The 57,671-nt window shown below is 73.0% G+C and carries 42 protein-coding genes (1 of these 42 cut by a window edge); 13 read left to right on the top strand and 29 right to left on the bottom strand.

What is annotated here, in order from left to right:
* The 7 genes from ccrA to pssA all read left to right on the top strand — a co-directional run.
* A protein-coding gene (gene ccrA, locus ACZ5FU_RS07565) for a crotonyl-CoA carboxylase/reductase (protein ID WP_451527256.1) crosses the window boundary here: on the top strand, positions 1-1,259 show its 3' portion. Its footprint begins 85 nt before the window's first position; the window shows 1,259 of its 1,344 coding nt (coding positions 86-1,344); its start codon lies off the left edge, out of view; its stop codon occupies positions 1,257-1,259.
* A 10-nt stretch (positions 1,260-1,269) separates the two neighbouring features.
* Positions 1,270-3,297, top strand: coding sequence for a protein meaA (locus ACZ5FU_RS07560; RefSeq protein WP_451527255.1), 2,028 nt, complete (start codon positions 1,270-1,272; stop codon positions 3,295-3,297).
* The gene (locus tag ACZ5FU_RS07555) at positions 3,294-4,253 is read left to right on the top strand and encodes an HpcH/HpaI aldolase/citrate lyase family protein (RefSeq protein WP_451776783.1); all 960 of its coding nucleotides are present in this window, start codon (positions 3,294-3,296) and stop codon (positions 4,251-4,253) included. Before ACZ5FU_RS07560 ends, ACZ5FU_RS07555 begins: the two co-directional genes overlap by 4 nt.
* A 5-nt stretch (positions 4,254-4,258) precedes the next feature.
* Positions 4,259-4,783 (top strand): MaoC family dehydratase, encoded by a 525-nt coding sequence (locus ACZ5FU_RS07550; protein WP_451776786.1) that lies wholly within the window; start codon positions 4,259-4,261, stop codon positions 4,781-4,783.
* A gap of 2 nt (positions 4,784-4,785) precedes the next feature.
* On the top strand, positions 4,786-5,991 hold the full coding sequence (locus ACZ5FU_RS07545; RefSeq protein WP_468834445.1) for an acyl-CoA dehydrogenase family protein: 1,206 nt from the start codon (positions 4,786-4,788) through the stop codon (positions 5,989-5,991).
* A 170-nt stretch (positions 5,992-6,161) separates the two neighbouring features.
* The gene (locus ACZ5FU_RS07540; protein WP_451527251.1) at positions 6,162-6,818 is read left to right on the top strand and encodes a phosphatidylserine decarboxylase; all 657 of its coding nucleotides are present in this window, start codon (positions 6,162-6,164) and stop codon (positions 6,816-6,818) included.
* 22 nt (positions 6,819-6,840) lie between these two features.
* Positions 6,841-7,659 (top strand): CDP-diacylglycerol--serine O-phosphatidyltransferase, encoded by an 819-nt coding sequence (gene pssA, locus ACZ5FU_RS07535; protein WP_398095973.1) that lies wholly within the window; start codon positions 6,841-6,843, stop codon positions 7,657-7,659.
* 83 nt (positions 7,660-7,742) lie between these two features.
* Here the strand turns inward: pssA and ACZ5FU_RS07530 are convergent, their stop codons facing one another.
* Positions 7,743-8,861, bottom strand: coding sequence for a glycerate kinase (locus ACZ5FU_RS07530; protein ID WP_451776994.1), 1,119 nt, complete (start codon positions 8,859-8,861; stop codon positions 7,743-7,745).
* A gap of 242 nt (positions 8,862-9,103) precedes the next feature.
* On the opposite strand from ACZ5FU_RS07530, the gene ACZ5FU_RS07525 reads away from it, so the two are divergent.
* Both ACZ5FU_RS07525 and ACZ5FU_RS07520 read left to right on the top strand, forming a co-directional pair.
* Entirely contained in the window at positions 9,104-10,180 is a 1,077-nt protein-coding gene (locus ACZ5FU_RS07525; RefSeq protein ID WP_451776791.1) for an ADP-ribosylglycohydrolase family protein, read from the top strand.
* A gap of 67 nt (positions 10,181-10,247) precedes the next feature.
* Complete coding sequence (locus ACZ5FU_RS07520; protein WP_451527249.1) at positions 10,248-10,739, top strand: NUDIX domain-containing protein; 492 nt, start codon at positions 10,248-10,250, stop codon at positions 10,737-10,739.
* A 113-nt stretch (positions 10,740-10,852) separates the two neighbouring features.
* On the opposite strand, the gene ACZ5FU_RS07515 is transcribed toward ACZ5FU_RS07520, so the two are convergent.
* The 5 genes from ACZ5FU_RS07515 to ACZ5FU_RS07495 form a co-directional block, all read right to left on the bottom strand.
* The gene (locus tag ACZ5FU_RS07515; protein WP_451527248.1) at positions 10,853-11,053 is read right to left on the bottom strand and encodes a type II toxin-antitoxin system VapB family antitoxin; all 201 of its coding nucleotides are present in this window, start codon (positions 11,051-11,053) and stop codon (positions 10,853-10,855) included.
* 163 nt (positions 11,054-11,216) lie between these two features.
* Entirely contained in the window at positions 11,217-12,773 is a 1,557-nt protein-coding gene (locus ACZ5FU_RS07510; RefSeq protein ID WP_451527247.1) for a right-handed parallel beta-helix repeat-containing protein, read from the bottom strand.
* Positions 12,774-13,005: 232 nt separating this feature from the next.
* Positions 13,006-13,497, bottom strand: a complete 492-nt coding sequence (locus ACZ5FU_RS07505) for a methylated-DNA--[protein]-cysteine S-methyltransferase (protein WP_451527246.1) — start codon at positions 13,495-13,497, stop codon at positions 13,006-13,008.
* Between the two features lie 26 nt (positions 13,498-13,523).
* Complete coding sequence (locus ACZ5FU_RS07500) at positions 13,524-15,095, bottom strand: AlkA N-terminal domain-containing protein (protein WP_469045065.1); 1,572 nt, start codon at positions 15,093-15,095, stop codon at positions 13,524-13,526.
* Between the two features lie 79 nt (positions 15,096-15,174).
* Entirely contained in the window at positions 15,175-17,130 is a 1,956-nt protein-coding gene (locus ACZ5FU_RS07495; protein ID WP_468834449.1) for a heavy metal translocating P-type ATPase, read from the bottom strand.
* A gap of 56 nt (positions 17,131-17,186) precedes the next feature.
* Between ACZ5FU_RS07495 and ACZ5FU_RS07490 the strand changes: the two genes are divergently transcribed.
* Entirely contained in the window at positions 17,187-17,543 is a 357-nt protein-coding gene (locus ACZ5FU_RS07490) for an ArsR/SmtB family transcription factor (protein WP_468834451.1), read from the top strand.
* A gap of 271 nt (positions 17,544-17,814) precedes the next feature.
* On the opposite strand, the gene lpdA is transcribed toward ACZ5FU_RS07490, so the two are convergent.
* The 7 genes from lpdA to ACZ5FU_RS07455 form a co-directional block, all read right to left on the bottom strand.
* A complete protein-coding gene (gene lpdA, locus ACZ5FU_RS07485; RefSeq protein WP_468644262.1) occupies positions 17,815-19,227 on the bottom strand; it encodes a dihydrolipoyl dehydrogenase in 1,413 nt (470 codons plus the stop codon).
* 149 nt (positions 19,228-19,376) lie between these two features.
* Entirely contained in the window at positions 19,377-23,285 is a 3,909-nt protein-coding gene (locus ACZ5FU_RS07480) for a glycoside hydrolase family 2 TIM barrel-domain containing protein (protein WP_469045064.1), read from the bottom strand.
* Positions 23,286-23,453: 168 nt separating this feature from the next.
* Entirely contained in the window at positions 23,454-27,740 is a 4,287-nt protein-coding gene (locus ACZ5FU_RS07475; RefSeq protein WP_469045063.1) for a molybdopterin-dependent oxidoreductase, read from the bottom strand.
* 614 nt (positions 27,741-28,354) lie between these two features.
* Positions 28,355-28,864, bottom strand: a complete 510-nt coding sequence (locus ACZ5FU_RS07470) for an O-acetyl-ADP-ribose deacetylase (protein ID WP_451527241.1) — start codon at positions 28,862-28,864, stop codon at positions 28,355-28,357.
* A 76-nt stretch (positions 28,865-28,940) separates the two neighbouring features.
* The gene (locus tag ACZ5FU_RS07465) at positions 28,941-30,353 is read right to left on the bottom strand and encodes a phytoene desaturase family protein (protein WP_469045104.1); all 1,413 of its coding nucleotides are present in this window, start codon (positions 30,351-30,353) and stop codon (positions 28,941-28,943) included.
* A gap of 233 nt (positions 30,354-30,586) precedes the next feature.
* On the bottom strand, positions 30,587-31,435 hold the full coding sequence (locus ACZ5FU_RS07460) for an inositol monophosphatase family protein (RefSeq protein WP_451527239.1): 849 nt from the start codon (positions 31,433-31,435) through the stop codon (positions 30,587-30,589).
* A gap of 202 nt (positions 31,436-31,637) precedes the next feature.
* Entirely contained in the window at positions 31,638-33,425 is a 1,788-nt protein-coding gene (locus ACZ5FU_RS07455; protein WP_451527346.1) for a gamma-glutamyltransferase family protein, read from the bottom strand.
* 392 nt (positions 33,426-33,817) lie between these two features.
* Between ACZ5FU_RS07455 and ACZ5FU_RS07450 the strand changes: the two genes are divergently transcribed.
* Positions 33,818-34,483 (top strand): hypothetical protein, encoded by a 666-nt coding sequence (locus tag ACZ5FU_RS07450; RefSeq protein ID WP_469045062.1) that lies wholly within the window; start codon positions 33,818-33,820, stop codon positions 34,481-34,483.
* A gap of 137 nt (positions 34,484-34,620) precedes the next feature.
* Here ACZ5FU_RS07450 and ACZ5FU_RS07445 read toward each other — a convergent pair whose 3' ends face one another.
* From ACZ5FU_RS07445 to ACZ5FU_RS07405, 9 genes are all read right to left on the bottom strand, one after another.
* On the bottom strand, positions 34,621-36,147 hold the full coding sequence (locus tag ACZ5FU_RS07445) for an NCS1 family nucleobase:cation symporter-1 (RefSeq protein ID WP_468644256.1): 1,527 nt from the start codon (positions 36,145-36,147) through the stop codon (positions 34,621-34,623).
* 148 nt (positions 36,148-36,295) lie between these two features.
* A complete protein-coding gene (locus tag ACZ5FU_RS07440; protein WP_469045061.1) occupies positions 36,296-37,315 on the bottom strand; it encodes a TIGR03842 family LLM class F420-dependent oxidoreductase in 1,020 nt (339 codons plus the stop codon).
* A gap of 10 nt (positions 37,316-37,325) precedes the next feature.
* Positions 37,326-38,729 (bottom strand): dihydropyrimidinase, encoded by a 1,404-nt coding sequence (hydA, locus tag ACZ5FU_RS07435; protein WP_468834459.1) that lies wholly within the window; start codon positions 38,727-38,729, stop codon positions 37,326-37,328.
* Positions 38,730-38,816: 87 nt separating this feature from the next.
* Entirely contained in the window at positions 38,817-39,659 is an 843-nt protein-coding gene (locus ACZ5FU_RS07430; protein WP_451527234.1) for a nitrilase-related carbon-nitrogen hydrolase, read from the bottom strand.
* A 258-nt stretch (positions 39,660-39,917) separates the two neighbouring features.
* Positions 39,918-41,504 carry a PucR family transcriptional regulator gene (locus tag ACZ5FU_RS07425; RefSeq protein WP_451527233.1) on the bottom strand — a complete coding sequence of 529 codons (1,587 nt, stop codon included), beginning with the start codon at positions 41,502-41,504 and terminating at the stop codon, positions 39,918-39,920.
* Positions 41,505-41,521: 17 nt separating this feature from the next.
* Complete coding sequence (locus ACZ5FU_RS07420; RefSeq protein WP_451527232.1) at positions 41,522-42,832, bottom strand: aspartate aminotransferase family protein; 1,311 nt, start codon at positions 42,830-42,832, stop codon at positions 41,522-41,524.
* The gene (locus ACZ5FU_RS07415) at positions 42,829-43,671 is read right to left on the bottom strand and encodes a nitrilase-related carbon-nitrogen hydrolase (protein ID WP_451527231.1); all 843 of its coding nucleotides are present in this window, start codon (positions 43,669-43,671) and stop codon (positions 42,829-42,831) included. Before ACZ5FU_RS07415 ends, ACZ5FU_RS07420 begins: the two co-directional genes overlap by 4 nt.
* 184 nt (positions 43,672-43,855) lie before the next feature.
* Complete coding sequence (locus ACZ5FU_RS07410) at positions 43,856-45,310, bottom strand: hypothetical protein (RefSeq protein ID WP_451776812.1); 1,455 nt, start codon at positions 45,308-45,310, stop codon at positions 43,856-43,858.
* A gap of 161 nt (positions 45,311-45,471) precedes the next feature.
* Positions 45,472-45,789, bottom strand: coding sequence for a helix-turn-helix domain-containing protein (locus tag ACZ5FU_RS07405; protein ID WP_451527229.1), 318 nt, complete (start codon positions 45,787-45,789; stop codon positions 45,472-45,474).
* 348 nt (positions 45,790-46,137) lie between these two features.
* On the opposite strand from ACZ5FU_RS07405, the gene ACZ5FU_RS07400 reads away from it, so the two are divergent.
* The gene (locus tag ACZ5FU_RS07400; RefSeq protein WP_451776814.1) at positions 46,138-48,699 is read left to right on the top strand and encodes an ATP-dependent Clp protease ATP-binding subunit; all 2,562 of its coding nucleotides are present in this window, start codon (positions 46,138-46,140) and stop codon (positions 48,697-48,699) included.
* 115 nt (positions 48,700-48,814) lie between these two features.
* On the opposite strand, the gene ggt is transcribed toward ACZ5FU_RS07400, so the two are convergent.
* Positions 48,815-50,665: a gamma-glutamyltransferase gene (gene ggt, locus ACZ5FU_RS07395; protein ID WP_451776816.1), complete on the bottom strand. Its 1,851-nt coding sequence runs from the start codon at positions 50,663-50,665 to the stop codon at positions 48,815-48,817.
* Between the two features lie 142 nt (positions 50,666-50,807).
* On the opposite strand from ggt, the gene ACZ5FU_RS07390 reads away from it, so the two are divergent.
* Positions 50,808-51,569: a hypothetical protein gene (locus tag ACZ5FU_RS07390; RefSeq protein ID WP_451527226.1), complete on the top strand. Its 762-nt coding sequence runs from the start codon at positions 50,808-50,810 to the stop codon at positions 51,567-51,569.
* 313 nt (positions 51,570-51,882) lie between these two features.
* Here ACZ5FU_RS07390 and ACZ5FU_RS07385 read toward each other — a convergent pair whose 3' ends face one another.
* From ACZ5FU_RS07385 to ACZ5FU_RS07360, 6 genes are all read right to left on the bottom strand, one after another.
* Positions 51,883-52,626 carry an amino acid ABC transporter ATP-binding protein gene (locus tag ACZ5FU_RS07385; RefSeq protein ID WP_451776819.1) on the bottom strand — a complete coding sequence of 248 codons (744 nt, stop codon included), beginning with the start codon at positions 52,624-52,626 and terminating at the stop codon, positions 51,883-51,885.
* 178 nt (positions 52,627-52,804) lie between these two features.
* Positions 52,805-53,227, bottom strand: coding sequence for a DUF6278 family protein (locus tag ACZ5FU_RS07380; protein WP_451776822.1), 423 nt, complete (start codon positions 53,225-53,227; stop codon positions 52,805-52,807).
* Positions 53,228-53,362: 135 nt separating this feature from the next.
* Positions 53,363-54,142, bottom strand: coding sequence for an exodeoxyribonuclease III (locus ACZ5FU_RS07375; protein ID WP_451776824.1), 780 nt, complete (start codon positions 54,140-54,142; stop codon positions 53,363-53,365).
* Between the two features lie 39 nt (positions 54,143-54,181).
* Positions 54,182-54,817: an MBL fold metallo-hydrolase gene (locus ACZ5FU_RS07370; RefSeq protein ID WP_468644430.1), complete on the bottom strand. Its 636-nt coding sequence runs from the start codon at positions 54,815-54,817 to the stop codon at positions 54,182-54,184.
* Positions 54,818-54,911: 94 nt separating this feature from the next.
* Entirely contained in the window at positions 54,912-56,213 is a 1,302-nt protein-coding gene (pcaDC, locus tag ACZ5FU_RS07365; RefSeq protein ID WP_468644247.1) for a bifunctional 3-oxoadipate enol-lactonase/4-carboxymuconolactone decarboxylase PcaDC, read from the bottom strand.
* 32 nt (positions 56,214-56,245) lie between these two features.
* Positions 56,246-56,731: a transposase gene (locus ACZ5FU_RS07360; RefSeq protein WP_468644245.1), complete on the bottom strand. Its 486-nt coding sequence runs from the start codon at positions 56,729-56,731 to the stop codon at positions 56,246-56,248.
* Between the last annotated feature and the right edge of the window lie 940 nt (positions 56,732-57,671).

The raw sequence follows: 57,671 nt of genomic DNA, 5'->3' as shown, positions 1-57,671 counted from the left end.
ACCGCGCGATCACCGTGCACAAGGACGAGACGGAGATGTTCGCGGGCCTCGCGACCCGCGACAAGGACCCGCGCAAGTCGATCCACCTCGACGACGTGCCGCTGCCCGAACTCGGCCCGGGCGAGGCCCTGGTGGCCGTCATGGCCTCCTCCGTCAACTACAACTCGGTGTGGACCTCGATCTTCGAGCCGCTGTCCACCTTCGGGTTCCTGGAGCGCTACGGCCGCACCAACGACCTCGCCAAGCGGCACGACCTGCCGTACCACATCATCGGCTCCGACCTCGCGGGCGTCGTGCTGCGCACCGGCCCGGGCGTGAACGCCTGGAAGCCCGGCGACGAGGTCGTCGCGCACTGCCTGTCGGTCGAGCTGGAGTCCAGCGACGGCCACAACGACACGATGCTCGACCCCGAGCAGCGCATCTGGGGCTTCGAGACCAACTTCGGCGGCCTCGCCGAGATCGCGCTGGTCAAGTCCAACCAGCTGATGCCCAAGCCGGACCACCTCAGCTGGGAGGAGGCCGCCGCCCCGGGCCTGGTCAACTCCACCGCCTACCGGCAGCTCGTCTCGCGCAACGGCGCCGGCATGAAGCAGGGAGACAACGTCCTGATCTGGGGCGCCAGCGGCGGACTCGGCTCCTACGCCACGCAGTTCGCGCTGGCCGGCGGCGCCAACCCGATCTGTGTGGTGAGCAGCCCCCAGAAGGCGGACATCTGCCGGGCGATGGGCGCCGAGGCGATCATCGACCGCAACGCCGAGGACTACCGGTTCTGGAAGGACGAGCACACCCAGGACCCCAAGGAGTGGAAGCGCTTCGGCAAGCGCATCCGCGAGCTGACCGGCGGCGAGGACATCGACATCGTCTTCGAGCACCCCGGCCGCGAGACCTTCGGCGCGAGCGTCTACGTCACCCGCAAGGGCGGCACCATCACCACCTGCGCCTCCACCTCGGGCTACCTGCACGAGTACGACAACCGCTACCTGTGGATGTCGCTGAAGCGGATCATCGGCTCGCACTTCGCGAACTACCGCGAGGCCTGGGAGGCCAACCGCCTCATCGCCAAGGGCAGGATCCACCCGACCCTGTCGAAGGTCTACTCCCTGGAGGAGACCGGCCAGGCCGCCCACGACGTGCACCGCAACCTCCACCAGGGCAAGGTCGGCGTGCTGTGCCTGGCCCCCGAGGAGGGCCTGGGCGTGCGCGACGCGGAGAAGCGCGCCCGGCACATCGACGCCATCAACCGCTTCCGGAACATCTGAGAGGCGTCGTATGAGCGAGCGTCAGAAGGACCGGCCGTGGTTGATGCGGACCTACGCCGGCCACTCCACGGCAGAGGCGTCCAACGAGCTGTACCGGCGCAACCTCGCCAAGGGCCAGACGGGCCTGTCGGTGGCGTTCGACCTGCCGACGCAGACCGGCTACGACTCCGACCACGTCCTCGCCCGCGGCGAGGTCGGCCGGGTCGGCGTGCCGGTGGCCCACCTCGGTGACATGCGCCGGCTGTTCCAGGACATCCCCCTGGAGCAGATGAACACCTCGATGACCATCAACGCCACCGCCATGTGGCTGCTGGCGCTCTACCAGGTCGTCGCCGAGGAGCAGGGCGCGGACCTCACCCGGCTCCAGGGCACGACCCAGAACGACATCGTCAAGGAGTACCTGTCCCGCGGGACCCACGTGTTCCCGCCGGGGCCGAGCCTGCGCCTGACGACCGACATGATCGCGTACACGGTCTCCCACCTGCCGAAGTGGAACCCGATCAACATCTGCAGCTACCACCTGCAGGAGGCGGGCGCCACGCCGGTCCAGGAGATCGCGTACGCGATGTCGACGGCGATCGCCGTGCTGGACGCGGTCCGCGACAGCGGCCAGGTGCCGCGGGAGCGCATGGGCGACGTCGTCGGCCGCATCTCCTTCTTCGTCAACGCGGGCGTCCGCTTCGTCGAGGAGATGTGCAAGATGCGTGCCTTCGGACGCATCTGGGACCGCGTCACACGCGAGCGGTACGGCATCGAGGACCCCAGGCACCGCCGCTTCCGCTACGGCGTCCAGGTCAACTCCCTCGGACTGACCGAGGCGCAGCCGGAGAACAACGTCCAGCGGATCGTGCTGGAGATGCTGGCCGTGACCCTGTCCAAGGACGCACGCGCGCGTGCCGTGCAGCTGCCGGCCTGGAACGAGGCGCTGGGCCTGCCCCGGCCCTGGGACCAGCAGTGGTCGCTGCGCATGCAGCAGGTGCTGGCCTACGAGAGCGACCTGCTGGAGTACGACGACATCTTCGAGGGCTCGAAGGTGGTCGAGGCGAAGGTGGAACAGCTGGTCGCGGACTCGTTCGCGGAGATGGAACGGATCGAGGAGATGGGCGGCGCGATGGCCGCCGTCGAGTCCGGCTACCTCAAGTCGCAGCTGGTGTCCTCGCACGCCGAGCGCCGGGGCCGCATCGAGTCCGGCCAGGAGAAGATCGTCGGCGTCAACGTCTTCGAGACGACCGAGCCGAACCCGCTGACCGCCGACCTCGACACGGCGATCCAGACGGTCGACCCGGCGGTCGAGGCCCAGGTGATCGCCTCCCTCCAGCACTGGCGCGACACCCGCTACCAGCCGCCCTTCAACCACCCGCGCCCCTGCAAGGCGCTGGAGAAGCTCAAGGAGGCCGCCAAGGGCACCGCCAACCTCATGGAGGCCACCCTGGAGTGCGCCCGCGCCGGTGTCACGACCGGCGAGTGGGCCGGGGCGCTGCGCGAGGTGTTCGGCGAGTTCCGCGCCCCGACGGGTGTCTCCTCCGCGCCCGTGGCGATCCCCGCCGAGGCCGGCTCGGCTCTGTCCGGGGTGCGCCGCGCGGTGGAGCTGACGGCCAAGGACCTCGGCGTCGGCAAGCTGCGCTTCCTGGTCGGCAAGCCGGGCCTGGACGGACACTCCAACGGCGCCGAGCAGATCGCCGTGCGCGCGCGGGACGCCGGCTTCGAGGTGGTCTACCAGGGCATCCGGCTGACGCCCGAGCAGATCGTGGACGCGGCCGTCGCCGAGGACGTGCACGCGGTCGGCCTGTCGATCCTGTCCGGATCGCACGCCCAGCTGGTGCCCGACGTCCTCGAACGGCTGCGTGTGGCCGGTGCCACAGACATCCCGGTGATCGCCGGTGGCATCATCCCGAATGGAGACGCCGAACAGCTCAGGGCTGCCGGCGTGGCCGCGGTCTTCACCCCGAAGGACTTCGACATCACCGGAATCATCGGCCGCATCGTCGACGAGATCCGGAAAGCGAACAAGCTCGACCCCCTGGAGGTCCCCGCATGACTGTCAACCGTCTTCGTCCGCGGCGCTCCTGCCTGGCCGTTCCGGGCAGCAACCCGCGCTTCCTGGAGAAGGCGCAGGGCCTCCCGGCGGACCAGGTCTTCCTCGACCTGGAGGACGCGTGCGCCCCGCTCGCCAAGCCCGAGGCGCGGCACACCATCGTCAAGTTCCTGAACGAGGGCGACTGGACGGGCAAGACGAGGGTCGTGCGTGTCAACGACTGGACGACCGAGTGGACGTACCGCGACGTCGTCACGGTCGTCGAGGGCGCCGGTCCGAACCTCGACTGCATCATGCTGCCGAAGGTGCAGAACGCCCAGCAGGTCGTGGCGCTGGACCTCCTCCTCACCCAGATCGAGAAGACGATGGGCTTCGAGGTCGGCCGCATCGGCATCGAGGCGCAGATCGAGAACGCCCAGGGCCTCAACAACGTCAACGAGATCGCGCAGGCCTCCCCGCGCATCGAGACGATCATCTTCGGCCCGGCCGACTTCATGGCGTCGATCAACATGAAGTCGCTGGTCGTGGGCGAGCAGCCGCCCGGCTACCCGGCGGACGCCTACCACTACATCCTGATGAAGATCCTGATGGCCGCGCGCGCCAACGACCTCCAGGCGATCGACGGCCCCTACCTCCAGATCCGCAACGTCGACGGCTACCGCGAGGTCGCCCGGCGCGCCGCCGCGCTCGGCTTCGACGGCAAGTGGGTGCTGCACCCGGGCCAGGTCGAGGCGTCCAACGAGATCTTCTCGCCGTCCCAGGAGGACTACGACCACGCCGAGCTGATCCTGGACGCGTACGCCTACTACACGTCCGAGGCGGGCGGCCGGAAGGGCTCCGCGATGCTCGGCGACGAGATGATCGACGAGGCCAGCCGCAAGATGGCGCTGGTCGTCTCGGGCAAGGGCCGCGCGGCCGGCATGAAGCGCACCACCACGTTCGAGATCCCGGAGGCCTGAGCGCGATGCAGTTCGGACGGACCTACGAGGAGTTCGAGGTCGGCGCGGTCTACAAGCACTGGCCCGGCAAGACGGTCACCGAGTACGACGACCACCTGTTCTGCCTCCTCACCATGAACCACCACCCGCTCCACATGGACAGCAACTACGCGGAGCGCACGACCGACTTCGGCAGGAACGTCGTCGTCGGGAACTACGTCTACTCCCTGCTGCTCGGCATGTCCGTGCCGGACGTCTCCGGCAAGGCGATCGCCAACCTGGAGGTCGAGTCGCTGCGGCACGTGGCGCCGACCTTCCACGGCGACACGATCTACGGCGAGACGACCGTGCTCGACAAGTGGCCCTCGAAGTCGAAGGACGACCGCGGGATCGTCCACGTCGAGACCAAGGGCTACAAGCAGGACGGCACGCTGGTGTGCGTCTTCCGCCGCAAGGTGATGGTGCCGACCGAGACGTACATCAAGGAGCGCGGCGGCGAGCAGCCCGGCCGCCCGGAGCTGAACGACCCTTCGGAAAAGACGGAGAAGTAGCCATGGCGCGACTCGCCCAGACCGCCGGTCTGACCGACGTCCAGCAGGAGATCCTCGCGACCGTCCGCGACTTCGTGGACAAGGAGATCATCCCGGTCGCCACCGAGCTGGAGCACCGCGACGAGTACCCGCAGGCGATCGTCGACGGCCTGAGGGAACTGGGACTGTTCGGCCTGATGATCCCCGAGGAGTACGGGGGCCTGGGCGAGTCGCTCCTCACCTACGCCCTGTGCGTCGAGGAGATCGCCCGCGGCTGGATGTCGGTCTCCGGCATCATCAACACGCACTTCATCGTGGCGTACATGCTCAAGCAGCACGGCACCCCGGAGCAGAAGGACCACTTCCTGCCGCGCATGGCGGCCGGCGACATCCGGGGCGCGTTCTCGATGTCGGAGCCCGCTCTCGGCTCGGACGTGTCCGCGATCACGTCGAAGGCGGTGAAGGACGGCGACGAGTACGTCCTCACCGGCCAGAAGATGTGGCTGACGAACGGCGGCACGTCGTCGCTGGTGGCCGTTCTGGTCCGAAGTGACGAAGGACACCCCGAGGGCACGGCGCCCCACAAGTCGATGACGACCTTCCTGATCGAGAAGGAGCCCGGCTTCGGCGAGGTCCGCCCCGGCCTGACCGTCCCGGGCAAGATCGACAAGATGGGCTACAAGGGGGTGGACACCACCGAGCTCGTCATGGACGGCCTGCGGCTTCCCGCCGACCGGGTGCTCGGCGGGGTCACCGGCCGCGGTTTCTACCAGATGATGGACGGCGTGGAGGTCGGCCGCGTCAACGTCGCCGCGCGTGGCTGCGGCGTCGCCCAGCGTGCCTTCGAGCTGGGTGTGGGCTACGCCCAACAGCGGCACACCTTCGGCAAGCCGATCGCCCAGCACCAGGCCATCCAGTTCAAACTGGCCGAAATGGCTACCAAGGTCGAGGCCGCCCATGCCATGATGGTGAATGCCGCACGCAAAAAGGACTCCGGGGAGCGAAACGACCTCGAAGCGGGGATGGCGAAGTACCTCGCCTCCGAGTACTGCAAGGAGGTCGTGGAGGACGCCTTCCGGATCCACGGCGGCTACGGCTTCTCCAAGGAGTACGAGATCGAGCGCCTCTACCGGGAGGCCCCGATGCTGCTCATCGGTGAAGGAACGGCCGAGATCCAGAAGATGATCATCGGTCGCCGACTGCTCGAAGAGTATCGATTCCAGGGCTAGATGTCCGGTTGGGGGTGTTTTCTTCGAGAAGAAGATCACACCCCGTCAACCGTCCCACGCCGTCGACTCGGCTTCCTGGCTTACCCAGTTACGGCCCCGAACCGCTACGATCGCGGGAAAGCCGCCGTCCCCCTGTCGAAGCGCGGCATCATTCGCTACGAAGGTCATCCATGCCCCACAGCCAAACCTCTGCACCTCGCGACAGCCTGGCCGGCGTACGCCTTGCGCGCGGAGCATCGCCGTGGCTCCTCCCGACCGTCGCCACCGCCGCCGTCAGCCTGGTCCGCGCCCGCCGCTCGGGTGTCGCCAAGGCCGTCGCCGTGCCCGCCACCGCTCTCGCGGCGGGCATGCTGTGGTTCTTCCGCGACCCCGAGCGCGAGATCGCGCCCGGCAGGGTCATCTCCCCCGCCGACGGTGTGGTGCAGAGCATCATGCCGTGGAAGGACGGACGGACCCGGGTCGCGATCTTCATGAGCCCGCTCAACGTCCACGTCAACCGCGCCCCGCTGGCCGGCACGGTGACGTCGGTCGAGCACATCCCGGGTGGGTTCGTGCCGGCCTTCAACAAGGAGAGCGAGAACAACGAGCGCGTCGTCTGGCACTTCGACACCGAGCTCGGTGACATCGAGATGATCCAGATCGCCGGCGCCGTCGCCCGTCGCATCGTCCCCTACATCCCCGAGGGCACGAAGGTCGAGCAGGGCGAGCGGATCGGCCTGATCCGCTTCGGCTCCCGCGTCGACATCTACCTCCCCGAGGGCGTGGATATCGCGGTCGAGGTGGGGCAGAAGACCGTGGCGGGGGTGACTCGCATTGACCGTGATTGACCCACAGACCCAGGGGGGCTGGGTGCCCGAGGCCGACGAGGTGGACGAAGAGGAGGAGATGCCCCTCTCCCTCCGCCTGTCGATAGCCGACACCCTCACCCTCGGCAACGCCACGTGCGGATTCATGGCGGTGTACTTCACCACCACCGGCATCCTCATCCCGCACCTCACCGACAGCCAGGAATCCGGCATGGCCCGCAACAGCGCGGCCACGGCGGTCATCCTGATGCTCTGCGCGGCGGTCTTCGACCTGTTCGACGGCCTGGTGGCGCGCAAGCTGCGCTCGTCGCCGATGGGCGCGGAGCTGGACAACCTCTCCGACCTGATCAGCTTCGGCCTGGCGCCGGCGTACTTCGTCCTCGTCTACGGCATGGTGGCGGACGACGCCTACCAGCGCGTGGCCGCGGTCGGGGCGATCGTCGTCCTGCTGGCGGTGGTGCTGAGACTCGCGCGGTTCTCCTGCGTGACGCCGACGAACGGCATGTTCCAGGGCATGCCGTCACCGTTCGGCGCGCTGACGGTCGTCTCGATCGTGCTGCTGGAGCTGCCCTTCGTGGCGACGCTCCTCGCCATTCTGGGCACCGCCTGGCTGATGGTGAGCCGGGTCGAGTACCCGAAGCCGCGGGGCCGTCTGGCCGGCGCGATGCTCGGCTGGATCGTGCTGTCGATGGGTCTGCTGACCGCCTGGGCCTTCGACGCCCCCGGCGGCCAGCTGCTGCTCCAGACGGGCTGTGCGCTGCAGCTGGTCATGGGCGCGGTCATCCCGCTGTTCGCCACGGCCCGCCGGGTGAACAACTTCCGCGGCAACCGGCGCGAGGCGCGGGCGGCACAGCTGCCGTAGCGCTCCTTCCCCACCGAACGGGTGTGGCCCGGACCTCCGAGGTCCGGGCCACACCCGTTTCGCGTCCCGCGCGCGAGGGCGGATCAGGTCAGGAAGTCCCGGCCGATGCGCTCCGCGACCCGTTCGAGGATCGGGCCGGCCTGCGCGATGCACCGGGCGACGTCCGGCTCGGCGTCCGTGAGGGGGTAGGCCCGCCGGATGCCGGCCCGGCCCAGCGCCTCAGGCGGCAGCGTCAGGCGGCCGCACACCGCGACGACCTCCTTGCCGGCCGCGCGGGCCGCCGCGGCGACCCCGGCGGGCGCCTTGCCGTGCAGGGTCTGCTCGTCGAGGGACCCCTCACCGGTGATCACCAGCTCGGCCCGCTCCAGCGCCGGCGCGAACCCCAGCACGTCGAGCATGACGTCGATGCCGGCCCGGAAGCGGGCGCCCAGCAGCAGGGCGCCGTACCCGATGCCGCCCGCGGCGCCCGCCCCCGGCGCGGCGGCGTGCTCGGCGGCGCGTGGTCCGACCGCGGTCTCCAGCACCTTGGCGTAGTGCGCGAGCGCCGAGTCCAGCTCCGCCACGTCGTCCGGCGAGGCGCCCTTCTGCGGGCCGTAGACCGCCGGGGCTCCCTTCGGGCCGGTCAGCGGGTTGTCGACGTCGCTGGCCAGGACGAGCTCCACGGAGGCCAGGCGCGGGTCGAGGCCGGAGAGGTCCGCGGTCGCCAGGTCCGCGAGACCGCCGCCGCCCGGGGTGACGGGCTCGCCGTCCGCGGTCAGGAAGCGGGCGCCCAGCGCGGACAGCATGCCCGCGCCGCCGTCCGTGGTGGCGCTGCCGCCGACCCCGAACACGATCGTGCGCACCCCCGCGTCCAGCGCGGCCCGCAGCAGCTCGCCCGAGCCGTACGTGGAGGCCGTCAGCGGGGCGAACACGCCGGCCGGCAGCCGTTGCAGTCCGCTCGCCTCGGCCATCTCCACCACGGCGGTGTCGCCGCGCAGCGCGAACGCGGCGGTGACCTCCTGCCCGAGGGGGCCCGCGACCCGTACCTCCCGGCGTTCGAACCCGGCCGCGACCGCCGCGGCGACCGTGCCGTCGCCGCCGTCGGCGACCGGCAGGGCCTCGACCTCGACCTCCGGCAGGGCCCGGCGCAGTCCGGCCGTCACCCGCTCGGCGACCTCCACGGCCGTCAGCGAGCCCTTGAACTTGTCCGCGGCCACGAGCACCCTGCGGGTGCCCCGCGCTCCAGCGTCCGCCACTTCCATCCCCTTGCTCTCCGGGCCCGCGCACATCGGGGCCAGTCGCGCCGCTGTGACCTTAACCGGCGGACGCCCCCGCCGTCATGCCCTGTCCGGGCCGTGAACAGCCACGACGCGACCGCCCGCGGCCCCTCCCCCGCGGGCGGCGACCACGGACCGGCGGCGCATGGGGGGGCGCGTGCGGGCGCGGCAGCGGGTACACCGAAGACATGACCGCTGTGGACAACGGACCCGCACTCGCCGACCGCGTGCTCGGGGGCTGGCTGGGCCGCGTCGCCGGGAACATGCTGGGCAAGCCGGTGGAGCAGGGCGACCTGTGGACGCGCGACCGCATCGACCGCTACCTGCGGCGGGCGGACGCCCTGCCGCTCACCGACTACCTGCCCGAACCGCCCCCCGGGTACGACGGGCCGCCGCTGCGCCCCGAGTGGCGCGAGTGCGTCCGCGGCCGCGTCCACGGCAGCTGCCGCGACGACGACGTCGACTACGCCGTCCTCGGCCTGGACCTGCTGGAGACCCGCGGCTTCGGCTTCAGCACCGAGCAGGTCGGCGACCTGTGGCTGCTGCGGCTGCCGTACCTCCAGACGTTCACCGCGGAGCGCGCGGCCTACCGCAATCTCGCGAACGGGCTGAAGCCTCCGCTGACGGCGACGTACGACAACCCGTACCAGGAGTGGATCGGTGCCCTGATCCGCGCCGACGTCCACGGGTGGACCAGTCCCGGTCTGCCCCGGCGCGCCGCCGCGCTGGCCCGCCGGGACGCGGTGCTGTCGCACACCGGCAACGGGGTCTACGGCGCGATGTGGGCGGCGGCGCTGGTGTCGGCCGCGTTCACCGCGCCGTCGGTGCGGCACGCCGTGGACGAGGCGCTGGCGGTGATCCCGGCGGGCAGCCGCCTCGCCCGGACCGTGCGCCGGGTCGTCTCCCTCCACGACGCCCGCCTGGGCTGGGAGGACACGCTCGACACGGTGGCGGCGGAGACGGCGGGCCTGGGCTGGATCCACACGGTCCCCAACGCCGCCGTCCTCACCGCCGGGCTGCTGTACGGCGACGGGGACTTCACCCGCACCGTCGCACTCACCGTGCGCGGCGGCCTGGACACCGACTCCAACGGCGCGACGGCCGGTTCCGTGGCCGGGGTGCTGACCGGTGCCGCCGCGATCCCCGCCCAGTGGACGGAGCCGCTGGAGGACACCGTGCGCAGTGCCGTGTTCGGCTTCGACGGGGTGCGCATCAGCGAGCTCGCGGAGCGCACCCTGCGGCTGGTGGGGGCGGACGTCCCGTGAACGGGCCGCCTCCGCGCGCGGTGCCGACGGGCGCGGAGGCGGACACCCTGCTGGGTACCCTTCGGGGATGACCACCACCGACTTCGCCACGTACCTCGCCTCGCTGCCCCGCGTCCTGGCCGGCGCCGCCACGCTCTTCCGCGACGCGCGGGGGCGGGTGCTGCTGGTGGAGCCCAACTACCGCGCCGGGTGGGTGCTCCCGGGCGGCACGATCGAGTCGGACGACGGTGAGACCCCGCGCCAGGGCGCGCGCCGCGAGACGCTGGAGGAGATCGGCCTCGACCGCGAGCCGGGGCGGCTGCTCGCCGTGGACTGGGCGCAGTCCCCGAAACGGCCGCCGGTGGTGGCGTACGTGTACGACGGCGGGGTCCTCGACGAGGAGGACCTCAAGGCGATCCGCATCCAGGAGGAGGAGCTGCTGTCCTGGCGGCTGGTGCCGCGCGAGGAGATCACCGACCACCTCCTGGGCTCCCTGGGCCACCGGGTGCTGGCCGCGCTGGACGTCCTGGCCGACGGCTCGGGGCCGGCGGAGCTGGAGAACGGCCGACGGGTGGTGTGACGGGCTCGGGCGGCCCCACGGGGTGTCCGCCGGGCCGCTCTCCGGGAGGCCGGGGGCCGGGAAGCCGGGGGCCGGGAAGCCGGGGGCCGGGGGCCGGGCTGCTCGTGGGGCTCTCAGCCCTCCACGTCACGCGGCTTGACGTCCACCGCGCGCAGCGCCTCGTCGCGGGTGGCGGTCCGCGCCTCGGTGCGGTGGCCGCGCTCGATGTAGTCGCGCACCACGAGTTCGACGGCGTCCTGGGGGCTGCCCACGCCGGTGAGCACCATGACCTCGACGACGAGATCGGCGTTGAGGGAGATATCGACCTTGGCCATGGCCGGACGGTAGCACCGGAGGAGCCCGCCCGAGGCCCGTTCGCGGCTTCCGCTCCGGGCGACGGTGACGCCCCGGCGGCCGGTGGGGCCGTCGGGGCGTCGAGGCGGGGCAGGGCGGGGCGAGGCGGGGCGGACGAGGGGTCGGGCCCGCCGTACGGGCCGGTTACCCGAAGGTGACGACCAGGCGGCCGTCCGAGGCGTAGGACCAGTGCAGGGCGCCGGTGGAGGACGAGCAGCGGGAGCCGTTGGTGCCGGACCAGAACTGGTTGGTGCCGTCGGCGTTGCCGATGATCCGGTCGTTGGTGCCGCTGCCGCTGCGGCAGGAGGTGTTGCCCCGGAACACCGAGGTGCCGGCGTCGAAGTTGAAGTTGCGCTGGGCGTTGTCGATGCTGAGGTTGTCCGACACCGTCATGGAGCCGGGGTTGCTGTTGTAGGTGAAGCCGTGCTTGCCGTTGTGGTAGGCGATGCTGCGCCGGACGACGTGGTTCACCGCGATGTCCTCGCCGCCGAGCTTGTAGCCGTTGCGGTCGCCGTTGCCGGCCTGGGAGCCGTCGCTGAGGGTGCCGTTGTCGTAGGCGAGGGAGTCCTCGATGGTCACCGGGCCGATCGGGCCGGTGTCCGACTTGGTGTAGAGGTCCCAGCCGTCGTCGATGTTGTGGTGGGAGACGGCGTAGCGGAAGACGTTCCCGGGGCCGGTGGTGAGCTTGGCGGCGAAGCCGTCGGCGTCCTCGCCGTCGGAGTCGGCGTTGTCGTGCGACTCGGCGCTCAGGATGAGGTTGTTCGACGGCCACTGGCTGCTGGGGGTGCTGGACAGCGTCCGGGAGAGCTGCAGGCCGGTGTCGCGGTTGAAGCGGGTCACCGTGCGCTCGATGACGTTGTTGCTGCCGCCGACGAAGATGCCGTTGTCCCCGGCGCGTTCGACGACGATCCCCTTGATGTGCCAGTACGACCCGTTGACGGCGAGGCCGCGGTTGGCGGGGTCCTCGGTCTGGGCGGAGAAGTTCAGGACGGGGGTCTCGCCGGGGTAGGCGAGGAGCTCGGTGCGGTCGGCGGCGGTGCCGTCCTTGCCGGTCGGGACGGTGACCGTCTGGGTGGGGCGGTACGTCCCGCCGCGCAGGTAGATGGTGCCGCCGGCGGTGATGCGGCTGATCGCCGAGGTGAGCGTGGTGGGCGCCGTCTGGGTGCCGGCGGCGCCGTCGGTGCCGTTCGGCGCCACGTAGAGGGCGGTCGCCGGGGGCGGAGTGGTGGTGCCGCCGGTCTCGGCGTCGAGGTGGTCGATGTTGGGCAGTCCGGCGGCCGTGGTGGGGCTGAACCGGATGACGTTGCTGCCCGCGGTCACCGGCACCGTCAGCGTCTTCGTGGTCCAGGCGCCCCAGGTGCCGGTGGTCTCGAAGGAGACGGTGGTGGCCGACGCGCCGTTCACCGTGAGGGTCGCGGGCCGGGCGGCGGTGGTCCCGTTGGCGAAGCGGACGCCCAGGGTCGCCGTGCCGGCGGCGGAGGCGTTCACGGTGAACTGCACCGACGCGCCGACCGCGTTGGTGCCGTTGCAGAATCCGCTGCCGGAGTAGCCGGCCCAGTCGGAGTCGACGGTGCCGGTGCAGACCGCGGGCGAGGTCTCCGCCTCGTAGCGGGTGGACGCTGCCTGTGCCGTGTTGCCTGACAACGCGACGAGTGTGCCGGCCAGCAGGCCGACGCACGCGATGACGGGGCTCCGTTGCATCGTTCTCTCCAGGTGGTCGCGGCTCCGCCGACGAGGATTCGCCGGCCGCCCCGCCCGCGACGGGCCAGGTGCGGCCGTACGACCGGTTCGACGAGGTGAACACGGCGGACGGCCGGACCCGGCACGCAGAGGGCGAAAGCGCTTTCTCCTGGACGGTAAGCGCTTGCCATGAGCGCGTCAACGGTTGTGCATGTGATGGATGTTCAGATTCATGAACCGGGGTGGTCGGGAACTAGAAGAGGCCCGCGGTGCTCCTGCCGCTCTCGAGGTCCAGCAGCCGCCGCTTGCGTTCCAGGCCGCCGCCGTAACCGGTGAGGCCGCCGCCCGCGCCGACGACGCGGTGGCAGGGGACGACGATGCCGACCGGGTTGCGGCCGTTGGCGAGACCAACGGCCCGGGAGGCGGCGGGTCGGCCGATGGCCTCGGCGAGCTCCCCGTAGGTGCGGGTCTCCCCGTACGGGATCTGCCGTAGCGCCTCCCAGACCGTGCGCTGGAACGGGGTGCCGTGCAGCCGGAGCGGGAGCGTGAAGTCCTTCGACCCGCCCGCGAAATAAGCCTCCAGCTGTTCCTCGGCGGCGCCGAAGAGGGTGTCGTCGCGGGAGCCGAAGCTCTCCTCGGCCGGGCGATGGCGCTGCCCGGTCATGTAGAGACCGCACAGGACGCCGTCGTCGGCGACGAGCGTGAGGGGTCCGCAGGGGCTGTCGACGACGGTGTGCCGCTTCATGGTGCGTCCTTTCGTGAACGTGCTGCTCAGGCCGGCAGGTGGTTGACCGGGTGGCTGCCGGTCGCCCACAGGTGCTGGACGGCGTACGCCCGCCAGGGGCGCCACGCCGCCGCGCGGGCGGTCAGCGCCGCCGGTGTGGACGGCAGGCCCAGCTCCCGGGCGGCGTGCCGGACCCCGAGGTCGGTGGGGAGGAAGGCGTCGGGGTCGCCGAGCGCGCGCATCGCGATGACGTCGGCCGTCCAGGGGCCGAGACCGGGCAGCGACAGCAGCCGGGCACGGGCCTCGGACCAGTCGGACTCCACCCCCAGGCGCAGAGTGCCGTCGGCTAGCCGGGCGACGAGGGTGGTGAACGTCGTCCGGCGGGTGCGGGGCATCGCCAGGGACGCGGGGTCGAGGTCGGCGAGCGCCTCGGGCGTCGGGAAGAGGTGGGTGAGGCCGCCCTCCGGGTCGTCGACGGCGTCCCCGTGCGCCGTGACCAGGCGGGCCGCGTGGGTGCGGGCCGCCGCCGTGGACACCTGCTGGCCCAGGACCGCGCGCACGGCGAGCTCCGCCTCGTCCGCGGTGCGCGGGACGCGGCGGCCCGGCGCCTTGTCCACCAGCGGGGCGAGCAGCGGGTCGGTCCGCAGCCGTTCGTCGACGGCCACGGGGTCGGCGTCCAGGTCGAGCATCCGCCGGCAGCGGCTGATGGCGACGGTGAGGTCCCGCAGGTCGCTGAGGGAGAGCCGGCAGGCGATGTGGTCGGGGCGCGGGGCGAGCCCCACGATCCCGTGCCCGTACGGCAGCCGCAGCGTGCGCCGGTACGCTCCGTCCCGCCACTCCTCGACGCCCGGCACGGCGGTCGCGGCGAGGTGCCCGAAGAGGTTGTCGGGGTGCAGGGGGGCGCGGAACGGCAGGCGGAGCCGGAGGGTGACGGGGGCGGCCGGCGACGCGGTCGTCCCGGCGGCCGGCCCGCCCGGCGCCGAGCGGGCGCGGGACGCCGGGGACGTCGCAGTGCGCGGTGTCGTCGTACCGCCGCCGTCCCGCCCGGGGACGCGGGCGCGCAGCTCGGTCGGGGAGAGGGCGAAGACCTCGCGCACGGTGTCGTTGAACGCGCGCACGGAGGCGAAGCCCGCCGCGAACGCCACGTCGGTCAGGGGCAGCCGGGTGGTCTCGATGAGCAGCCGGGCGGTCTGGGCCCGCTGGGCGCGGGCCAGCGCGAGGGGGCCCGCGCCGAGTTCCGCGAGGAGCTGGCGCTCGACCTGGCGGGTGCTGTAGCCGAGGCGGCCGGCGAGGCCGGGCACGCCCTCGCGGTCGACCACGCCGTCGGAGATCAGCCGCACGGCGCGGGCCACGAGGTCGGCGCGCCGGTTCCACTCCGGGGAGCCGGGGCTGGTGTCGGGCCGGCAGCGCTTGCAGGCCCGGAACCCGGCCTGCTGGCAGGCGGCGGCGCTCGCGTGGAACACCATGTTCTGCGGTTTCGGCGCCATCACCGGGCAGCTCGGCCGGCAGTAGATGCCGGTGGTCAGGACCGCCGTGAAGAACCAGCCGTCGAACCGCGCGTCCTTGGACCGCACGGCGCGCACACAGCGCTCCCGGTCGGTGTGCATCCCGTTCAGCATGCGTCCAGCATCGGCCACCCGGCCCGTCGGGTCCGGCGGGAATCCGACATCGGCCTCGCGTGTGCTGCGCCTTCGCCGCTCACCCCCGCCAGGCGCGCTCCCGCAGCAGCCGCAGCCCGTTGAGCCCGACCAGCACGGTCGATCCCTCGTGCCCGGCCACGCCGAGCGGCAGCGGCAGGTGGCCGACGAGGTCCCACAGGACGAGGCCGGTGATGAACGTGCCGGCGATCACCAGGTTCTGCAGCACCAGCCGGCGCGCGGTCCGCGAGAGCCGTACGACCGCCGGTACGGCCGTGAGGTCGTCGCGGACGACGACGGCGTCGGCCGTCTCCAGCGCGAGGTCGGAGCCCGCCCGGCCCATCGCGAGACCGGAGTGGGCGGCGGCGAGCGCGGGCGCGTCGTTGACCCCGTCCCCGACGAACAGGACCTTGCGGCCGGCGCGCTGGAGGCCGCGGACGGCGTCGACCTTGCCCTCGGGCAGGAGGCCCGCCCGGACGTCCGTGATGCCGGTGGCCCCGGCGACCCGGGCGGCGGCGGCCGCGTTGTCGCCGGTGAGCAGGACCGGGGTGGTGCCGGTGAGGGCGGCGAGGGCGGCGGTGGCGGCCGGGGCGGCGGGGCGCAGCCGGTCGGTGAGGGTGAGGGTGCCCACGGGGACGGCGTCGCGGGTGACGAGGACGGTGGTGCCGGCCGGGGGGCGGGAACCCCGGGCGGAGCGGGCGGGCTCGTGCGCGCCGTCGGCGTCCGGTGCCCGGCCCACCTCCACCGCGCGGCCGTCCACCGTCGCGGCGACCCCTCGTCCCGGGGTCGCCGTGAAGTCCCGCGCCGGGGCGATCCGCAGCCCGCGGGCGCGTGCCGCTCCCACGACCGCCCGTGCCAGCGGGTGTTCGCCGGCGTGCTCGGCGGCCGCGGCCAGGGCGAGGAGGGCGTCGGCGTCGAGGCCGGAGCCCGGCAGCGGGCGGACGTCGGTGACCTCGGGCGCGCCTTCGGTGAGGGTGCCCGTCTTGTCGAGGGCGGCGGTGTCGATCTCGCCGAGGCGTTCCATGGCGACGGCGGACTTGACCAGGACGCCGTGCCGGCCGGCGGTGGCGATGGCGGACAGCAGCGGCGGCATGGTGGCGAGGACCACCGCGCACGGCGACGCGACGATCATGAAGGTCATCGCGCGCAGCAGGGCGTCCCTGAGGTCCGCGCCGAAGGCGAGCGGCAGCGCGAAGACGGCGAGGGTGGCGGCCACGACGGCGACGGCGTAGCGCTGCTCGATCTTCTCGATGAACAGCTGGGTCGGCGCCTTGGTGCGGGAGGCCTCCTCGACGAGGGTGACGATGCGGGCGACGACGGAGTCGGCGGGGTCGCGTTCGACGCGGACGCGCAGGACGCCGGTGCCGTTGAGGGTGCCGGCGAAGACGTCGTCGCCGGGACGCTTGACCACCGGCAGCGGTTCGCCGGTGACGGTCGCCTGGTCGGCCTCGCTGACCCCGTCGACGACGCGGCCGTCGCCGCCGATCCGTTCGCCGGGGCGGACCAGCAGCAGGTCGCCGACGCGCAGTGCGGCGGCCGGGACGGTCTCCTCCCCGTCGTCGGTGAGGCGGGTGGCGGTGTCCGGGGCCAGGTCGAGGAGGCCGCGCACGGAGTCGGCGGTGCGGGCGGTGGCCAGTGCCTCCAGGGCGCCGGAGGTGGCGAAGATGACGATCAGCAGGGCTCCGTCGAGGACCTGTCCGATCGCGGCCGCGCCGAGCGCGGCGACGATCATCAGCAGGTCGACGTCGAGGGTCCTCTCGCGCAGGGCCCGCAGGCCTTCGCGTGCCGGTTCCCAGCCGCCGGCCGCGTAGGCGACCGCGTACAGGGTTCCGTACAGCCACGACGGTGCGCCGCCGGCGTCGGCCCCCAGGCCGGCCAGGAAGGCGACCGTGGCCGTGAGGGCCCAGCGGACCTCCGCGAGGGCGAGGAGGCGGGTGCGGCGGCGGGGTGCCGCCGGGCCCGTGGTGGCGGCGGGAGGGGCGAAGGTGTTCGACGACGTGGACACCCGCCTCACCATACAGGAACACATGAAGACTCGTTCATTCGTTCATGACGCGTGGGTAGGATGTCCGCATGGGTCATGGAGCCGTCACCACCACAGCCACCGAGCGCGTGCGCCTGGACGCGGACAACGTGGCGAAGGTGGCCACCACCCTCCAGGCCCTCTCCACCCCCTCCCGGCTGCTGATCCTCGCCCGCCTGCGCGAAGGCCCGCTCCCCGCGACGGAGTTGGCCGCCGCGGTGGGCATGGAGCAGTCCGCGTGCTCGCACCAGCTGCGGTTGCTGCGCAACCTCGGTCTCGTGATGGGCGAGCGGCGCGGCCGTTCGGTGGTCTACGCGCTGCACGACCACCACGTCGCCGAACTCCTCGACCAGGCCGTCTACCACGTGGAGCACCTGCGCCTGGGCATCAGCGACACCTCCGAGTGACCCGGGGCCCCTCCCGCCGCCGGGTCCCGGACCGGGCGGTGCCGGTCTCGCCCTCCGCGGTGCCCGGGAGGCGCCCTCGCGGAGGCCCTTCGCGGTCCACGTCCCCCGAGGGGGTGCCACCGCCCCGCCCGCCACGGTGTCCTCCCTGGCCCGCCGGAGCGGTCCGCCGGGGCGGGCCGGCTGCTCGGTCCGCCGGTCGCCGGGACACCGTGGGTCCGCGGCGGGGGCGAGCGCGGCGGGGCCGTCCGGGTGAACGGACCCGCCGCTCCCGTCACATGTTGATCATGTGTCCGGCCAGGCCGTGCACGGCCTCCTTGACGGCCTCGCTCAGGGTGGGGTGGGCGTGGACGTTGCGGGCGACCTCGTGGACGGTGAGGTCCCACTGCTGGGCCAGGGTCAGCTCGGGCAGCAGTTCGGTGACGTCGGGTCCGATGAGGTGGCCGCCGAGCAGTTCGCCGTACCGGGCGTCGCTGATCAGTTTCACGAAACCGGTGCTGTCGCCCAGTCCGTGCGACTTGCCGTTGGCGGTGAAGGGGAACTTGGCGACCTTGACGTCGTACCCGAGGTCGCGGGCCTGGGCCTCGGTGTGGCCGAAGCTGGCGATCTGGGGCTGGCAGAAGGTGGCGCGGGGGATCATCGCGTAGTCGAGTTCCATGGTCTCCGCGCCGGCGATGGTCTCGGCGGCGACGACGCCCATCGCCTCGGCGGCGTGCGCGAGCATCAGCTTGGCGGTGACGTCGCCGATGGCGTAGATGTGCGGGACCGAGGTGCGGCAGCGGCCGTCCACGTCGACGGCGCCGCGCTCGGTGACCCGCACGCCGGTGTTCTCCAGGCCGTAGCCGGTCACGTTCGGGGCGAAGCCGATGGCCTGGAGGACCTTGTCGGCCTCCAGGACCTGCTCGGCGCCGTCCTTGCCGGTGACGGTGACCCGGACCCGCGGGCCGGACTCGTCGATCGCGTCGACGCGCGTCGAGGTGAGCACGTCGATGCCCAGCCGGCGGTACTGCTTCGCCAGTTCGGCGGAGACCTCGGCGTCCTCCAGCGGTGCCATCCGGTCCAGGAACTCGACGATCGTGACCTTCACGCCGTAGTGGTGCAGGACGTAGGCGAACTCGATGCCGATGGCGCCGGCTCCCGCGACGACGATCGACCCCGGCAGGTCCTCCGCGAGGATCTGCTCCTCGTACGTCACCACCCGGGCGCTGCGCTTGGTGCCGGGCAGCAGCTTCGGGGTGGCGCCGGTGGCGATGACGCAGTGCGTGAACCCGATGGTGCGGGTCTCGCCGTCGTAACCGGCCACCTGGAGCGTGTGCGGGTCGAGGAAGGTGCCGCGGCCGTCGTACTCGGTGATCTTGTTCTTCTTCATGAGGTAGTGGACGCCCTTGACGCGGCCGTCGGCGACCTTGCGGCTGCGGCGGTAGGCCTCGCCGTAGTCGAAGGAGACCTCCCCGTCGACCTTGATCCCGAACGTCTTCGCCTCACGGGTGAAGATGTGCGCGAGTTCGGCGTTGCGCAGGAGGGCCTTGGTGGGGATGCAGCCCACGTTCAGACAGACGCCGCCCCAGTACTTCTCCTCCACGACGGCGACGCGTCTGCCCAGCTGGGCGGCGCGCACCGCGGCGACGTAGCCGCCGGGCCCGGCGCCGAGTACGACGACATCGAAGTGCTCGTCCTGTTCCACCATGGGACGTTCCTCTTCCTTGCTCGGCGTCATCCCTTCCGTGGTGGATTGTTCCGCTCCCCCGCGCCCACCGCCACAGAGATCGTCGCGGTGTGTCCGAGATCGCCCGGGGTCCGCCGGCGGGCCCCGGGCGGTGGGCGCGGGCTCCGCGCCTACTCCGTCGCCGTCGGCCGGCGGGACAGTGCCGTGGCGCGCGCGGGGTGGCTCAGCGGGCGCAGCCGGTAGGTGTAGGCGTAGTCGCGGTCGGCGAACAGCTTGTACTCGTCGTGGGTGTGCGCGCCCCAGCTGTTGTCACCGCCGACGCCCATCTGCCGGTGGCTCAGCCGCAGGACGACCTCGGGACGCGGGGTGAGCTGGTAGTCGTGGCGGGCGCCGACCGACAGGTCCTCGGGCGTGAAGCGGGAGGCGTTGGCCTCCAGCAGGGGTTCGCCGGTGGCGAGCAGGCCGGCGCCGTCGCGGTCGGTGAGGGCGATCCAGCGCACGTCGGTCCGGTTGCCGTTCTCCTGCGGGCGGATGTACGGCGTCCACTGGCCGCTCACCGTCCCGGAGTACAGGCCCACGTCGGTGCCGTCGTTGCGGTCCCAGTGGTTCTCCTCGGGGCCGCGGCCGTAGTGGTGCACGTGCTCCAGGCGGGCCGGCAGGAACAGGATGCTCCCGACCTCCGGGATGTACGGCAGGTCCGCGGCGCCCGGGCGCAGGGTGTGGTCGACCTTGATCTCGGCGTTCCCGAACACGGTGTAGAAGGTGGTGTACGCCGACGGGGTCGTGGTCGGCAGGGTGCCGGTGACCTCGATCCGCACGGCCCGGTCGCGCAGGGCCCGCACCCGCACCCCGGTGACCGTGCGGAGGGTGCCCGCGTCGCGCCAGGTCCGGTTGCGGGTGTGCTGGCCGTTGCCGTGGTCGTTGTCGGTGGGTGCCCGCCAGAAGTTGGGCGCCGGTCCCGAGACGAGGAGGGGGACGCCGTCCGCCTCGTAGGAGGTGATGACGCCGGTGCGCTTGTCGACGGTGACGCAGAAGTCCCGGCCGGTGACGGTGACCGTCGTGTCGCCGTCCTCGTGGGTGAGGGCGGGCACGTCCCGGAGGGGGACGGGGGTGACGGCCGGGCTGCCCGCGTCGAGGGGGATCTGCTGCCGCGCCACCTCGAAGCCCGCTTCGGCCCAGGGGGTGGACTCCCGCAGGGTGAAGGACAGTTCGAGGAAGTGCTCGCTGCCGGGCGCCGGGGCGGTGGGCAGTCTCAGGGGGACGGTGACGTCCTTGCTGGTCAGCGGCGGGACGTCGAGCTGGTCGCGCGTCAGCCGGCCTCCGCGGACGACCTTCCCGTCGGTGACGAGCGACCAGTTCCCTTCGAACGCGCGGAGGTCGGTGAAGAGGTGCTCGTTGGTCAGGGTGACCGCGCCGGGGGCGCCGCCGGGCGTGGGGGCGGCCCGGACGGCCTGGTAGACGCGCTTGACCTGGGCGGCCTTGCCGGTGTGGCCGCGGTCGGCGGTGACGATGCCGTCGGCGACGAAGGCGCCGTCGTTGGGCAGGTCGCCCCAGTCGCCGCCGTAGGCGAGGAAGGTCTTCTCGCGCGGCTGCTCCTCCTCGACGTCGACGGTCGCCGCGTCGAACCAGAACCGCACGCCGTCGTCGCCGGGACCGCGGCCGTCGTCGGCGAGTTCGGCCGCGGTCAGCGCGCGGGCGTGGACGCGGGCGCGGCGGACGGCGCCGCTGAACTCGCGGGTGGGATTGTCGGTGTCGTTGCCGAGGGCGAGGGGCGCGGTGTTGACGTCCGGACGGCGGGTGGTGGTGCGGGTGGCCCGCACCACGCCGTCGACGTACAGGGTGAGGGTGCCGGCGTCCGCGTCGAAGACGCCCGCGACGTGGTGTTCGCGGCCGGTCCAGTCGTCGGGGACGGTCCAGTTCGCGGCGACCCACCGGCCGCCGCCGTGGATGAAGAACTCCAGGGTCCGGTCGCTCTGCTTCAGGGCGTACTGGGTGTCGCCCTTGGCGATGATCGGCTGGTGGTATCCGGTGAAGCGGGGGGTGACCCAGGCCTCCAGGGTGAGGGAGCCGGTGAGGTCGAGCCCGGGGTCGCGGGCGAAGACGGTGGCGCCGACGACGCCCCGGGCGCGGTCGAAGGTGCCGCCGGCCGCCATGAGTTCACCGCGGAGCCGGGCCGGGCCGGTCTCGGTGAACAGCGTGCGCGCCGGTGTGGGCCAGGTGAGGGACTGGTCGGCGAAGTCCCAGATCCAGCCGCCCTGGAGGACGTCGTGGCGGCGGACGAGGTCCCAGTACTTCGTGAGGTTGCCGGTGGAGTTCCCCATCGAGTGGCTATACTCGATCATGACGTAGGGCCGGGTGTCGGCGGTGTCCTTCGCGCGCTGCTCGACGCGTTGGGGGGTGTCGTACATCTCGGAGCGGATGTCGCTGACGCCGGGCCGGTCGTCGCCCTCGTACTGGATGACGCGGGTGGGGTCGTAGGAGCGGATCCAGTCGTGCATGGCGGTGAAGGTGCTGCCGCCGCCGGCCTCGTTGCCGAGGGACCAGAGGACGACCGAGGCGTGGTTCTTGTCGCGGTGGACCATGTTCTGGGCGCGGGCCACGCAGGCGGCCGTCCACTCGGGGTGGTCGCCGGGGTACCGGTCGCGGATGCCGTGGGTCTCGAGGTTGGTCTCGTCGACGAGGTAGAGGCCGTACGCGTCGGCCAGCTCGTACCACCGCGGGTCGTTCGGGTAGTGCGAGGTGCGGACGGAGTTGATGTTCAGCCGCTTGATGATCTTGATGTCCTCGATCATGTCGGCGCGGGTGAGGGCGGTGCCGCGGGCGGGGTGCATCTCGTGCCGGTTGACGCCGCGGAAGGAGACGGGCCGGCCGTTGATGCGCATCAGTCCGTCCCGGAGGACGAACTCGCGCAGTCCGACCCGGTGGGAGAGGGTCTCGACGACCTTTCCGGCGGGGTCGCGCAGGCGCAGGACGGCGGTGTGGAGGTAGGGGTCCTCGGCGGACCAGAGGCGGGGTGAGGGGACGGCCCTGGCGGCCCGTACGGTGGTCGCCTCGCCGCCGGAGTCGAGGTCGACGGTCTGCCGCAGGGGGCGGGACCACACGGGGTGCCCGTCGGCGTCGTACAGGAGGGTCTCGACGGTGTACCGTCCGCCGGATCCGCCCGCGTAGTCGCGCACGCTCGCCGTCACCGCCAGCTCCGCGGTGGTGTGGTCGGCGCCGAGCGGGGTGTCCAGCTTGAAGTCGCGCAGGTGGACGGCCGGGGTGGAGAACAGGTGGACCGAGCGGAAGATGCCGCTCAGCCGGATCATGTCCTGGTCCTCCAGCCAGTCGCCGTCGGAGTAGCGGTACACCTCGACGGCGATCTGGTTGGTGCCGGGCTCGAGGTGGTCGGTGACGTCGTACTCGGCGGGGGTGCGGGAGTCCTCGTGGTAGCCGACGAGACGGCCGTTGATCCACACGTAGTGGGCGGACTTGACGCCCTCGAAGTGCAGGAACGTCCGCCGTCCGGCCCAGGCCGCCGGGACGGTGAAGGTGCGCCGGTACTGGCCGACGGGGTTGTAGCGGGTGGGCGCGGCGGGCGGCTGCGGGTCCTCGCCGTGGCCGTTGGGCCCCCAGTACGGGTAGGTGATGTTGAGGTAGATCGGGCGGTCGTACCCGTGCAGCTGCCAGACCGACGGCACGGGGACGGTGTCCCAGGCGCTGTCGTCGAGGTCGGTGCGGTGGAAGTCGGGGTCACGGTCGTCGGGGCGCTCGGCGTACGCGAACCTCCAGGTCCCGTCGAGGTCGAGCCGGTAGGGGGAGCGGGTGCGGTCGGCGGCGAGGGCCTGGGCGAGGTCCGCGTACGGCATGAGGGTGGTGTGGGGCGGTTCGGTACCGAGCCGGAAGACGTCGAGCCGGCCGTTCCACTCCGGGGGCGTCCCCGGAGCCGCCTCCGCGGCGGTGGCGCGGCGGCCGGCGGGGGCGGAGAGGGCGAGCGCGCCGAGTACGGCGGCCGATCCCTCGAGGAGACGACGACGGCTGACGACCGCCCGCCGGGGGCGGTCCGACCGGTCCATGGACGACACGTGCGGGTGCGACATGACCATGACCTTCCTCAAGGCGAACCGTGCGGCTGCACGGGACGGAGGGTGCGTCAGATCTTGTCCAGTGGTGTTGACAAACCGAACAGAGACGCGCCGATATTGACCTAATATCAACTCAACTCGACGCAATACGACTTGACGGAGATCACCGTGGGTGACCGTCCGTCAGTAGACGTCGCGGACGTACCGTTTGTCGGCCGCCAGCTGCTTGACGTACGCCGCCGCCTCGGACTCGTCCAGACCGCCGTGGACGACGGCGATGTCGCGCAGGGCCTTCTCGACGTCCCCGGCCATGCGGGAGGCGTCCCCGCAGACGTAGAAGTGGGCGCCGTCCCGCAGCCAGGACCACAGCTGGGAGCCGTGCTCGCGCATCCGGTCCTGCACGTAGACCTTGGCGCGCTGGTCGCGCGAGAACGCGGTGTCCAGGCGCTCCAGGGCGCCCTCGGCGAGCAGGGCGGCCAGTTCCTCCTCGTAGTAGAAGTCGGTGGCCCGGCGCTGCTCGCCGAAGAACAGCCAGTTGGGGGCCCGGTGGCCGCGCGCGCGGCGTTCCTGGAGGAAGCCCACGAACGGCGCCACGCCGGTGCCGGGCCCCACCATCACCATCGGGGTCGCCGGATCGGCGGGCGGCCGGAAGTGCGGCGAGCGCTGCACGTGCACCGGCACCCCGGTGCCCGGCGCGGCGTCCGCCAGGAAGGGCGAGCAGACACCCTGGCGGGGCCGGCCGGCCAGGTTCTCGTACCGCACGACGGAGACGGTGAGCGAGACGAGGTGGGGGTCGGTGAGCGGACTCGACGAGATGGAGTACAGGCGCGGCTGGAGCCGGCCCAGCACCTCGGCCCAGTCCTGCGCCCCGGCCCGCGCCCCGGACTCGGCGGCCACGTCGACGGCCTGCCTCCCCCAGCTCCACTTCGCCAGCTCGCCCTTGTTGTCCGGGCGCAGCAGCTTGCGCAGCTCACGGGGGTCGCGGACGCGGTCGGCGGTGAACCGCAGCAGGGCGGGGGTGATCCGGGTGATGTCGAGGTGGCGCAGCAGGGCCTCGTCGAGGGCGACCTCGCCCACACCGTTCAGCCGTACCCGCGCGTGCCCGTCGAGACCGGTGACCGCCAGCCATTCCGCGACCAGGGCGGGCGAGTTGAGGGGGCGCACGCCGAGGGCGTCACCGGCCTCGTAGCCGAGGGGGGTCCCGCCGTCCCGGGTGTCGAAGGTGAAACGGCGCACCTCCTTGCCGGAACCCGGCAGGCTCAGCAGCCGGTTGCCGACCAGCCGGGCGGTCACGGGCGCGGGACGCCCGGAGCGGCGCGCGGCGGTGACGGTGACGGGCGGGGAGAGCACGGCCGACGGGGCCGTCGTGGCTGGTGGTGAGGCCGGTGGGGCCTGGGTGAGGAGCCCGGCCGCCGGTGCGTGCCGTGCCGGCTCCCCGGGTTCCGCCGCTCCCACGGGTCCCCCCTCCTCCAGGGCGACGAGCACCTGGTCCAGCCAGGCGTCGGCCTGCGGCTCGTAGTCCGGTTCGCAGTCGGTGCGGGGTGCCAGCCGTACGGCGCCCAGCTCGTCCATGCGGTGGTCGAGCCGGCGTCCGTGTCCGCAGAAGTCGTCGTAGGAGGAGTCGCCGAGGGCGAGGACGGCGTAGCGGCGGCCGGTCAGGCGCCCCGCGTCCAGGCCGGCCAGGCCGTCCCAGAAGCCGGCGCCGTTGTCGGGGGCGTCGCCGTCGCCGAAGGTGCTGGTGATCAGCAGGAGGTCGGCGTCGGAGGGCAGCGCGGCGGGGTCGGCCTCGTCCATGGCGACGAGGGCGGGGGTGTGGCCGCCGGCGGCGAGCCGGTCGGCGGTGGCCGCGGCCGCCTCCTCGGCGTTGCCGGTCTGCGAGGCCCACAGGACCACCACCCGGCGCCCCGCGGGCCGCTGCGGCGCGGTGCCGGTGACCGGGTGGACGCCGGGGCCCGCGCCGGTGCGGGAGTACATCCCGGCCAGCGTGCCGTTGACCCAGAGGGCGTGGTCCGGGCTGAAGGGCGCGTCCGGCGGCAGCACCGGCACGCCGGGGGCGCCGGCCGGGATCCCCGCGAGGAAGCCGACCAGGTACCGCCGCTCCGGCTCGGTCAGGACCGGTGGCGGGACGGGCTCCAGACCGAACGCGGCGGCCGCGGGGCCGGACGGGGAGAGGGCGGGCGCGGTGAGGGCCGCCACCGCGGGGAACGTGGTGGCGGGGGCTGCGGGGTCAAGGGCCGCGGTGGCGGGGGCCGTGGTCGTCCCGGTGGCCGACGGCCGTGCCGGGAGGCCGTCGGGCGCCCGCACGCTCACCGGCGTCGACACCCGGCTCAGCGAGACCGCGCACACCTTCAGCTCCGGCTGGAAGGAGAGCGGGTCGACGGCGTCGCCGGTCACGGCGTTGACGCTGAGGTACTCGCCGAACAGGTCGTTCCAGTGGAAGGGCGCGAAGCAGGAGCCGGGCAGCACCCGGTCGGTGACGACGGCGGGCAGTACGGCCCGGCCGCGGCGCGAGGCGACCTCCACCGAGTCGCCGTCGGCCACCCCGAGCCCGGCCGCGTCCTCGGGGTGCACCTCGACGAACGGGCCCGGATCGAGCTTGTTGAGCCTGGCCACCTTCGCCGTCTTGGTCAGGGTGTGCCACTGGTGCTGGAGGCGGCCGGTGTTGAGGACGAACGGGTAGTCGTCGTCCGGCATCTCGGCGGGCGGGACGTGCGGGCGGGCGTGGAAGACGGCGCGGCCGCTGGGGGTGGGGAAGGTGAGCGAACCGTCCTCGCCGACGTACCGGACGGGGTTGCGGTGGGGGCCGTCGGCGGTGGCGGCCGGCCACTGCACGGGGGTGGCGCGCAGCCGCGCGTAGGTCACTCCGCGCAGGTCGTAGCCGGTCCGCGGGTTGTGGAAGCGCTTGATCTCCTCGAAGACCTGCTCCGCGCTGTCGTAGGAGAAGCCGCTCTCGTAGCCCATCGCGCGGGCCACGGCCGCGATCAGCCGCCAGTCGGCGGTGGCCTCGCCGGGCGGGTCGGCGGCGGAGCGGGCGAGGGTGAGGTTGCGTTCGCTGTTGACGAGGACGCCCTCGGACTCGGTCCACAGTGCGCCGGGCAGGACGACGTCGGCGTAGGCGTTGGTCTCCGTCTCGGAGAAGACGTCCTGCGCGACGACGAACTCGGCGGCCTCCAGTCCCTCGATGACCGTGCGGCGGTTGGCGACGGAGGCGACGGGGTTGGTGCAGATGATCCAGCAGGCCTTGATGTCGCCCGCGGCCATCTTCCGGAACATCTCGACGGTGCCCTTGCCGACGCCGTCGGCGCGGATCGTGCCGGGTTCCAGCCCCCACACGTCCTCGGTGAAGGCCCGGTCGGCGTCGACGAGCACGGACCGCTGTCCGGGCAGGCCGGGGCCCATGTACCCCATCTCCCGGCCGCCCATGGCGTTGGGCTGGCCGGTGAGGGAGAACGGGCCGCTGCCGGGACGGCAGATCCTGCCGGTGGCGAGGTGGAGGTTGACCAGGGCGTTGGTGTTCCAGGTGCCGTGCGTGGACTGGTTGAGGCCCATCGTCCAGCAGCTGGTCCACTCCCCCGCCTCGCCGATCAGCCGGGCCGCCTCGCGCAGGTCTGCCTCGGGGATGCCGGTGATGCCGGAGACGGCGGCGGGCGGGTGGCCGGCGAGGAACTCCGGCATCGCCTCCCAGCCCTCGGTGTGCGCGGCGATGAAGGCGGGGTCGGTGTGCCCGTTCTCGTGCAGGAGGTGCAGCAGGCCGTTGAGCAGGGCGAGGTCGGTGCCCGGCCGGATCTGGAGGAACAGGTCGGCCTTGGCGGCGGTGGCGGTGCGACGCGGGTCGACGACGATCAGTTTCGCGCCCGCCTTGACCCGGTCCATCATCCGCAGGAAGAGGATCGGGTGGCAGTCGGCCGTGTTGGAGCCGATGACGAGGAAGACGTCCGCCCGGTCGAGGTCCTCGTAGGAGCCCGGGGGGCCGTCCGCCCCGAGGGACAGCTGGTAACCGGTTCCCGCGCTGGCCATGCACAGCCGCGAGTTGGACTCGATCCGGTTGCTGCGCAGATACCCCTTGACCAGCTTGTTCGCGAGGTACTGCGCCTCGAGGCTCATCTGGCCGGAGACGTACAGGGCGACCGCGTCGGAGCCGTGCTCGTCGACGACCGCGCGCAGCCGGCGGGCCGTCTCGGCGACGGCCGCGTCGACGGGCGTCGGCTCGAGTTCCTCGCCCCGGTCCCGGCGGACCAGGGCGGTGGTGAGCCGGCCCGGCGCCGCGAGCAGGTCGGCGGTGGTGGCGCCCTTGGTGCACAGCCGGCCGAGGTTCGCCGGGTGCTCCTTGTCGCCGGACGTCTTCAGGACCGTACGGCGTCCGTCCGGCCCGCGGCCCACGTCGAGGACCAGGCCGCAGCCGACGCCGCAGTACGAGCAGACCGTGGGCACCTTGGTCGTGCTGTCGGTCCGCGGGTCCGGCACGGCCACGGGCTCCCCCTTCTTTGTGGCGATCGGCCTGGTGAGAGCCGCTCTTTCTGGCGTTCGGCCTGGTGAGAGCCACCGCGAGCCTTCCGTGACGGTACGAACCGCGCATTACACAGGTGTCTCCCGGACCGGCCGCCGGGGGTTAATCCCGGCGCACAGCGCAGGGCGGCCGGATGTGAGCGGGTCTCGCGCACGGCGGGCGGCCGGCCTCGGGCCCGCCACCGGGGCAGTGGCCGCCGCGGCGATCCGGTCCGTGCCGGAGCGCGGCCGACACCGGCCGAGGACACGGGGGTCCGGGCCGTGCCCGGACCCGGCCGACACCGGTCGGGGACGCGGCGGTCCCGTCCGTACCGGGGTGTCACCGGGCGGTCCGGTCCGGTCCGGGCCACCGGGCAGTCCGGTTCCGTCCAGGCCACCGGGGGTCCTGTGGGGTGGTCGCCAGGGGCCCTGTGGGGTGGTGGCCGGCTCGGGCGCCGCCGTCCGCGCGGGAACGCCCGGACGGGACGGACGGTACGGACGGTACGGACGGTACGGACGGTACGGACGGGACCGGGCGCGGTCCGCGCGGACGGCGGCGCGTCAGCCCGGTCGCGAGCCCGGTCTCACGGTCGTGCCCGTCAGCCCAGTCGCGCGGCGAACGCCGCGTACGCCTGTTCGTCGAAGAGGACGAACCTGACCTCCTCCACCGCCGTCGGCGTCGCCCGTACGGTCTCCACCGCGATCCGCGCGGCGTCGTCCAGGGGCCAGCCGTAGATGCCGGCGGAGACGGCCGGGAAGGCGACGGTGCGGGCGCCGAGCTCGTCGGCGACGCGCAGGGACTCGCGGTAGCAGGAGGCCAGCAGCTCCGAGCGGTCCTCCTCGGCGCTGTGGCGGGGGCCGACCGTGTGGATCACCCAGCGGGCGGGAAGCCGGCCGGCGGTGGTGGCGACGGCCCGGCCGGTGGGCAGGCCCTTGCCCAGGTGTCCGGCGCGCAGCTTGCGGCACTCCTCCAGGATCGCGGGACCGCCGCGGCGGTGGACGGCGCCGTCGACCCCGCCGCCGCCCAGCAGCGAGGAGTTGGCGGCGTTCACGACGGCGTCCACGGACTGCGTGGTGATGTCGCCCCGGACGAAGGTGACGGCGGTCATGGCGGATCTGCCTCTCTCCGCGAAGGCGGGGTCTGCGGTGACGGCGGTACGCGGGGGCGGCGCGGCGACGGCGGTGCTACGGCTGTTGCCGCAGCCTGCGCCAGACCGCCTTGGCCGCGTTGTGGCCCGACATGCCGTGGACGCCGGGGCCCGGCGGGGTCGCCGAGGAGCAGATGAAGACGGCCGGGTGCGGGGTGGTGTACGGGAACAGGGAGAGTCTGGGGCGCAGCAGGAGCTGGAGGCCGGACGCCGCGCCGGTGCCGATGTCACCGCCGACGTAGTTGGCGTTGCGGGCGGCGAGTTCGGCGGGGCCGGCGATCGCGCGGGCCAGCACGCGGTCGCGGAATCCCGGCGCGAAGCGCTCCAGTTGGCGTTCCATCGTGTCGGTGAGGTCACCGGACCAGCCGTTGGGCACATGGGCGTAGGCCCAGAAGACCTGCTTGCCGGCCGGGGCCCGGCCGGGGTCCACGACACCGGGCTGCACCGTGATCAGGAAGGGCTTCCGCGAGGGGCGGTCCCCCCGGGAGGCGGCCTGCAGGGCGGCGCCGATCTCCGCGCTGTCCGCGCCGATCTGGACCGTGGTGGCGCGGCGGGCCTCCTCGGCGGTCCAGGGGACCGGGCCGTCGAGCGCGTAGTCGATCTTGTAGACGCCGGCGCCGTACCGGTAGCGCTCGTAGAAGCGGCCGAGGCCGGCGATGCGGGCCAGGGCGGTGGGCGAGGTGTCGAAGACGTAGGCGCGGGCCGGCGGCAGGTCGTCGAGGCGCTTGACCTCGTAGTCGGTGTGGATGACGCCGCCGAGGTCCTCCAGGTAGGCGGCCAGGGCGTCCGAGACGGCCTGGGAACCGCCGCGGGCCACCGGCCAGCCCCGGGCGTGCGCGGCGAGCGCGAAGGCCAGACCGACCGCGCCGGTGGCGAAGCCGCCGAGGGGGGCCATGACGTGGGCGACGAGCCCGGCGAAGAGGGTCCTGGCCTTCTCGTCGCGGAAGCGGCGCGTCAGCCAGGTGGACGGGGCCAGGCCGGCCAGGCCGAAACGGGCGAGGGTGACGGGGTCGCGGGGCAGTGCCGTCAGTGGCAGCGACATGAAGTCCCGCACCAGGACGTCCCACTTGGGCAGGAACGGCTCCACCAGCCTGCGGTACGCGCCCGCGTCACGGGGGCCGAAGGAGGCGGCCGTCTCGGCGACCGAGCGGGACAGCACGGCCGCGCTGCCGTCGGGGAAGGGGTGCGCCATGGCCAGCTCGGAGTGGAGCCATTCGAGGCCGTACCGCTCCAGGGGCAGGGCGCGGAAGGCGGGCGAGTTGATACCGAGGGGGTGTGCGGCGGAGCACGGGTCGTGGCGGAAGCCGGGGAGGGTGAGTTCCTCGGTGCGGGCGCCGCCGCCCACCGTGTCCTTCGCCTCGAAGAGGGCGACGGAGAAGCCGCGGCGGGCCAGCTCCACGGCGGCCGTCAGGCCGTTCGGCCCCGCTCCCACCACCACGACATCGAGCATCGACGACACTTGGACCCCTTCGTCAGCCTGCGGCCTCCGGCATCAGGATATGCCGGGGACACCACGGCGTCGGCGGCACGGTGGAACGCGGTCGTGGACCGCCGCCGGCACGGACGCGGGTGTGGGCGTGAGCCGCCGCCGGGGCGGACGCCGGCACGGCCCGGGCCGAAGACCGGGGCGGAAGGCCGGGGACGAGGACGCCCGGAGGGGGCGGGGACGGGTGCGCCGGGAGGTCAGGGGCGGGTTCCGGCCAGCAGGCCGGTCACCCGGCGGGCCGTGGCCGCGTCCCGGGCGGCCGTGAACGGCAGGGAGTTGCCGCCCGTGATCCTGAACGGCTCACCGCCGAGGGTCAGATGGGCACCGCCCGCCTCCTCGACCAGCAGCAGTCCGGCCGCGTGGTCCCAGGCCGCCTCCCAGGAGAAGGCCGTGGCGTCCAGCTCGCCGCGGGCCACGGCGAGGTACTCCAGGCCCGCCGAGCCGCAGGCGCGCGGGGCGACGCCGTCCGTCCACAGACCGAGCAGGGCGCGCTTCTGGTCGTCGGTGGTGTAGTCGGGGTGCGAGGTCGCCACCGTGAGGTCGCGGCCGGGTGCGGGCGGACCGGCGAACAGCCGCTCGCCGTCCAGGAAGGCACCGCCGCCGCGCACGGCGGTGGCCAGCTGGTCACGGGCGGCGGCGTACGTCCAGGAGGCGTGCACGACGCCGTGCCGGGCGAGGGCGACCAGGGTGCAGAAGCCGTCGTCGCCGTGCACGAACTGCCGGGTGCCGTCGACCGGGTCGACGATCCACACCGGGGCGTCGCCCCGTATCGCCTCGTAGACCGCCGGGTTGGCGTGCACCGCCTCCTCGCCGACGACGACCGAGCCGGGCAGCAGGGCGCCGAGGGCCTCGGTGAGATACAGCTCGGCGTTGCGGTCGGCGTCCGTGACCAGGTCGTGCGGCCCGGTCTTCTGGTCCACCTCGTGCGCGGCGAGCCGCCGGAAGCGCGGCAGGATCTCCGTGGCGGCGGCCTTGCGGACCGCGGCCTCCACGTCACCGGCGTGGCGGGCGAGAAACTCGTCGATGGTTTCCGTGTACTCGATCATGCCTCCATGAGAACACGCCCCACTGACAATCCCCGCCGCTCCGGTGCACACCCGGTGGAATCGGGATGAAGACGAAGGGCGGACGCGAGGCGGGAGAGAGGAGGAGGGGAGGCGGGCGACGCGACGCGGGAGGCCGGCCCGGCCCTGGTCCCGGCCATCGCCACCGCCACCGCCATCGCCACCGCGTCGGCGTCCCCCCGCGTCAGCGCCCCACCGCGTACCCCTGCATCCCCCGCGGGTTCGCCGCCGCCGACAGGATTCCCGTCTCCGGGTCCCGGGCGACGGCGCACAGCCGGCCCTCGGACCACGGATCGCCGACGGTCACGTCGTGGCCGCGTGCGCGGAGGTCCTCGACGACGGACCGCGGCATGCGGGACTCCACCGTCAGGCTGCCCGGCCGCATGCCGCGGGGGTAGAAGGAGCCGGGGAAGGCGTCGGTGTGCCAGTTCGGGGCGTCGATCGCACCCTGGAGGTCCAGGCCGCCGCGCACCCGCGCGCGCAGGGCCACGGCCAGGAAGAAGTGCAGCTGCCACTGGTCCTGCTGGTCGCCGCCCGGGGTGCCGAAGGCCAGGACCGGGACGCCGTCGCGCAGGGCGACCGAGGGCGTGAGGGTGGTGCGGGGACGGCGGCCGGGGGTGAGGGAGTTCGGCAGGCCCTCCTCCAGCCAGGCCATCTGCAGCCGGGTGCCGAGCGGGAAGCCCAGTTCGGGCACGACCGGGTTGGACTGGAGCCAGCCGCCGCTGGGAGTGGCGGCGACCATGTTGCCCCAGCGGTCGACGACGTCGAGGTGGCAGGTGTCGCCGCGGACGGCCCCGTCCGCGGCGGTCTCGGGCTCCCCCGGCACCGGGGAGGTCGAAGGCTTCGCGACGGTCGGCTCGCCGGCGCCCAGGGGGCCGGCCCCGGGCTCCCCCGTGGTCACCACGCGCGCGTGGGCGCTCAGCCGGGGCTCACGTCCGCCGGGTCCGCCCGGCCGCAGCTCGTACGAGGCCCTGTCGCCGATCAGCGCGCGCCGGCCGGCGTTGTACGGCGCCGAGAGCAGCTCGTCCAGCGGGACCTCGGCCGCGTCGCCGTACCAGGCCTCGCGGTCGGCCATGGCGAGCTTGCAGCCCTCCACGAGGAGGTGGACGTAGTCGGCGGAGCCGGGGGCGGGCAGCTCCGGCGGGAGGAGGGCGAGCTGCTGGAGGAAGGCGGGGCCCTGGCTCCAGGGGCCCGCCTTGCAGACGGTCCAGCCGTTCCAGTCGTACGTCGCCGGCGCCTCGTAGGACGCGGACCAGCCGGCGAGGTCGGCGGCCGTGAGCGTGCCGGTGCGGCGCTCGCCGCTGGTGTCCAGGGTGGGGCGCCCGGCCTGCCGCACGAGGGCCTCGGCGATGAATCCGCTGCGCCAGACCTCCCGCGCGGCGTCGATGCGGGCCTCCCGGTCCCCGGCGCCGGCCGTCTCGGCGAGCAGGCGCTTCCAGGTGGCGGCGAGCGCGGGGTTGCGCAGCAGCCGGCCGGGGCGGGGCGCCCGGCCGCCGGGCAGGTAGACCTCCGCGGAGGACGTCCACTCGGTCGCGAACAGTTCGCGCACGGTCTCGACGGTCGCGCCGACGTTCTCCACGGGCGCGTGCCCGTGCTCGGCGTATCCGACGGCGTGTTTCAGGACGTCGTCGAGGGACTTGGTGCCGTGGTCGCGCAGCAGGAGCATCCAGGCGTCGAAGGCGCCGGGCACGGCTGCCGCGAGGGGGCCCGTGCCGGGGACGAGGTCGAGCCCGAGGCCGCGGTAGTGGGCGACGGTCGCGCCGGCCGGGGCAACGCCCTGCCCGCACAGCACCCGCACCTCGCCGCCCGCGGGGGCCAGGAGGATCGGCACCTCTCCGGCGGGGCCGTTGAGGTGGGGTTCGACGACGTGCAGCACGAAGGCACCGGCCACGGCGGCGTCGTAGGCGTTGCCGCCGTCCTCCAGGACGGCCATCGCCGACTGGGAGGCCAGCCAGTGGGTGGAGGACACCATGCCGAAGGTGCCCTGGAGGGTGGGACGGGTGGTGAACGGCACTTCTCACCTCTTCGTCGGCTCTTCGTCACGTCCGCCGGCTCTTCGCCATGTCCGCCGGCTCTTCGCCACGCGACCGCCGGTGGACCGGCGCCCGGATGGTACCCCCGGCCCCCCGCGGGCGTGACGGGCGGCGTGTACGCGTGGCCGGTTCCCCCTCCTGCCCGCCCCCTCCTCCCTCTCCCCCCGCCCCCGCCCGCCCGTCCGCCCGTCGTGGCGGGAATCCCACGTTCCGCTGTCACCGCGCCACCACGGAGCGAGTTCGCCCTTCCGCGTCACAGGGAGTCGTGTGAAACTGACGTCCCCGTCCGCGTCGTGGACCCCGTCCGCACCGTCCCCCACGAAAGTGCGCCGTGCGTTCTCTCCCTCTGCCGCTCGCCCTCGCCGCGCGGCTGACCCCGGTGGTCGTGCTCGCCTGCGCGGGCTGGGCGCTGTCGTCCGGTCCGTCCGACTCCGGGAAGGCCACCGCGGCCAAGGACACGCAGAAGCCCCGCTCCGAGTCGTCCGCGCCGTCCTCGACCACGGTCACCAAGACCTACGGCGCCGCTCCCGCGCCCTGCACGAGCGTGTCCGCGAAGACGGTGAGCTCGCTGGTGCCGGCCGCCAGGACGGCGGGCAAGGAGATCCCGTCGACGGACACCTCCCTGCGCCGCACCTGCTCCTGGAACGCGCTCAAGGGCTACGACTACCGGTGGCTCGACGTCTCCTTCGAGCTGCTGGAGTCCGACGAGTCCGCCGCGAGGTCGTACGAGGACCGCACCACGGAGAAGAACGGCGGCGGGGCCGTTCCGGGACTCGGGGACGAGGGCTACTCGGTGGTGAACCTGACCACGGAGGACAAGCAGCAGACCCGTGAGGGCACCGTCGTCGCGCGGGTGGCGAACGCGCTCGTCGTCGTCACCTACAACGGCAGCGACTTCGAGTCGAAGAAGGCTCCGAGCACGGACGAGATCAACAAGGGCGCGATCAAGGCGGCGAAGGAAGCGGTCGCCTCGCTGAAGGCCGCCGCGGTGAACTGAGCCCGGCCCGAACGGGGCGCCGGAGGGTCCCGTGACCCGCCGGCCGCCCCGCCCGTCGTGCGTGACACGTCACACGCCACGCCTCCGCGCCACGTCTCGCACGTGGCGCGTCACGCCGCCTCACGTCGCGTCAGGCGTCACACGGTGGTCCTCCCCCGTCCCCTCGCCGACATCAGCACCACGTAGAGCGCCATCGAGGTGCCCAGGCCCACGGCCCAGCCGTAGTCGGCCAGCGGCTCCAGCGCCGGGACGGGCCGCCCGTCGACCAGCGGATCGAAGTTCGCGCCGCCGACGGCGAGGACACCGCCCACCACGAAGGCCGCCACGGCCCGCCAGTTCCAGCCGGCGTCGTACCAGTACCGGCCTCCGGCGCGGTAGAGGTCGGTCAGGTCGAGCTTGCCGCGGCGCAGGATCCAGTAGTCGGCGATGAGGATGCCGGCGACCGTGCCGAGCAGGCCGCCGACCAGGCCGAGCCAGGTGAAGATGTAGCCCTGCGGGTCGGAGTACAGCTTCCACGGGAAGATCAGCACACCGAGCACGCAGGTGGCGAGCGCGCCGGTGCGGAAACTCACCTTCCGGGGCGCGACGTTGGAGAAGTCGAAGGCCGGCGAGACCAGGTTGGCCGCGATGTTCACGGACAGCGTCGCCACCAGCACCGTCACCAGCGCGAACAGCAGGCCCACGGCGTTGTCCGTCTTGGCGGCGAGCTGTACCGGGTCCCAGATCGTCTCGCCGTACACGGCCTGCGAACCGGAGGTGACCATCACCGACAGCAGGGCGAAGAGGGTCATGGTCGTGGGCAGGCCGAGGGCCTGCCCCCAGGTCTGCGCCCTCTGCGACTTCCCGTAGCGCGTGAAGTCGGGGATGTTCAGCGACAGCGTCGACCAGAAGCCGATCATGCCCATGAGGGACGGCCAGAACAGCTTCCAGAAGTCGCCGCCCCAGCCCAGCCGGGAGGGCTGGTCGAGCAGCGGGCCGAACCCGCCGGCCTTGTCGCTCATCCAGACCAGCATCACGAGCGCGCCGACGAGGACGAAGGGCGCAGCCCAGTTCTCGAAGCGGCGGATGGTCTCCATGCCGCGGAGGATGATCACGACCTGGAGCGCCCAGAAGATCGCGAACGACAGCCACATCGTCCAGGGGTGGCCGCCGAACGCCCCGGCCTCGCTCCAGCCGTTGCCGATCAGTTTCCCGGCCAGGAAGAAGATCGCCTCGCCGCCGATCCAGGTCTGGATGCCGAACCAGCCGCACGCCACCAACGCCCGTACGACGGCGGGGAGGTTGGCGCCTCGAACACCGAAGGAGGCGCGGGCGAAGACCGGGAAGGGGATGCCGTACTTCGGTCCCGCGTGCCCGGTGAGCAGCATCGGCACCAGCACGATCAGGTTGGCGAGGGCGATGGTGAGCACCGCCTGTTTCCAGTCCATGCCGACGGCGATCAGACCGGAGGCGAGGGTCCACGAGGCCGTGTTGTGGGCCATGCCGATCCACAGCGCGGAGAAGTTGTACGTGGTCCAGGTGCGCTTCTCGACGGGGACCGGCAGCAGGTCCTCGTTGGCGTAGGGGCCGCTGGGCGGCGGCGAGCCGGGGGCGATCTCCACCCGGCCGTCGGCGAGGGTGGTTTGGGAGGTCGGCGGTATGGCCGTGGGAGCGGTGTCGGTCATGGGCAGGCCAATCGGACGAGGTGGGACGGGAGAGGCCGTGCGGGCGGTACCGGAGGGCTGCGCGGGAAGGCGCCCCGGCCCCCTCCCCCGGACGGCGGGGAGGGGGAGTTCCTGAGGGGGGTCGGCGGGCCGGCGACCGGTCCGGCGTTCAGCCGTTGACGGCGGGGATCACCCGGGAGCCGTAGGCGTCGATGGTGGCCTCCTGCGCGTCGTGCATGTCGTAGACGGCGAACTGGTCGACGCCCAGCTCCCGCAGCGCGTTCAGCTTCTCGATGTGCTTCTCCACCGGTCCGACGAGGCAGAAGCGGTCGACGATCTCGTCGGGCACGAACCGGGTGTCGGGGTTGTCGGCGCGGCCGTGGTGGGAGTAGTCGTAGCCCTCACGGGCCTTGATGTAGTCGGTGAGTTCGTCGGGCACGGCGGCGGAGTGCTCGCCGTACTTGGAGACCAGGTCGGCCACGTGGTTGCCGACCATCCCGCCGAACCAGCGGCACTGCTCGCGGGCGTGGGCGAGCGCCTCGGGCGAGTCGTCGTCGGTGACGTACGCCGGGGCGGCGACGCAGATCCTCACCTCGGCGGGATCACGGCCGACGGCGACGGCGGCGTCCTTCACCGCCTTGACCATGTACTCGGTGAGGTACAGGTCGGCGAGCTGGAGGATGAAGCCGTCGGCCTCCTCGCCGGTCATCTTCAGCGCCTTGGGACCGTACGCGGCCATCCAGACGGGGAGTTCGGCGCCCGGCCCGATCCACGGGAACCTGATCACCGTGCCGCCGAGGTCGGCCTCGTCGCCGCGGCCGAGGGCGCGGATGACCTTCATGGCCTCGCTGATGCGGGCGAGGGTGTTGGGCCTGCGGCCCGCGACGCGCATCGCGGAGTCGCCGCGGCCGATGCCGCACACCGTGCGGTTGCCGAACATGTCGTTGAGGGTGGCGAAGGTGGAGGCGGTCACCTCCCAGGTGCGGGTGCCCGGGTTGGTGACCATCGGGCCGACCGTCAGACGGCTGGTGTTGGCCAGGATCTGGCTGTAGATGACGAACGGCTCCTGCCAGAGCACGGCCGAGTCGAAGGTCCATCCGTAGGTGAAGCCGTTGCGCTCGGCCCGCTGCATCAGGCTGATGACCTTCGAGGCGGGCGGGTCGGTCTGCAGGACGAGTCCGAAGTCCATGGCACCACTCCTAGTTGAGGTACTGACAGGTGGAGCGCGGGATGTAGGCGCCGTGACCGGCGCGCCCGGTGTACTCCCGCTCGGTGACGACGGGCTCACCCCGGGAGAGGACCGTCTCGACGCGGCCGGTGATCCGCCTGCCCTCGTACGCCGAGTAGTCGACGTTCATGTGGTGGGTCACGGCGGAGACGGTCTGCTCCGCGTGCGGGTCGTAGATCACGACGTCCGCGTCGGCGCCCGGGGCGATGGTGCCCTTCTTCGGGTACATGCCGAACATGCGCGCCGGGGCGGCGCAGGCGATCTCGATCCAGCGGCGGCGGCTGATGTGCCCGTCGACGACGGCCTGGTGGAGCAGGTCCATGCGGTTCTCGACGCCCGGCAGACCGTTGGGGATCTTGGAGAAGTCGCCCCGGCCCAGCTCCTTCTGGCCCGTGAAGCAGAAGGGGCAGTGGTCGGTGGAGACCACCTGGAGGTCGTCGGTGCGCAGGCCCTGCCACAGCTTGGCCTGGTGCGCCTTGGGCCGCAGCGGGGTGCTGCACACGTACTTCGAGCCCTCGAAGTCCGGTTCGGCGAGGTTGTCCGTCGACAGGAACAGGTACTGCGGACAGGTCTCGCCGAAGACGTCGAGCCCCTCGTCGCGCGCCCGGGCCAGTTCCGCGACCGCCTCCATCGCCGAGACGTGCACCACGTACAGCGGCGCGCCGGCGACCTGCGCGAGCCTGATGGCCCGGTGGGTCGCCTCGGCCTCCAGCAGCGCCTTGCGCACCTCGCCGTGGTGGCGGGGGTCGGTCTCGCCGCGCGCGAGGGCCTGCTCGACCAGGACGTCGATGGCGATGCCGTTCTCCGCGTGCATCATGATCAGGCCGCCGTTCTCGGCGGAGCGCTGCATGGCGCGCAGGATCTGGCCGTCGTCGCTGTAGAAGACGCCCGGGTACGCCATGAACTGCTTGAAGGAGGTCACGCCCTCCTCCACCAGCAGGTCCATCTCCTTGAGCGTCTCCTGGTTCACGTCGGAGACGATCATGTGGAAGCCGTAGTCGATCGCGCAGTTGCCCTCGGCCTTGGCGTGCCAGGTGTCCAGGCCCTCGCGCAGGGTGCGGCCGACGCTCTGCACCGCGAAGTCGACGATCGTCGTGGTGCCGCCCCAGGCGGCCGCGCGGGTGCCGGTCTCGAAGGTGTCGGAGGCGAAGGTGCCGCCGAACGGCAGCTCCATGTGGGTGTGGACGTCGACCCCGCCCGGGATGACGTACTTCCCGGTGGCGTCGATGACCCGCTCGGCCGTCCAGGCCTCGGCGGCCGGGGTGCCGGAGGCGGCGAGGGCGGCGATACGGCCGTCCTCGATCAGGACGTCGGCGTGGATCTCGTCGGACGCGGTGACGACGAGGCCACCCCGGATGACGGTTCGGCTGCTCATGCTCCCTCTCCTGCCGTGTTCAACACGTGTGTCGTGCCCGAAGGCCGCCGCCGGTCCGGGCCCGTGCACCGGACCGGCGGCGGCCGGCTACGGGGCGGTCAGCGGGCCGTACGCCTCCGGGCGGCGGTCCCGGTAGAACTGCCAGCGGTCGCGGACCTCGCGCAGTGTGGCCATGTCCAGGTCGCGGACGACGAGTTCGCTCTCCTTGTCGCTCGCCACCTCGCCGACGAACTGCGCCTCGGGGTCCACGAAGTACGAGGTCCCGTAGAAGTCGTTGTCGCCCAGTTCCTCGACGCCGACCCGGTTGATCGCGCCGACGAAGTACTCGTTGGCCACGGCCGCGGCCGGCTGCTCCAGCTGCCACAGGTAGGCGGACAGGCCGCGCGAGGTGGCGGACGGGTTGAAGACGATCTCGGCGCCCTCCAGGCCGAGGGCGCGCCAGCCCTCGGGGAAGTGGCGGTCGTAGCAGATGTAGACGCCGATCCTGCCGGCGGCGGTGTCGAAGACCGGCCAGCCGGCGTTGCCGGGACGGAAGTAGAACTTCTCCCAGAAGCCCTTCACCTGCGGGATGTGGTGCTTGCGGTACTTGCCGAGGTAGGAGCCGTCGGCGTCGATCACCGCGGCGGTGTTGTAGAGGACGCCGGGCTGCTCCTCCTCGTACATCGGCAGCACCAGGACGATGCCGTGCTCGCGGGCCAGGGCCCGGAACCTCTCGACGATCGGGCCCTCGGGGATCCGCTCGGCGTACTCGTAGAACGCCGGATCCTGGACCTGGCAGAAGTAGGGGCCGTAGAACAGCTCCTGGAAGCAGAGGACCTGGGCGCCCTGGGCGGCCGCGTCGCGCACCGCCTGCTCGTGCACCCGGATCATCGACTCCTTGTCGCCGGTCCACGCGGTCTGGAAGACGGCGGCTCGGACCACTTGGCTCATCGGGACCTCCGGTCGCTCGGTGTGCGAGGAGCCTAGGAAGTCCGCGAGCGGGCTTTGAGGTGCACCGTGTCACGTCCGGGGGCGTCCGGCGTGCCACCGTGTCACGACCTCGCCGGCACATGTTTCACCACCGTTCTCCCAGGTCGTCGGATGTTCCACTCCTGTTGCGCGCCGGGCGGGCCGGCCTTTCCCGTCAGTGGTGCGCCGCGCCGTCCGGCCCGCCGCGGGTGCGGCGGGGACCGGCCGCCGCGGCCCGGCTCACGCCTGCTGCGCGTCGTGCGCGAGGAGGGCGATGTGCACCGACGCGGCCTGCTCGAAGTCGTCGAGGTCCACGCCGAGCCGCACCTGGATCGCCTCCAGCCGCCGGTACAGAGCGGGCCGTGAGACGTGGTGGAGCAGGGCGGTGCGGGACTTGTTGCGGCCGGTGGCGAGGTAGGTGCGCAGGACGGCGAGCAGGTCGTCGCCGGCCGCGCACAGCAGCCCGTCCAGTTCCCTCTCGGCGAAGGCCTGGACGTGCGGGTCGTCCCGCAACAGCCGTATCAGTCCCCGCAGACGGACGTCCTTGAGGCGGACGACGGCCGGCAGGTCGAGGACGTCGGAGGAGTCGGCGACGGCGTCGGCGACGTGCCGGGCCTCGCGCAGCCCGGCGGGTACGTCGTCCCAGGCGGTGCGGGGGGCCGCGGCGGCCACGACGGTGCCGCCCTCCCCGGACTCGGTGCGCAGCCGGGCCGCGAAGTGCGCGGTGAGCGCCTGGGCGTCCTGGTCCCGGGCCAGGCTGAGCAGGACGGCGGTGGCCCCGTCGGCGAGTTCGGCGACCAGGCCGGCCATGCCCAGCAGGCGCAGCATCCGCTCCAGCCGGGCGCGGTCGCCGTCGCGGACCACCAGCGGGACGAAGGTGCGCCGGTTGACCGGCAGGCCTGCCGCCCGGGCCCGGGGCAGCAGGTGGCGGGCCGCCACGACGCCGGAGACCAGGTCGGTGACGAGGCCCTGCGCGGACTGTTCCTCCCAGGAGCGGGCGGAGGTGCCGCCGAGCATGCGGTGCAGGACGAGGGCCTCGGCGGCCCGGTCGGCGAGCAGCCGCCCGCCGGCGGTGTCGCCGCGGTAGCCGCAGAGCACGATCCGGCCCCAGCGTTCGCCGCGTCCGCCCAGTTCGGCGCGGATCCAGCCGTCGCCCTCGCTGCCGCCGGCCTGCCGGGCGATGCGTTCCCAGTCGCGCAGCACGTCGTCGACCGCGGACCGCTCCCCCGCGGTGGCGAGGACCCGGTGGGCGAGGTTGGTGACGACGACGGGACAGCCGGTGTGGTGGGCGATCTCGTCGAGCAGGTGCTGCAGCGGCGCACCGGCGGTGATGAGCGCGGTGAGCGCGGTGCGCACGGCCTCGGAGAGGCTGACGGCGGCGAACTTCCGCCGCACCAGCCGCGCCTGGACCTCCTCGGTGAGTTCCGCGAAGGGGAAGGGGCGGTGCAGGACGACCATGGGCAGGCCGCACCGTTCGGCGGCGCGCCGCATCCTGTCCGGCGCGGCGGGGAAGGCCCGGCCGAGACCGAGCACGACGGCGGCTGCCTCCGCCCGGTGCAGTGAGCGGATGTACTCGGCCTGCGCGTCCTCGTCGCCGGCGAGGAGCACTCCGGTGGTGAGGACCATCTCGCCGCCGCTGAGCATCACGCCGACGTCGGCGGCCTCGGCGACGTGCACCCAGCGCACGGGCCGGTCGAGCTGGGCCGCGCCGGCCACCACCTCGGGCTCCCCGGCCAGTACGCGTTCCAGCGCGAGGACCTGACGGACCGACAGGAGGGGTTCCAGGGGCTCGGCGGGCCCCGGGTGCTCCCGGGTGGTGGTGGTCATGGCGTGGTTCCCTCGGCTCAGGCGCCGCTGTGCGCGCTCGGGTGCCACCGCGTGCTTCTCAGCGCGCCGTCGAGGATCGCGGCGCCCTCCTCGGCCTCCGCGACGGTCAGGGACAGGGGCGGGGCGATGCGCAGGGCGCTGGTGCCGTGGCCGCCGCCCTTGCCGATCAGCAGGCCCCCGGCGCGGGCGGCCTCCAGGACGGCGGCGGCCCGGTCGGGGTCGGCGAGGTCGGTGCCGGGCCGGGTCAGCTCGATGCCGATCATCAGCCCGCGCCCGCGCACCTCCCGTACGCCCGGGTCCTGGGCGGCGGCGGCCCGCAGCCGCTCGATGAGCAGTCCGCCGACCCGCCGGGCGTTGCCCTGGAGGTCGTGCTCCAGCAGGTGGGTGAGGTTGGCGAGACCGGCGGCCATGGTGACCTGGGTGCCGCCGAAGGTGGAGATGCTGTTGGCGTCGAGGCAGTTCATGATCTCGGAGCGGGCGATCACCCCGCCGACGGACATGCCGTTGCCGATGCCCTTGGCGAAGGTCACGATGTCGGGCGGGCCGTTGCGGTCGTGCGCCTGCCAGCCCCAGAAGTGGTCGCCGGTGCGGCCCCAGCCGGTCTGCACCTCGTCGGCGATCCACAGGATCCCGTGCGCGTCCAGGACCTCCCGGAACGCCGCGTACAGCCCGTCGGGCGGGGACGTGAAGCCGCCGACGCCCTGGATCGGCTCGGCGATCAGGGCGGCGGGCGGGCGGGTGTGGCCGAGCAGGTCCTTCAGGTCCTCGACGCAGGCCGCGACGAAGGCGTCGTCGTCGAGCGCGGCGTACGGGCCGCGGGTGCGCACGCCGCCGTGGACGTACAGCGTCTGCAGCGGGGACAGCGAGGTGGGCGACCAGCCGCGGTTCCCGGTGATGCCGACGGCGCTGAAGGAACGGCCGTGGTAGCTGTTGCGCATGGCCAGGACCGTGTTGCTGCGCCGGTGGGTGGTGGCGAGCAGCAGGGCGGTGTCGTTGGCCTCGGTGCCGGAGGTGGTGAAGAAGACGCGGGCGTCCGGGACGCCGCTCAGCCGGGCGACGCGCTCGGCGAGTTCGACCATCGGGCGGTCGAGGTAGAGCGTGGAGGAGTGGATGATCCGTCCGGCCTGCTCGCTCACCGCCTTGGTGACCTCGGGCAGCGCGTGCGCGGTCATGGTCGTGAGGATGCCGCCGAAGAAGTCGAGGTACCGGTTCCCCTCGGCGTCCCACACGTGGCGGCCCTCGCCGTGGGTGATCTCCAGCGGCCGGTCGTAGTAGAGCGCGAGCCAGTCCGGCAGGACCCGGCGGTGGCGGGCGTACAGGTCGTTCACGGCCGCACCAGCCCTTCGTAGGCGTCGGGGCGGCGGTCGCGGTAGAAGGCCCAGGTCCGCCGCACCTCCTCGACGAGGTCGAGGTCGAGGTCGCGGACGAGGAGTTCCTCGTCCTTGTCGCCGGCGGTCCCGCCGACGAACTGTCCGCGCGGGTCGACGAAGTAGGACGTGCCGTAGAAGTCGTTGTCGCCGTACTCCTCGACGCCGACCCGGTTGATGGCGGCGACGAAGTACTCGTTGGCCACGGCGGCCGCGGGCTGTTCGAGCCGCCACAGGTGGGCGGAGAGCCCGCGGTGGGTGGCGGACGGGTTGTAGACCAGCTGGGCGCCGCCGAGGCCGAGCTGGCGCCAGCCCTCGGGGAAGTGGCGGTCGTAGCAGATGTAGACGCCGACCTTGCCGGCGGCGGTGTCGAAGACCGGCCAGCCGAGGTTGCCGGGCCGGAAGTAGTACTTCTCCCAGAAGCCCTTCACCTGCGGGATGTGGTGCTTGCGGTACTTGCCGAGGTAGGAGCCGTCGGCGTCGATCACGGCCGCGGTGTTGTAGTAGAAGCCGGACTGCTCGACCTCGAAGACCGGGACGACGATCACCATGCCCGTCTCGCGGGCCAGCTCCCGCATGCGGCGCACGGTCGGCCCGTCGGGGACCCGCTCGGCCCAGCGGTAGTGCTCCGGCTCCTGGACCTGGCAGAAGTAGGGGGCGTTGAAGACCTCCTGGAAACCGATGATCCGCGCGCCCTGCCGGGCCGCCTCGCGGGCGTGCTCCTCGTGTTTCGCCACCATGGACTCGGTGTCGCCGGTCCAGGTGGCCTGGACCAGGGCGGCACGTACGACGTTGGCCATGAGCTGCTCCTTCGACGGAAGACGTCAGAGCCCTCTACGCCCGTAGAAGCGGGCCGTAGAGGGACGAACGTAAGCCTCCGGGACGGGCTTGCCAAGACCATCGTCGTTAACCCGCGGAGTCGATCGCGTTTCACACTCCGGTGGGTGAGTCCCGGGGCGTACGGCGTACCGGCGGGGCCGCGGCTCAGGCCGTGAAGCCGGCGACCCGCAGGGCGTGCACCAGGTCCCAGTGCCGCTCCTCCGACACGCCGCGGGCCGCCTCCAGCAGCAGCGGGACCAGGAGCGGCGGGTCGGGGGCGACGACGCGGGCCGCCTCCTCGGGGGTGCGGACGCGGACGCAGGCGTCCAGCAGCGCCCGGGCCTCACGGCGGCGGCCCTCGGCCACCAGGACGCCGACGGCCTCTCCCGTCTCGCCGGCCGGGCGGGCGACGCCCTGTCGCAGGATCTGCTCGCCGTCGGCCGTACGGCCCGCCCCCACCAGGGCGTCCGCCGCGGCGACGAGCCGGTCGGCGGGCAGCGAGGCCGCCTCCCACATCAGGGTCGTCCAGTCGGCGGTGAGCCCGGACCGCTGAAGGTCCTCGGCGAGCAGCGGGATGCGGGCGGCGGGCCAGTGCGCCAGCTCGACGAGCAGCACGTGCGCCTCGCCGCTGCGGCCCTCGGCGCGCAGCCGGATCAGCCGTCGCACCGCCTCGGCGGTCTCCGCGCGGGCCGTCGCGTCCACCGGTCCGGCCGACGGACCGGGCAGGCCGCGCGGCTCCTCGGCGGCGGCCCCGGCGAACCGGGCACCGCGCGGGGTGCGGCGGGCACGCGGCGCGGGCACCGGTGCCGGTGCCCCCGCGGCGGGCGGTACGGCGACGGGGGCGGCCTCCTCCTCGGCCGCCCCGGCGAACCGCGCACCGCCCCGGCGGCGCTTGCGCCGGCCGGGGACGAGGGCGGGGACGGTGCCGTCCGGGCCGGGCTCGCGGGCGGCGGAGGCGGCGGGAGCCCGCTGCGCGGGCGGTGCCTCGTGAAGGCCGCCGGCCGCGGAGGCGGCCGGGACGGGCTCGGGGTGCGCGGCCGGCTCGGAGTACGGGGCGGGCTCGGGGTGCGGGAGTCGGGGGTCCTCGGCGCGGGCGCCGGCGTCGGTGCCCGCGCGTCGGTCGACGTCGGCCATGCGGCGGCGGAGTTCGGCGCAGCGGGCGGTGGCCCGTTCGTGGTCGTCGTGGGCCCAGGCGAGGTCGAGGCGGGCGGCCTCGGCCTCCTCGCGGGTGGCCGCGGCGGTGAGGAGACGGCTCAGCCCGGCCTGCCGGTCCGCGGCGTGGCGCTGTTCGCGGAGCATGACGTCGAGCCGGTCCCGGAGGGCGTCGCGGGCGCCGGGGCGGGCGTCCTGGGCGGCCAGGGCGGCGGCGTGCAGGGGCCGGGCCCGTTCCGCCTCCCGGGCGGCGGCGGTGGCGCCGTAGTGCGCGGCGAGGTCCTGCAGGAGGGCCTCCACGACGTCCCAGGGCGGCACCTCACGGCCGTCGAGGCAGGCCCGCATACCGTCCGGGTCGCGCTGCCAGAAGACCGCGCACCAGCCGGCTCCCTGGTCCAGGCGCGCCAGCAGTGCGTCCAGGTGGTTCGCGAACTCCCTCATTCGCCCTGGGAGTTGATCCAAAGTCATCGTCCAGCTCCCGCCCGACCGGAACACTCCGGTCCGTAGGGAACACCATGCGTGTTACGGCGCGGCTACGGGGAGTTTTCGGAGAAGACGCGGGAATCCCCCGCCGTTCCGGCCGGCCGGCGCGGTCGGCGGAGCGGCCCCCCGGGGCGACGGACGGCCCCTCAGGCGACCCGGCCGACCCGGCCGACCGGGTCCGCCGCGCCTCCCGCACCGGCCGCGTCTCCCCGCGGGACCGCCACGAGGGCGCACCGCGCCGCCAGTTCGTCCATGGACAGGCCGAGCGCACGGGCGAGGGCGGCGACGGTGAAGAAGGCCGGCGTCGGCGCCCGCCCGGTCTCGATCTTGCGGAGCGTCTCGGCGGAGATGCCGGCGCCCGCGGCGATCACGGCCATGCTGCGGCCGCCGCGGGCCTCGCGGAGCAGGGCGCCGAGCCGCTCGCCGCGCTCGCGCTCTTCGGGGGTCAGCGGGGTGCGTACCATGCGTCCATTCTAATACCGGTATAGTAATTGGAGGGGTGGAACCGAGGACGGGCCCGCCGGCCGACGCCGTGCACGAGGCGGGCCGGGCCGTCGCGCGGGCCCGACGGCCGTGCGGCCCCCGACGGCCGTGCGGCAGGCCACCTCCGAAGCCGTCCCGGACCACCCCGGAGCCACCCCGAGCCGTCCCGGAGCCACCCCGAGCCGTCCCGGAGCCGCCCCCGGCCCCCGGACCGGACGAGGGGCGAGGCAGGACATGCCGCCCCAAAGGGAACGTGTCATCGTGGTATGGCCCGGCACGGACAGGAGACTCGTCGGCACCGGCAACGCAGTCGATGGAAACGGAACGCCATGACCAGCGGCTACATCGGCCCGGAGGGGGACCCCTTCGGCGAATTCCTGGCCCGCTTCTTCGGCGGGCCCCGCCCCGGCCCCCGCCAGATCAACATCGGCCAGCTCCTCAGTCAGCCGGCCAGGGAACTGGTCCGCGGCGCCGCCCAGTACGCCGCCGAGCACGGCAGCCGCGACCTGGACACCGAGCACCTGTTGCGCGCCGCCCTCGCGGCGGAGCCGACGCGCAGTCTGCTCAGCCGCGCCGGGGCGGACCCCGACTCCCTCGCGACGGAGATCGACGAGCGCTCGGGCCCCGTGCAGCACCCGCCGGGCGAGGTGCCGCCGCCCACCTCGCTGTCGCTGACGCCGGCCGCCAAACGGGCCCTGCTGGACGCCCACGACCTGGCGCGCTCGCGCGGCACCGGCTACATCGGCCCCGAGCACGTGCTGAGCGCGCTCGCCGCGAACCCGGACTCCGCCGCCGGGCACATCCTCAACGCGGCCCGCTTCGCGCCCTCCCCCGGCCCGTCCGAGCCCGCGGACACCATGCCCCCGCAGTCCCGCCAGGAACGGCAGCGGTCCACCTCGACGCCCACCCTGGACAAGTACGGCCGGGATCTCACCGACCTGGCGCGCCAGGGCCGTATCGACCCGGTGATCGGCCGGGACGACGAGATCGAGCAGACGATCGAGGTGCTGTCCCGGCGCGGCAAGAACAATCCCGTGCTGATCGGTGACGCGGGGGTCGGCAAGACCGCCGTCGTGGAGGGGCTCGCCCAGCGCATCACCGACGGCGACGTGCCGGACGTGCTGGCCGAGCGCCGGGTCGTCGCCCTGGACCTGACCGGCGTGGTGGCGGGCACCCGTTACCGGGGCGACTTCGAGGAGCGCCTCAACGCCATCGTGAACGAGATCCGCGAGCACTCCGACCGGCTCATCGTGTTCATCGACGAGCTGCACACGGTCGTGGGCGCGGGCGGCGGCGGTGAGGGCGGCTCGATGGACGCGGGCAACATCCTCAAGCCGGCCCTGGCCCGCGGTGAGCTGCACGTCGTGGGCGCCACGACGCTGGAGGAGTACCGGCGGATCGAGAAGGACGCGGCGCTGGCCCGCCGGTTCCAGCCGATCCTGGTGCCGGAGCCGTCGGCCGCGGACGCGATCGAGATCCTGCGCGGTCTGCGCGACCGGTACGAGGCCCACCACCAGGTCCGCTACGCCGACGAGGCGCTGGTGGCGGCCGTGGAGCTGTCGGACCGCTACCTCACCGACCGGCGGCTGCCCGACAAGGCCATCGACCTCATCGACCAGGCGGGCGCCCGGGTCCGGCTGGGGGCCCGCACGAAGGGCACGGACGTGCGCGCCATGGAGCGCGAGGTCGATCAGCTCGTCCGTGACAAGGACCAGGCGGCGGCCGACGAGCAGTACGAGCAGGCCACCCGGCTGCGGGACCGCATCGTCGAGCTGAGGCAGCGGATGGCGGAGGCGGCCGGGGGCGACGAGGTCGACGAGGGCCAGCACCTGGAGGTCACCGCGGAGGCCGTCGCCGAGGTCGTCTCCCGGCAGACCGGCATCCCCGTCGCCAGTCTCACCCAGGAGGAGAAGGACCGGCTGCTCGGCCTGGAGCAGCACCTGCACGAGCGGGTCGTCGGCCAGGACGAGGCCGTACGGGTCGTCGCGGACGCGGTGCTGCGCTCGCGGGCCGGGCTGTCGAGCCCGCACCGGCCGATCGGCAGCTTCCTGTTCCTCGGCCCGACCGGCGTCGGCAAGACCGAGCTGGCCCGGGCGCTCGCCGAGGCGCTGTTCGGCAGCGAGGAGCGGATGGTCCGCCTGGACATGAGCGAGTACCAGGAGCGGCACACCGTGAGCCGTCTGGTGGGCGCCCCGCCCGGTTACGTCGGCCACGAGGAGGCGGGCCAGCTGACCGAGGCGGTGCGGCGGCACCCGTACTCGCTGCTGCTGCTCGACGAGGTGGAGAAGGCCCACCCGGACGTCTTCAACATCCTGCTCCAGGTCCTCGACGACGGGCGGCTGACCGACGCGCAGGGCCGCACGGTCGACTTCACCAACACGGTGATCGTGATGACCAGCAACCTGGGTTCGGAGGCGATCACGCGGCGCGGTGCCGGCATCGGCTTCGGGTCCGGCGGCGCGGACGCGGACGAGGAGGCGCGCCGGGAGCAGATCCTGCGCCCGCTGCGTGAGCACTTCCGGCCGGAGTTCCTCAACCGCATCGACGAGATCGTCGTCTTCCGCCAGCTCAGCACCGACCAGCTGCGGCGCATCACCGACCTGTTGCTGGAGGGGACCCGCCGGCTGGTGCAGTCGCAGGGCATCACCGTGCGGTTCTCCGACGCCGCCGTCGACTGGCTCGCCGAGCGCGGTTACCAGCCCGAGTACGGCGCCCGCCCGCTGCGCCGCACCATCCAGCGCGAGGTCGACAACCGGTTGTCGCGGCTGCTGCTCGACGGACGGGTCCGGGAGGGCGCCGCCCTGACGGTCGACGTCGAGGACGGGCGGCTCGCGTTCCGCACGAGCCGCCCGCTCCCGGACGGTGACGAGCCACCCGTTCCCGGCCAGTGAGGCAGCCGCCCGCCGACTCCGGACGGTGAGGCCGCCGCCCGGAGTCGGCGGGCGGCGGCTCACGGCACGAGGCGCACGACCGGCACGAGGCGCACGGCGCGGTGCCGTCGGCGTCCTACGGCGCCGGCCGCACCACCTGCGCCGAACCGCCGCCCCGCCGCACGGTCTCGGCCGCCGCCAGCCACTTGCCGTTCGGCAGCCGCTGCACGCCGGTCGTGGCGCCGATCTCCGGGTTGAGCCTGAACGAGTGCCCGAGTGCCTCCAGCCGGCCGGCCAGGTCGCTGCCGTAGAGGCCGGGTTCGAGTTCCGTCTGGGCGGCGTTGCGCTGGCTGGCGCGGGGGGCCGCGATGGCGTCCACGAGCGGGAGCCCGCGGTCGAGGAACCCGGTGAGGGTCTGGAGCACGGTGGTGATGATGGTCGCGCCGCCGGGTGAACCGAGGGCGACCACCGGGCGGTGGTACCGGTCGAGGACGATGGTCGGCGAGATCGACGAGCGCGGCCGCTTCCCCGGACCGGGCAGGTTCGGGTCGTGCACGGCCGGGTTCGCCGGGGCGAAGGAGAAGTCCGTCAGCTCGTTGTTGAGGAGGAACCCGCGGCCGGGGACGGTGATGCCGCTGCCGCCGGTCTGTTCGATGGTGAGCGTGTAGGAGACGACGTTCCCCCACTTGTCGGCGACCGTCAGGTGGGTGGTGTTCTCGCCCTCGTACGTCGTCGGTGCCGCCGTGCCGCCGCCCGCGCAGCCCGCCGGGTGGCGCGGGTCGCCCGGCGCGAGGGGGCTGGTCAGCACCGCGTCGTCCTCGATCAGGCACTCCCGCGAGTCGGCGTACCGCTGCGACAGCAGCTCCTTCGCCGGTACGTCCTCGAAGGCGGGGTCGCCGACCCAGCGGCCGCGGTCGGCGAAGGCGATGCGGCTGGCCTCGATGAACCGGTGCAGGTACCTGTCCTGGCTCGCCGCGGACAGGTCGGTGCGCTCCAGGATGTTGAGTGCCTCGCCGACGGTGGTGCCGCCGGAGGAGGAGGGCGCGATGGAGTACACGCCGAGGCCGCGGTAGGTGGTCTCGCTGGGTGCCTGGAGCTTGGCGCGGTAGGCGGCGAGGTCCTTCGCGGACAGGTCGCCGGGCCGGGCGTTCCAGCCCGAAGCCGGGTCCACGGGAGGCTTGTCGACGGTGTCGACGATGTCCTCGGCGATGTCGCCCCGGTAGAGCGCGCCGACTCCCTCGCGTCCCAGCTGGGCGTAGGTGCGGGCGAGGTCGGGGTTCTTGAAGGTCGAGCCCACGACCGGGAGTCGCCCGCCGGGCAGGAACAGCTCGGCGGTGTCGGGGAAGTGGCGGAAGCGGGTCTCGTTGGCGGCGGTCTGGCTGCGGAAGGTGGCGTCGACGGTGAAGCCGTCGCGGGCGAGGCGTTCGGCGGGCTTCAGGACGGTGCCGAGCTTCCTGCTGCCCCACCGGTCGAGGGCCGTCGCCCAGGTGGCGGGCGTGCCCGGGGTGCCGACGGCGAGGCCGCTGCTGACGGCGTCGGCGAAGGCGAGGGGTTTGCCGTTCTCGACGAAGAGGTCCGCGTCGGCGGTCAGCGGCGCGGTCTCCCGGCCGTCGATCGTGCGCACGGTGCGGGACCCGGCGTCGTAGTAGACGAAGTAGCCGCCTCCGCCGATGCCGGAGGAGTAGGGCTCGGTGACGCCGAGGGCGGCGGCGGTGGCGACGGCCGCGTCGACCGCGTTGCCGCCCTTGCGCAGCACCTCGATACCGGCCGCGGAGGCGTCCGCGTCGACGCTGGCCACGGCGCCGCCGTAGCCCACGGCGACGGGCACCTTCTCGGCCGGCGCCTTCTCGGCGGCCGGCTTCCCGGCGGCGGGCGGCGCCGCCGCCCCCACCGAGACCATCGCGGCCGAGACCGCCAGGACCGACAGTCTCCGCACGGCCGACAGTCTCCGCACGGCCGACGGTTCACGCGTGACAGGGCGACGCATCCGTACCTCCAGTCCGGGAACGTCCGCGCAGCGTAACCACAACGCCCGGGCCCCGACAGCCCCTTCCGGGCAGTGTCGTACGACTGCCACACGAAGGACACGGGTACGTTCCGGCCATGGGACCCCACTACTATGCGCGCCCATGAATGACGACGTGCGCAACATCGTTCTGGGTGTGGTCGCGGCCGGTGTCAGTGCCGCGCTCGGCTGGGTGGCCCGCACCTACCTCTGGCGGCGCAGACTCCGGCGCAAACAGGCCTTCTTCGGGCTGCCGGACAACTCGGAGTGCCTGCTCGTCGTCAACCGCGACCCGGCGACCTCGGAGCCGGCGGTCCACCGCTTCGACGTCTTCGCGCTCCTGGAGCTGTCCGCGCTGATCAAGGACTGCGGCGCCAACGTCCAGATGGTCATGCAGGACGCGGCCCAGCAGGGCTTCGGCGAGCGCACCGAGTTCTGCGTCGGCGGCCCCGCCTCCAACCGGCGCATGCTGGCGCACATGTCGGCCATGCTGCCCGGTGTACGGGTCAACGTCGATGCCGAACCGGGCCCGGACCGGGGCGCGTTCCAGATAGGCACCGAACGCCACCGGCTGGAGGCGGGCGTCACCGAGTACGTGCTGCTGGCCCGACTCACCGGCGCCCAACGCCGGGACGCCCGGCCGGTGTTCCTCTTCTGCGGCCAGCGCGCGATCACCAACCAGGCCGCCACCCGCTATCTGGCCCGCAACCACGAGCGCCTGCACCGCAAGCACGGGAACAACTCCTTCGTGCTGCTGCTGAAGGTCGTCAACTCCCAGGCGTACGGCCCCGACGTGGTGGAACTGGTCGCCGACGTGACGCGGGCGGCCCAGACGCCGCTGCCCGCGCAGTCCCTCTCCCCCCGCACCTCGCACCGCGCCACCTGAAGTCCCGTGTGCGGGCGGGCCGTTCGGCGTGGTCCGGGGGCCGTTGCGCACGGCGCCCCGGCGGGGCGCCGGCCGGCCGCGGGCCGTCGGACCCGCTCGGCCCGCTCCCCGACGAGCACAACCCGTCCGGCGCGCGGCTGACCTTCTCCTCACCGGCGGACGGCCCGTCGTACGGGTCGCTTCCGCCGTGCGAACAGTGATCTCCGGCCGGCGCCGGGCGGGTATGGCTCCTCGAGTGCTGCCCCTGCGGCCCGGACGAACGGCCCATCCTAGACGAGGTCCGTCCGGGGGTCATGGTGGGCGGGCACGGGCCCTAGTGCTTGAGGATCTTGGAGAGGAACTCCCTGGCCCGGTCGCTGCGCGGATCGGTGAAGAATCCCTCGGGGTCGCGGTCCTCGACGATGCGGCCGTCGGCCATGAACACCACGCGGTTCGCGGCCGACCGGGCGAATCCCATCTCATGGGTGACGACGATCATGGTCATGCCGTCCCGGGCGAGCTGCTGCATGACCTCCAGCACCTCGTTGATCATCTCCGGGTCCAGGGCGGAGGTCGGCTCGTCGAACAGCAGCGCCTTGGGTTCCATGGCGAGGGCCCGGGCGATGGCCACGCGCTGCTGCTGGCCGCCGGAGAGCTGGGCGGGGTACTTGTCGGCCTGGCCGGCCACGCCGACGCGGTCGAGCAGGGCACGGGCTTTCTCCTCGGCCTTCTCCTTGTCGGCCTTGCGGACCTTGATCTGGCCCAGCATCACGTTCTGCAGCACGGTCCTGTGCGCGAACAGGTTGAACGACTGGAAGACCATGCCGACGTCGGCGCGCAGCCGGGCCAGCTCCCTCCCCTCCGCCGGCAGCGGTCTGCCGTCCAGCAGGATCGTGCCGGACCGGATGGGCTCCAGCCGGTTGATCACCCGGCAGAGCGTCGACTTGCCCGATCCCGACGGGCCGATGACCACGACCACCTCCCCCTTGTCGACCGTGAGGTCGATGTCCTGGAGGACATGCAGCTCCCCGAAGTACTTGTTGACGTCACGCAGCTCGATCAACGGATCGACGGCCATGCGCAGTCCCACTCACTCTCGGCTGTCCGTGCTGCCGCAAACTATCCAGACAAAACGGACCAAAAGCCGCGACACGCATCTTCCTTGGATTAGCCGTATTTACTCTCCATGCGAAATATCACCCACATCGGTCCCGCCCCTCCACCCCGGCCCCCTCCTCCGGCCTCCGCCGGGCGCCTCAGACCTCGGCCACCTCGCCGTAGTGCTGGGACAGTTCCGGGACGCCGTTCACGGCCCACTCCTGTCCGGCCGTCACCACGTCGAACTCCCGGCCCGAGGCCAGTCGTACGACGGGCTGACCGCCGGGCCAGACCTCCCAGGCTGCGCCGGGGACGGTGCGCACGATGACCGTGCCGAGGTAGAGGCCCGCGTCGTTGCCGAGCCAGGACAGGATCTCCTCGTCGTCGCGCCAGCGCGGCAGCAGCTGGTCGAGCGCCTCCAACGAGGCCGGTGTGTCGTCGAGCCGGATGCCCTCCCGCTCCGCCAGGGTGCGCAGCAGCTCGCACTCGGAGAGGAGTTCGGCGACCCCTTCGGGGTCCACGGCGGTCAGCGTCGCCTCGGCGTGCTTCTTGCGCCTGATGCCCAGGAAAGGGATGTTCATAAGCCCAGCGTGACATTCACACCGAGGTGCGCACCACAGGCGCGCGGACGGCCGGGAGCGGCCGGGGCGGCCGCGGACGGCCGGCCCCCTCCCCCGCGTCCGCGGCGTGATCCGGTCCGGCCCCGGCGAGAGAGCCTAGAGGTCGAGGTCGACGACGACCGGTGCGTGGTCCGAGGCGCCCTTGCCCTTGCGCTCCTCGCGGTCGACGTAGGAGTCCTTCACGGCCTTGGCGAAGGGTGCGTTGCCGTAGACCAGGTCGATGCGCATGCCGCGGTTCTTGGGGAAGCCGAGCTGGCGGTAGTCCCAGTAGGTGAACGGGTGGTCGTACTTCAGGGGGCGCGGGACGACGTCGGAGAGGCCCGTCCCGCGCAGGGAGGCGAGGGCGGCGCGCTCGGCGGGGGTGACGTGGGTGGAGCCCTCGAAGACGGCCGTGTCGAACACGTCGTCGTCGGTCGGTGCCACGTTGTAGTCGCCCAGCACGGCGAAGGGGCGGCCGCCTCCCGCGTCGCCGGCGACGGCGGCCCTGAGGGCCTCGAACCACCGCAGCTTGTAGGCGTAGTGCGGGTGGTCCACCTCCCGGCCGTTGGGGACGTAGACCGACCAGACGCGGACCGGACCACAGGTCGCGGAGACCGCGCGGGGCTCGACGGCGCCCTCGTACCCCGGATCGTCGGGCAGGCCCTTGACCACGTCCGCGAGGCCGACCCGGGAGAGCACCGCCACCCCGTTCCACCGCCCGGTGGCGTTGACCGCCGCCTCGTAGCCCAGCTCGCGCAGCTGGTCGAACGGGAACTGGGCCTCGGCGACCTTCGCCTCCTGGAGGCAGAGCACGTCGGTGCCGCTGCTCTCCAGCCAGGCCAGGAGCCTCGGCAGGCGGGCGGTGATCGAGTTCACGTTCCACGTCGCGATGCGCATGGACGACAACTTACCCGCAGGGTCCGACAACGGCGTCGCTCAGATCAGCGCCGACGCCCCCGGCGCCAGCCGCTGGTGGTCCGCGCCGCCGAGATTGCCCAGATGGGTGTCGTAGATCGGGCGGGCGAGGTCGGTGAGGAGGGCGTCGTGGATGTCGTAGACCCGCCGCGGCCTCACCTCCCTGACGTACTCGATGACCTCGGAGATCTTGTTCCAGGGGGCCATGACCGGGGCGAGGAGCGTCTCCACCGGCCGGTCGGGGACGGTGAGGGCGTCGCCGGGGTGGAAGACGCGGCCGCCGTCGACCAGGAAGCCGACGTTGGTGACGCGCGGCAGGTCCGGGTGGATCACGGCGTGCAGCTCGCCGTGCACCTGGACGTCGAAGCCCGCCGCCGTGAACGCGTCCCCGTGACCGACGGTGTGGACGCGTCCCGGGAAGGCGCTCGCGATCTTCTCCGCGACCGACCGGAGGGTCCAGATCTCGGTGGCCGGGTCGGCCTCCAGGGCCGCCCGCAGCCGCTCCTCGCTGAAGTGGTCGGGATGCTCGTGCGTGACCAGGATCGCGTCCGCGCCCAGCGCGGCGTCCGCCTCGGTGAACCCGCCCGGGTCGAGGACGAGCGTGCGGCCGTCCTTCTCCAGGCGGACGCAGGCGTGCGACTTCTTCGTGAGCCTCAAGGGAGCCGGGGGCGTCGTGGAGGTCCCGGGGGACCCGGGCGTCTCGGGGGTGGTGGGCGTCATGGGTCCATCCTGCCTCCGCCGGGCGGCCCGCTCACTCGGTGGGTGTCGTCTCCTCCCGGATGACCTGCTGCGCCACGCGGAACGCGCTGTTCGCGGCGGGCACACCGCAGTAGACCGCCGTCTGGAGCAGCACCTCCTTGATCTCGTCCGGGGTGAGGCCGTTGCGCAGGGCGGCGCGGGTGTGGGCGGCCAGTTCGTCGAGGTGCCCGCCGGCCACCAGCGCCGTCAGGGTGATGCAGGAGCGCGAACGCCGGTCGAGACCGGGGCGGTCCCAGATCTCGCCCCAGGAGTAACGGGTGATCAGCTCCTGGAAGTCGGCCGAGAAGTCGTCGGCCTGCGCCAGCACCCGGTCGACGTGGGCGTCGCCGAGGACCTCGCGCCGCACCTTCAGCCCGGCGTCGTACCGGTCGGGGCGGCCCGTGGCCTGCGGGGGCACGGCCACGGGGGCGGGCGCGATCTCGGCGATCGGTGCGGCCTGCGGCGGCACGGGCTGCACCGGACGGAGGGAGACGCCGGGAGCGGCGGTCTGGCCCGTGGTGTGCTCGTACACCGGCTGCCAGGCGGTGGAGAAGTGCCGGACCAGCAGGTCGGTGACGGCGGCGGGCTGTTCGACCGGCACCAGGTGGGAGGCGCCGGGGACGACGGCGAGCCGGGCGTCCGGGATGCCCGCGACGAGCGTGCGGGCCTCGGCGGGACCGGTGACCTGGTCGTCCGAGCCGACGAGGACCAGCGTGGGCACGCCGACCATGCCGAGTTCGGCCCGTACGTCGAACGAGGCGAGCGCCTCGCAGGCCGCGATGTAGCAGCCGGGGTCGGTGGTGCGCACCATCTGTACGGCCCACTCGGTGATCGCGGGCTGGGCGGCGGCGAAGCCGCTGGTGAACCAGCGGTCGGGCGAGGTGCGGGCGATGGGGTCGAGGCCGTTGGTCCGCACGATCACCCCCCGCTGCCGGAACTCGTCCGCCGTGCCGAACCGCGGCGAGGCCGCGATCAGCGCGAGCGAGGCGACCCGCTCGGGGTGACGCAGCGCCAGCTCCACACCGACCGCGCCGCCGAGCGCGCAGCCCGCGTAGCCGAAGCGCTGCACGCCGAGCGCGTCGAGCGTGGCGAGCAGCCGCTCGGCGAGGTCGCTCACGGAACCCGCCGGATAGGCCGGCGCACCGCCGTGACCGGGCAGGTCGAACCGGAAGATCCGCCATTGCTGCGCCAGTTCGGGAACCTGCCGGTCCCACATGTGCCAGGTGGTGCCCAGAGAGGGCCCCAGGATCAGAACCGGAGCGTCTTCTGGCCCGTCGAAGCGGTATTGCAGGGTGTTCGGTGGTGTCTCGCTCACGCCCCAGACCTTCTCACGTCTCACGACCGCCCCTATAACGAGGGTTGCGGCCGCACAGGTCTGACCAGGTGGAAGACCTCCCGGGCGGTGCAGCGCTTGAGGCTTCGGCCCATCTCGCGTCGGGTCTTGCCCTCCTTGCTGCGGCGTTCGTCGTGGTCCTGGGTGCGCGGGGCGACACGCAGGCGGGTCTGCACGATCCGGCGCAGGGCCGCGTTCGCTTGCCGGTCACCGCCGCGGTCGAGGCGACGGTACCGCCGACTGCCCGAGGAACGCTCGACCGGGCTGACCCCGCACAGCGCCGCGGACGACTCCTCACTGCCCACGCGTTCCAGGCTGTCCCCGATCGTGATCAGCAAAGTGACGGCTGTGTCCCGACCGATGCCCACCACCTCGAGCAGCTGCGGAGCGTGGCGCTCCACCAGCCGGGTCAGGCGGCCTTGCAGGTTCTGGATCTCTTCGCCGAGCTGCCCGATGCACCGGGCCAGGAGTCCCGGGGTGACGCGGGTGGCATGGAGCACCGCCCCCCTCGCCGGCCTCGTGGTTCAGGCTGTCGTCGACGAGCCCGGCGCAGGTGCGGAAGAGTTCTGCGTTGACCAGCCCGGCGAGTTCCTCCCTCAGCTACGGATCTGCACGGATGAGGACAGGGAAACCGGTGGCGCGACGGATACGAGATCAAGCTCGTCGACATCTCCGCCCGGCGTCTTGCCGTCCTCGAACCCGTCCCCGTGCCCGCCCGGCTCACTCGGCCGCACACCGTCATCCGGGCCATGCAGAACGAACGCCGGCCGCTCGGCCTGACTGACCAAGCCCGTCCAAGGACGCGCTCTCCGGCTCATCCAGGCACCGATCACCGCCGCCGAGGCCGAAGGACACACCTGCTCGGCCGGGCAGACCGGCCACGCGTCCCCGGCTCATCGCCGCCGCACGGCACATCCTCACTTCACCATCACCGCACAGGGCCGGACCGTGGGGTTCCTCGTCCTCCAGGAGCAGGACCGGACCGAGCACGTCGCCACCGAGAAGGAGCTCGCCGACGCCAAGAAGCACTCATGGATCAGGATCCCCCGCTTCGACCACACCCCATCCGGACGCCTCCGCTTCATCCTCAGCGGCGGCCAACCACACCGGGCGAGCGAATGGGCCGGCCTTCCCGGCCCCCGAAGAGCAGCTCGGATCGCACAGGAGGCAACCCTTCGCGGCCAAGCCGCCGAGCGCGGCCACCAGGACGAGGCCGAAGCGGCACGCCAGAAGCGCATGCGTGGGGAAGCCGCCATGGAACAAGCCCGCATCCGGTACGCGGAGGCGTACCGCGTCAAGCACCTTGAGGACCAGGAAGCGGGGGGGGGGGGCCCCGCCCCCCCCCCCCCGGGGACGCCCTACGCAAACCCCGCGGGGCCAAGCCCCCCCGCCCCCCCCCCGCCCGCCCCAACTACACGACTGGGGGAGCTGGGGCGCCCC

It is taken from the genome of Streptomyces sp. NPDC031554, assembly GCF_055580685.1.
This window is presented reverse-complemented; position numbering and strand designations above follow the sequence as displayed.

Bases quoted from the DNA above. Each gene is read 5' to 3' on its own strand.
- ACZ5FU_RS07375 (WP_451776824.1), bottom strand. From the start codon at position 54,142: ATGCGCATCGCGACGTGGAACGTGAACTCGATCACCGCCCGCCTGCCG.
- lpdA (WP_468644262.1), bottom strand. From the start codon at position 19,227: ATGGTGGAACAGGACGAGCACTTCGATGTCGTCGTACTCGGCGCCGGG.
- ACZ5FU_RS07455 (WP_451527346.1), bottom strand. From the start codon at position 33,425: ATGGTGTCCTCCACCCACTGGCTGGCCTCCCAGTCGGCGATGGCCGTC.
- ACZ5FU_RS07415 (WP_451527231.1), bottom strand. From the start codon at position 43,671: ATGGCCAACGTCGTACGTGCCGCCCTGGTCCAGGCCACCTGGACCGGC.
- ACZ5FU_RS07520 (WP_451527249.1), top strand. From the start codon at position 10,248: ATGACCACCACCGACTTCGCCACGTACCTCGCCTCGCTGCCCCGCGTC.
- ACZ5FU_RS07560 (WP_451527255.1), top strand. From the start codon at position 1,270: ATGAGCGAGCGTCAGAAGGACCGGCCGTGGTTGATGCGGACCTACGCC.
- ACZ5FU_RS07460 (WP_451527239.1), bottom strand. From the start codon at position 31,435: ATGATCGAGTACACGGAAACCATCGACGAGTTTCTCGCCCGCCACGCC.
- ACZ5FU_RS07445 (WP_468644256.1), bottom strand. From the start codon at position 36,147: ATGACCGACACCGCTCCCACGGCCATACCGCCGACCTCCCAAACCACC.
- ACZ5FU_RS07500 (WP_469045065.1), bottom strand. From the start codon at position 15,095: ATGCTGAACGGGATGCACACCGACCGGGAGCGCTGTGTGCGCGCCGTG.
- ACZ5FU_RS07545 (WP_468834445.1), top strand. From the start codon at position 4,786: ATGGCGCGACTCGCCCAGACCGCCGGTCTGACCGACGTCCAGCAGGAG.
- ACZ5FU_RS07550 (WP_451776786.1), top strand. From the start codon at position 4,259: ATGCAGTTCGGACGGACCTACGAGGAGTTCGAGGTCGGCGCGGTCTAC.
- ACZ5FU_RS07410 (WP_451776812.1), bottom strand. From the start codon at position 45,310: ATGACTTTGGATCAACTCCCAGGGCGAATGAGGGAGTTCGCGAACCAC.
- ACZ5FU_RS07555 (WP_451776783.1), top strand. From the start codon at position 3,294: ATGACTGTCAACCGTCTTCGTCCGCGGCGCTCCTGCCTGGCCGTTCCG.
- ACZ5FU_RS07430 (WP_451527234.1), bottom strand. From the start codon at position 39,659: ATGAGCCAAGTGGTCCGAGCCGCCGTCTTCCAGACCGCGTGGACCGGC.
- ACZ5FU_RS07465 (WP_469045104.1), bottom strand. From the start codon at position 30,353: ATGCTCGATGTCGTGGTGGTGGGAGCGGGGCCGAACGGCCTGACGGCC.
- ACZ5FU_RS07380 (WP_451776822.1), bottom strand. From the start codon at position 53,227: ATGAACATCCCTTTCCTGGGCATCAGGCGCAAGAAGCACGCCGAGGCG.
- ACZ5FU_RS07470 (WP_451527241.1), bottom strand. From the start codon at position 28,864: ATGACCGCCGTCACCTTCGTCCGGGGCGACATCACCACGCAGTCCGTG.
- ACZ5FU_RS07390 (WP_451527226.1), top strand. From the start codon at position 50,808: ATGAATGACGACGTGCGCAACATCGTTCTGGGTGTGGTCGCGGCCGGT.
- ACZ5FU_RS07385 (WP_451776819.1), bottom strand. From the start codon at position 52,626: ATGGCCGTCGATCCGTTGATCGAGCTGCGTGACGTCAACAAGTACTTC.
- ACZ5FU_RS07425 (WP_451527233.1), bottom strand. From the start codon at position 41,504: ATGACCACCACCACCCGGGAGCACCCGGGGCCCGCCGAGCCCCTGGAA.
- ACZ5FU_RS07440 (WP_469045061.1), bottom strand. From the start codon at position 37,315: ATGGACTTCGGACTCGTCCTGCAGACCGACCCGCCCGCCTCGAAGGTC.
- ACZ5FU_RS07525 (WP_451776791.1), top strand. From the start codon at position 9,104: ATGACCGCTGTGGACAACGGACCCGCACTCGCCGACCGCGTGCTCGGG.
- ACZ5FU_RS07540 (WP_451527251.1), top strand. From the start codon at position 6,162: ATGCCCCACAGCCAAACCTCTGCACCTCGCGACAGCCTGGCCGGCGTA.
- ggt (WP_451776816.1), bottom strand. From the start codon at position 50,665: ATGCGTCGCCCTGTCACGCGTGAACCGTCGGCCGTGCGGAGACTGTCG.
- hydA (WP_468834459.1), bottom strand. From the start codon at position 38,729: ATGAGCAGCCGAACCGTCATCCGGGGTGGCCTCGTCGTCACCGCGTCC.
- ACZ5FU_RS07505 (WP_451527246.1), bottom strand. From the start codon at position 13,497: ATGAAGCGGCACACCGTCGTCGACAGCCCCTGCGGACCCCTCACGCTC.
- ACZ5FU_RS07490 (WP_468834451.1), top strand. From the start codon at position 17,187: ATGGGTCATGGAGCCGTCACCACCACAGCCACCGAGCGCGTGCGCCTG.
- ACZ5FU_RS07405 (WP_451527229.1), bottom strand. From the start codon at position 45,789: ATGGTACGCACCCCGCTGACCCCCGAAGAGCGCGAGCGCGGCGAGCGG.
- ACZ5FU_RS07515 (WP_451527248.1), bottom strand. From the start codon at position 11,053: ATGGCCAAGGTCGATATCTCCCTCAACGCCGATCTCGTCGTCGAGGTC.
- ACZ5FU_RS07510 (WP_451527247.1), bottom strand. From the start codon at position 12,773: ATGCAACGGAGCCCCGTCATCGCGTGCGTCGGCCTGCTGGCCGGCACA.
- ACZ5FU_RS07400 (WP_451776814.1), top strand. From the start codon at position 46,138: ATGACCAGCGGCTACATCGGCCCGGAGGGGGACCCCTTCGGCGAATTC.
- ACZ5FU_RS07480 (WP_469045064.1), bottom strand. From the start codon at position 23,285: ATGTCGCACCCGCACGTGTCGTCCATGGACCGGTCGGACCGCCCCCGG.
- ACZ5FU_RS07495 (WP_468834449.1), bottom strand. From the start codon at position 17,130: ATGGTGAGGCGGGTGTCCACGTCGTCGAACACCTTCGCCCCTCCCGCC.